Annotated in this window: 55 protein-coding genes and 1 tRNA gene (2 of these 56 cut by a window edge); 13 read left to right on the top strand and 43 right to left on the bottom strand. The window is 66.4% G+C overall.

Translation table 11 applies throughout. From position 1 onward, the window contains the following. On the bottom strand, window positions 1–433 hold the 5' portion of the coding sequence (locus tag VV867_RS08630) for an Lrp/AsnC family transcriptional regulator (protein WP_043273730.1). Its footprint begins 41 nt before the window's first position; only the first 433 of its 474 coding nucleotides appear in the window; the start codon lies at window positions 431–433; the stop codon falls past the left edge of the window. A gap of 130 nt (window positions 434–563) precedes the next feature. Between VV867_RS08630 and VV867_RS08635 the strand changes: the two genes are divergently transcribed. Further along, the gene (locus tag VV867_RS08635) at window positions 564–917 is read left to right on the top strand and encodes a hypothetical protein (protein ID WP_109932282.1); all 354 of its coding nucleotides are present in this window, start codon (window positions 564–566) and stop codon (window positions 915–917) included. Window positions 918–1,057: 140 nt separating this feature from the next. Next, complete coding sequence (locus tag VV867_RS08640) at window positions 1,058–2,062, top strand: bile acid:sodium symporter family protein (protein ID WP_328566113.1); 1,005 nt, start codon at window positions 1,058–1,060, stop codon at window positions 2,060–2,062. A gap of 214 nt (window positions 2,063–2,276) precedes the next feature. Here the strand turns inward: VV867_RS08640 and gorA are convergent, their stop codons facing one another. Beyond that, window positions 2,277–3,632, bottom strand: a complete 1,356-nt coding sequence (gorA, locus tag VV867_RS08645; protein WP_109933878.1) for a glutathione-disulfide reductase — start codon at window positions 3,630–3,632, stop codon at window positions 2,277–2,279. An 86-nt stretch (window positions 3,633–3,718) separates the two neighbouring features. Here gorA and VV867_RS08650 point away from each other — a divergent pair, with 86 nt between their 5' ends. Then, complete coding sequence (locus VV867_RS08650) at window positions 3,719–4,150, top strand: VOC family protein (protein WP_109933877.1); 432 nt, start codon at window positions 3,719–3,721, stop codon at window positions 4,148–4,150. A 190-nt stretch (window positions 4,151–4,340) separates the two neighbouring features. On the opposite strand, the gene galU is transcribed toward VV867_RS08650, so the two are convergent. Next, window positions 4,341–5,180 carry a UTP--glucose-1-phosphate uridylyltransferase GalU gene (gene galU / locus VV867_RS08655; protein ID WP_009619948.1) on the bottom strand — a complete coding sequence of 280 codons (840 nt, stop codon included), beginning with the start codon at window positions 5,178–5,180 and terminating at the stop codon, window positions 4,341–4,343. Between the two features lie 398 nt (window positions 5,181–5,578). Here galU and imuA point away from each other — a divergent pair, with 398 nt between their 5' ends. From imuA to VV867_RS08670, 3 genes are read left to right on the top strand one after another with little or no spacing between them, the layout of a single operon-like run. Further along, the gene (gene imuA, locus VV867_RS08660; RefSeq protein WP_109933876.1) at window positions 5,579–6,196 is read left to right on the top strand and encodes a translesion DNA synthesis-associated protein ImuA; all 618 of its coding nucleotides are present in this window, start codon (window positions 5,579–5,581) and stop codon (window positions 6,194–6,196) included. Window positions 6,197–6,203: 7 nt separating this feature from the next. Continuing rightward, window positions 6,204–7,619: a Y-family DNA polymerase gene (locus VV867_RS08665; RefSeq protein ID WP_328566114.1), complete on the top strand. Its 1,416-nt coding sequence runs from the start codon at window positions 6,204–6,206 to the stop codon at window positions 7,617–7,619. Further along, window positions 7,616–10,690, top strand: coding sequence for an error-prone DNA polymerase (locus tag VV867_RS08670; protein ID WP_328566209.1), 3,075 nt, complete (start codon window positions 7,616–7,618; stop codon window positions 10,688–10,690). The genes VV867_RS08665 and VV867_RS08670 overlap by 4 nt, the downstream gene beginning before the upstream one ends. 4 nt (window positions 10,691–10,694) lie before the next feature. Here VV867_RS08670 and VV867_RS08675 read toward each other — a convergent pair whose 3' ends face one another. Next, window positions 10,695–11,072, bottom strand: a complete 378-nt coding sequence (locus VV867_RS08675; protein ID WP_109933873.1) for a LexA family protein — start codon at window positions 11,070–11,072, stop codon at window positions 10,695–10,697. A gap of 143 nt (window positions 11,073–11,215) precedes the next feature. On the opposite strand from VV867_RS08675, the gene VV867_RS08680 reads away from it, so the two are divergent. Next, window positions 11,216–11,434: a hypothetical protein gene (locus tag VV867_RS08680; protein ID WP_328566115.1), complete on the top strand. Its 219-nt coding sequence runs from the start codon at window positions 11,216–11,218 to the stop codon at window positions 11,432–11,434. A 217-nt stretch (window positions 11,435–11,651) separates the two neighbouring features. On the opposite strand, the gene VV867_RS08685 is transcribed toward VV867_RS08680, so the two are convergent. Next, the gene (locus VV867_RS08685; RefSeq protein ID WP_009619935.1) at window positions 11,652–11,867 is read right to left on the bottom strand and encodes a hypothetical protein; all 216 of its coding nucleotides are present in this window, start codon (window positions 11,865–11,867) and stop codon (window positions 11,652–11,654) included. 194 nt (window positions 11,868–12,061) lie between these two features. Then, a tRNA-Leu gene (locus VV867_RS08690) sits at window positions 12,062–12,148 on the bottom strand. A 427-nt stretch (window positions 12,149–12,575) separates the two neighbouring features. On the opposite strand from VV867_RS08690, the gene VV867_RS08695 reads away from it, so the two are divergent. Continuing rightward, window positions 12,576–12,995 carry a LytR/AlgR family response regulator transcription factor gene (locus VV867_RS08695; RefSeq protein ID WP_275629967.1) on the top strand — a complete coding sequence of 140 codons (420 nt, stop codon included), beginning with the start codon at window positions 12,576–12,578 and terminating at the stop codon, window positions 12,993–12,995. A 296-nt stretch (window positions 12,996–13,291) separates the two neighbouring features. On the opposite strand, the gene VV867_RS08700 is transcribed toward VV867_RS08695, so the two are convergent. After that, a complete protein-coding gene (locus tag VV867_RS08700; RefSeq protein ID WP_328566116.1) occupies window positions 13,292–13,726 on the bottom strand; it encodes a hydrogenase in 435 nt (144 codons plus the stop codon). 444 nt (window positions 13,727–14,170) lie between these two features. Here VV867_RS08700 and VV867_RS08705 point away from each other — a divergent pair, with 444 nt between their 5' ends. Next, complete coding sequence (locus VV867_RS08705; protein WP_089391353.1) at window positions 14,171–14,521, top strand: bacteriocin; 351 nt, start codon at window positions 14,171–14,173, stop codon at window positions 14,519–14,521. Window positions 14,522–14,651: 130 nt separating this feature from the next. Here VV867_RS08705 and VV867_RS08710 read toward each other — a convergent pair whose 3' ends face one another. After that, the gene (locus tag VV867_RS08710) at window positions 14,652–14,933 is read right to left on the bottom strand and encodes a type II toxin-antitoxin system RelE/ParE family toxin (RefSeq protein WP_328566117.1); all 282 of its coding nucleotides are present in this window, start codon (window positions 14,931–14,933) and stop codon (window positions 14,652–14,654) included. A gap of 223 nt (window positions 14,934–15,156) precedes the next feature. Between VV867_RS08710 and VV867_RS08720 the strand changes: the two genes are divergently transcribed. Further along, window positions 15,157–15,441: a hypothetical protein gene (locus VV867_RS08720; RefSeq protein ID WP_328566214.1), complete on the top strand. Its 285-nt coding sequence runs from the start codon at window positions 15,157–15,159 to the stop codon at window positions 15,439–15,441. A 143-nt stretch (window positions 15,442–15,584) separates the two neighbouring features. On the opposite strand, the gene VV867_RS08725 is transcribed toward VV867_RS08720, so the two are convergent. The 5 genes from VV867_RS08725 to VV867_RS31140 form a co-directional block, all read right to left on the bottom strand. After that, window positions 15,585–15,845, bottom strand: coding sequence for a hypothetical protein (locus tag VV867_RS08725; protein WP_328566118.1), 261 nt, complete (start codon window positions 15,843–15,845; stop codon window positions 15,585–15,587). Between the two features lie 35 nt (window positions 15,846–15,880). Continuing rightward, a complete protein-coding gene (locus VV867_RS08730; protein WP_328566119.1) occupies window positions 15,881–22,558 on the bottom strand; it encodes an LPD38 domain-containing protein in 6,678 nt (2,225 codons plus the stop codon). Between the two features lie 82 nt (window positions 22,559–22,640). Then, on the bottom strand, window positions 22,641–23,378 hold the full coding sequence (locus VV867_RS08735; protein WP_328566120.1) for a hypothetical protein: 738 nt from the start codon (window positions 23,376–23,378) through the stop codon (window positions 22,641–22,643). Then, the gene (locus VV867_RS08740; protein WP_328566121.1) at window positions 23,375–23,695 is read right to left on the bottom strand and encodes a hypothetical protein; all 321 of its coding nucleotides are present in this window, start codon (window positions 23,693–23,695) and stop codon (window positions 23,375–23,377) included. The genes VV867_RS08735 and VV867_RS08740 overlap by 4 nt, the downstream gene beginning before the upstream one ends. 132 nt (window positions 23,696–23,827) lie before the next feature. Further along, window positions 23,828–23,992, bottom strand: a complete 165-nt coding sequence (locus VV867_RS31140; RefSeq protein ID WP_442965010.1) for an Arc family DNA-binding protein — start codon at window positions 23,990–23,992, stop codon at window positions 23,828–23,830. 128 nt (window positions 23,993–24,120) lie between these two features. Here VV867_RS31140 and VV867_RS08745 point away from each other — a divergent pair, with 128 nt between their 5' ends. After that, the gene (locus VV867_RS08745) at window positions 24,121–24,573 is read left to right on the top strand and encodes an Arc family DNA-binding protein (protein WP_328566122.1); all 453 of its coding nucleotides are present in this window, start codon (window positions 24,121–24,123) and stop codon (window positions 24,571–24,573) included. A gap of 125 nt (window positions 24,574–24,698) precedes the next feature. Here the strand turns inward: VV867_RS08745 and VV867_RS08750 are convergent, their stop codons facing one another. Further along, complete coding sequence (locus tag VV867_RS08750) at window positions 24,699–25,217, bottom strand: KilA-N domain-containing protein (protein WP_328566123.1); 519 nt, start codon at window positions 25,215–25,217, stop codon at window positions 24,699–24,701. Window positions 25,218–25,499: 282 nt separating this feature from the next. Continuing rightward, on the bottom strand, window positions 25,500–25,982 hold the full coding sequence (locus VV867_RS08755; RefSeq protein WP_043312946.1) for a hypothetical protein: 483 nt from the start codon (window positions 25,980–25,982) through the stop codon (window positions 25,500–25,502). A gap of 174 nt (window positions 25,983–26,156) precedes the next feature. Between VV867_RS08755 and VV867_RS08760 the strand changes: the two genes are divergently transcribed. After that, window positions 26,157–26,399, top strand: coding sequence for a hypothetical protein (locus VV867_RS08760; protein ID WP_043312945.1), 243 nt, complete (start codon window positions 26,157–26,159; stop codon window positions 26,397–26,399). Here the strand turns inward: VV867_RS08760 and VV867_RS08765 are convergent. Further along, window positions 26,393–26,575 (bottom strand): hypothetical protein, encoded by a 183-nt coding sequence (locus VV867_RS08765; protein ID WP_152623713.1) that lies wholly within the window; start codon window positions 26,573–26,575, stop codon window positions 26,393–26,395. The two genes, VV867_RS08760 and VV867_RS08765, sit on opposite strands and share 7 nt — an antisense overlap. 26 nt (window positions 26,576–26,601) lie before the next feature. On the opposite strand from VV867_RS08765, the gene VV867_RS08770 reads away from it, so the two are divergent. Next, window positions 26,602–26,955 carry a hypothetical protein gene (locus VV867_RS08770; RefSeq protein WP_328566124.1) on the top strand — a complete coding sequence of 118 codons (354 nt, stop codon included), beginning with the start codon at window positions 26,602–26,604 and terminating at the stop codon, window positions 26,953–26,955. On the opposite strand, the gene VV867_RS08775 is transcribed toward VV867_RS08770, so the two are convergent. The 27 genes from VV867_RS08775 to VV867_RS08905 all read right to left on the bottom strand — a co-directional run. Continuing rightward, window positions 26,952–28,808, bottom strand: coding sequence for a hypothetical protein (locus tag VV867_RS08775; protein ID WP_328566125.1), 1,857 nt, complete (start codon window positions 28,806–28,808; stop codon window positions 26,952–26,954). The two genes, VV867_RS08770 and VV867_RS08775, sit on opposite strands and share 4 nt — an antisense overlap. A 70-nt stretch (window positions 28,809–28,878) precedes the next feature. After that, window positions 28,879–29,790, bottom strand: a complete 912-nt coding sequence (locus tag VV867_RS08780; protein WP_281686782.1) for a hypothetical protein — start codon at window positions 29,788–29,790, stop codon at window positions 28,879–28,881. A 9-nt stretch (window positions 29,791–29,799) separates the two neighbouring features. Continuing rightward, window positions 29,800–31,944, bottom strand: coding sequence for a hypothetical protein (locus VV867_RS08785; protein ID WP_328566126.1), 2,145 nt, complete (start codon window positions 31,942–31,944; stop codon window positions 29,800–29,802). Next, on the bottom strand, window positions 31,941–32,888 hold the full coding sequence (locus VV867_RS08790) for a hypothetical protein (RefSeq protein ID WP_328566127.1): 948 nt from the start codon (window positions 32,886–32,888) through the stop codon (window positions 31,941–31,943). Before VV867_RS08790 ends, VV867_RS08785 begins: the two co-directional genes overlap by 4 nt. A 3-nt stretch (window positions 32,889–32,891) precedes the next feature. After that, window positions 32,892–34,652, bottom strand: a complete 1,761-nt coding sequence (locus tag VV867_RS08795; protein ID WP_328566128.1) for a hypothetical protein — start codon at window positions 34,650–34,652, stop codon at window positions 32,892–32,894. Between the two features lie 11 nt (window positions 34,653–34,663). Then, complete coding sequence (locus VV867_RS08800) at window positions 34,664–35,107, bottom strand: hypothetical protein (RefSeq protein WP_267853063.1); 444 nt, start codon at window positions 35,105–35,107, stop codon at window positions 34,664–34,666. A gap of 17 nt (window positions 35,108–35,124) precedes the next feature. Beyond that, window positions 35,125–35,646 (bottom strand): hypothetical protein, encoded by a 522-nt coding sequence (locus VV867_RS08805; RefSeq protein WP_328566129.1) that lies wholly within the window; start codon window positions 35,644–35,646, stop codon window positions 35,125–35,127. Beyond that, window positions 35,643–36,839 (bottom strand): hypothetical protein, encoded by a 1,197-nt coding sequence (locus VV867_RS08810; RefSeq protein WP_328566130.1) that lies wholly within the window; start codon window positions 36,837–36,839, stop codon window positions 35,643–35,645. The genes VV867_RS08805 and VV867_RS08810 overlap by 4 nt, the downstream gene beginning before the upstream one ends. A gap of 138 nt (window positions 36,840–36,977) precedes the next feature. Then, a complete protein-coding gene (locus VV867_RS08815) occupies window positions 36,978–39,785 on the bottom strand; it encodes a pyocin knob domain-containing S74 family peptidase (RefSeq protein ID WP_328566131.1) in 2,808 nt (935 codons plus the stop codon). Between the two features lie 6 nt (window positions 39,786–39,791). Further along, the gene (locus VV867_RS08820; RefSeq protein WP_328566132.1) at window positions 39,792–40,310 is read right to left on the bottom strand and encodes a hypothetical protein; all 519 of its coding nucleotides are present in this window, start codon (window positions 40,308–40,310) and stop codon (window positions 39,792–39,794) included. After that, window positions 40,311–40,946 carry a hypothetical protein gene (locus VV867_RS08825; protein WP_328566133.1) on the bottom strand — a complete coding sequence of 212 codons (636 nt, stop codon included), beginning with the start codon at window positions 40,944–40,946 and terminating at the stop codon, window positions 40,311–40,313. It abuts the gene before it with no gap. Beyond that, window positions 40,943–41,551 carry a hypothetical protein gene (locus VV867_RS08830; RefSeq protein WP_267853071.1) on the bottom strand — a complete coding sequence of 203 codons (609 nt, stop codon included), beginning with the start codon at window positions 41,549–41,551 and terminating at the stop codon, window positions 40,943–40,945. Before VV867_RS08830 ends, VV867_RS08825 begins: the two co-directional genes overlap by 4 nt. A gap of 9 nt (window positions 41,552–41,560) precedes the next feature. Next, window positions 41,561–42,355: a hypothetical protein gene (locus VV867_RS08835; protein WP_267853072.1), complete on the bottom strand. Its 795-nt coding sequence runs from the start codon at window positions 42,353–42,355 to the stop codon at window positions 41,561–41,563. Window positions 42,356–42,366: 11 nt separating this feature from the next. Continuing rightward, window positions 42,367–42,858, bottom strand: a complete 492-nt coding sequence (locus VV867_RS08840) for a lysis system i-spanin subunit Rz (protein WP_328566134.1) — start codon at window positions 42,856–42,858, stop codon at window positions 42,367–42,369. Next, window positions 42,855–43,370 carry a lysozyme gene (locus VV867_RS08845; protein ID WP_328566135.1) on the bottom strand — a complete coding sequence of 172 codons (516 nt, stop codon included), beginning with the start codon at window positions 43,368–43,370 and terminating at the stop codon, window positions 42,855–42,857. Before VV867_RS08845 ends, VV867_RS08840 begins: the two co-directional genes overlap by 4 nt. Before the next feature lie 5 nt (window positions 43,371–43,375). Continuing rightward, window positions 43,376–43,627: an HP1 family phage holin gene (locus VV867_RS08850; RefSeq protein WP_281686763.1), complete on the bottom strand. Its 252-nt coding sequence runs from the start codon at window positions 43,625–43,627 to the stop codon at window positions 43,376–43,378. 91 nt (window positions 43,628–43,718) lie between these two features. Further along, window positions 43,719–44,381 carry a phage adaptor protein gene (locus VV867_RS08855; protein ID WP_328566136.1) on the bottom strand — a complete coding sequence of 221 codons (663 nt, stop codon included), beginning with the start codon at window positions 44,379–44,381 and terminating at the stop codon, window positions 43,719–43,721. Then, a complete protein-coding gene (locus VV867_RS08860) occupies window positions 44,378–45,232 on the bottom strand; it encodes a RyR domain-containing protein (protein WP_281686761.1) in 855 nt (284 codons plus the stop codon). Before VV867_RS08860 ends, VV867_RS08855 begins: the two co-directional genes overlap by 4 nt. Before the next feature lie 54 nt (window positions 45,233–45,286). Then, window positions 45,287–45,769, bottom strand: a complete 483-nt coding sequence (locus tag VV867_RS08865) for a hypothetical protein (RefSeq protein WP_281686760.1) — start codon at window positions 45,767–45,769, stop codon at window positions 45,287–45,289. Window positions 45,770–45,831: 62 nt separating this feature from the next. Beyond that, a complete protein-coding gene (locus VV867_RS08870) occupies window positions 45,832–47,124 on the bottom strand; it encodes a phage capsid family protein (RefSeq protein ID WP_281686759.1) in 1,293 nt (430 codons plus the stop codon). A 32-nt stretch (window positions 47,125–47,156) separates the two neighbouring features. Beyond that, on the bottom strand, window positions 47,157–48,269 hold the full coding sequence (locus tag VV867_RS08875; protein WP_043312911.1) for a hypothetical protein: 1,113 nt from the start codon (window positions 48,267–48,269) through the stop codon (window positions 47,157–47,159). 163 nt (window positions 48,270–48,432) lie between these two features. Then, window positions 48,433–50,715: a portal protein gene (locus VV867_RS08880; protein ID WP_328566137.1), complete on the bottom strand. Its 2,283-nt coding sequence runs from the start codon at window positions 50,713–50,715 to the stop codon at window positions 48,433–48,435. 9 nt (window positions 50,716–50,724) lie between these two features. Further along, window positions 50,725–52,371: a hypothetical protein gene (locus VV867_RS08885; RefSeq protein ID WP_043312907.1), complete on the bottom strand. Its 1,647-nt coding sequence runs from the start codon at window positions 52,369–52,371 to the stop codon at window positions 50,725–50,727. 3 nt (window positions 52,372–52,374) lie between these two features. Further along, a complete protein-coding gene (locus tag VV867_RS08890; RefSeq protein WP_328566138.1) occupies window positions 52,375–53,256 on the bottom strand; it encodes a terminase small subunit in 882 nt (293 codons plus the stop codon). A gap of 111 nt (window positions 53,257–53,367) precedes the next feature. Next, window positions 53,368–53,667 carry a hypothetical protein gene (locus VV867_RS08895; protein WP_267853084.1) on the bottom strand — a complete coding sequence of 100 codons (300 nt, stop codon included), beginning with the start codon at window positions 53,665–53,667 and terminating at the stop codon, window positions 53,368–53,370. Window positions 53,668–53,751: 84 nt separating this feature from the next. Then, window positions 53,752–54,336 carry a hypothetical protein gene (locus VV867_RS08900; protein ID WP_328566139.1) on the bottom strand — a complete coding sequence of 195 codons (585 nt, stop codon included), beginning with the start codon at window positions 54,334–54,336 and terminating at the stop codon, window positions 53,752–53,754. A 33-nt stretch (window positions 54,337–54,369) separates the two neighbouring features. Further along, window positions 54,370–54,840: the 3' portion of a hypothetical protein gene (locus tag VV867_RS08905; protein ID WP_328566140.1), read on the bottom strand. The gene runs 21 nt beyond the window's last position; the window shows 471 of its 492 coding nt (coding positions 22–492); its start codon lies off the right edge, out of view; it ends in the stop codon at window positions 54,370–54,372.

The following is a 54,840-nucleotide window of genomic DNA, read 5'->3' on the forward strand; positions in this document are numbered from 1 at the left end:
CCGACAGCGCGACTATGGAGTTGATCTCCTGGATGCCCGGCACCTGCGACAGGCGCTCGAAGAAGAAGCGCTCGTAGGCCTCGATGTCCTCGGTGACGATGCGCAGCATGAAGTCCACCGCGCCCATCAGCACATGGCACTCCAGCACCTCGGGGAACTCGCGGATGGCCGCGGCGAACTCGGTGAGGTTGTTGCGCCCGTGGGTGTTCAGCTTCACCTGGGCGAAGATCTGCGTGTTCAGGCCGATCTTCTTGCGGTCCAGCAGGGTCACCTGGCGGCGGATCACCCCTTCTTCCTTCAGGCGCTGGATACGCCGCCAGCACGGCGACTGCGACAGGCCGATGCGTTCGGCGATCTCGGCGGTGGAGAGCGTCGCCTCCTCCTGCAGCAGGGCGAGGATGCGCTTGTCGTAGGCATCCAGCTCGATCGGCATTATCTATTCTCCAACCCATGCGTTCACGCATAGTCTATTCGCAAACCATCTCCATCGCCGCTCATTTCGCAAAGCAAAACCCGGCCGGGCCACCGACAATGAGCCACCTCCCAGCCTTGCCGGTCCCGCCATGAACCAAGCCGTTTCCCTGCCCACCCGCACCGCCGTCCTGCCCGCCAGCCTGCTCGACGCCGGCCCCGGCGAGCGCCCCGACGGCTGGACCCGCCGCCCGGCCGACGCGGCGCGCCAGGCGCACTTCGCCATCCGCGCCGAGGCCGATGCCGACGTGCTGTGCAAGCTGCTGAACCTGTTCGCCCTGCAGGGCTGGCTGCCGGCCGAAGTGCATGCCGTGCAGGCGGGCGAATGGCTGCAGGTGGACCTGCGCGTACCGGGCATGCCGGAGCAGCGTGGCGAGGTGATGGCCGAGCGCATGCGCTCGCTGGTCAGCGTGGCGACGGTGGAATTGGCGTTCAGCAGCTTCTGACGGCGCAATCTGTCCGTTCAGCGATACAGGCTGGCTTTCTCGCGTTAGCCGGAAGGCCAGCACGGGCATAGAGTCGGAACCGTCATCCGTCCGTCAGAGGCGGCGACCGCATTCTTCGTACCTTGCCCGAGATGATCGCCATGGCTCGTCCACGTCTGCTCCCCGACAACTTCACCCTGGCCCTGGTCGCCACAGTGGCCATCGCCAGCCTGCTGCCCTGCCAGGGGCAGGTGGCCACCGCCTTCGGCTGGGTCACCAACCTGGCCATCGGCCTGCTGTTCTTCCTGCACGGCGCCAAGCTGTCGCGCCAGGCCATCATCGCCGGCGCCACCCACTGGCGCCTGCACCTGCTGGTGTTCGCCTGCACCTTCATCCTCTTCCCGATCCTCGGCCTGGTGCTCAAGCCGGTGCTGTCGCCGCTGGTGACCCCGGACCTGTACCTGGGCCTGCTGTACCTGTGCGCCCTGCCGGCCACCGTGCAGTCGTCCATCGCCTTCACCTCGCTGGCCCGCGGCAACATCCCGGCGGCGGTATGCAGCGCCTCGGCGTCCAGCCTGATCGGCATCTTCCTCACCCCGCTGCTGGTCCAGCTGCTGCTGGGCGTGCACGGCGACACCGGCGTCTCCACCCTGGACGCCATCGGCAAGATCACCCTGCAGCTGCTGGTGCCCTTCATCGCCGGCCAGGCCCTGCGTGGCGTGATCGGCGGCTGGGTGGACCGGCACAAGCCGGTGCTGCGCTACGTCGACCAGGGTTCGATCCTGCTGGTGGTCTACACCGCCTTCAGCGCCGCGGTGATCCAGGGCCTGTGGCACCAGGTGCCGCTGGCCGCGCTGGCCGGCCTGGTGGTGGTGTGCTGCATCCTGCTGGCGCTCGCCCTGTTCGCCACCAGCCAGCTCAGCCGGCGCCTGGGCTTCGACAAGGAAGACGAGATCACCATCGTCTTCTGCGGCTCGAAGAAGAGCCTGGCCACCGGCGTGCCCATGGCCCAGGTGCTGTTCGCCACCGGCAGCATCGGCGTGATCCTGCTGCCGCTGATGCTCTTCCACCAGATCCAGCTGATGGTCTGCGCGGTGCTGGCCCAGCGCTACGCCAAGCGCCAGCAGGAAGCGGCGGCCACGGCGCAGGTGGTGCAGTCGCGCTGAAGCGTTCGGTGCGACGTGCCTTGCCGGCTGCGCCGAGGCGCTTTTCGTAGGGTGGGCTGAGCCTTGGCGAGACCCATGCAGCCACGGCGATGGGTATCGCTTCGCTCAACCCATCCTACGGAGTGTCATATTTACCTGTAGGAGCGCGCCCTGCGCGCGAATCGCGGGCAGGGCCCGCTCCTACAGGTTGATACCTATCGCTCGCCCCGCGAGATCAGGCCACCGGCGTACGCAGGGTGACGAACTCCTCGGCCGCCGTCGGGTGGATGCCGATGGTTTCGTCGAACACCCGCTTGGTGGCCCCGGCCTTGAGCGCCACGGCGATGCCCTGGAGGATCTCGCCGGCCTCCGGGCCGACCATGTGGCAGCCCAGCACCTGGTCGCTGTCGGCGTCGACGATCAGCTTCATCAGGGTCTTTTCCTGGGATTCGGTGAGGGTCAGCTTGAGCGCGCGGAAGCGGCTCTCGAACAGCTTGATCCGGTGCCCGGCGGCGCGCGCCTCGTCCTCGGTGAGGCCGACGGTGCCGATGTTCGGCAGGCTGAACACCGCAGTGGGGATCAGCTTGTAGTCCACCGGCCGGTATTCCTCGGGGCGGAACAGCTGGCGGGCCACCGCCATGCCCTCGGCCAGGGCCACCGGGGTCAGCTGCACGCGGCCGATGACGTCGCCGATGGCGCGGATCGACGGCTCGCTGGTGCGGTAGGCCTCGTCGACCTTGACGAAACCCTTGTCGTCCAGCGCCACCTCGACGTTCTCCAGCCCCAGGCCGTCGAGCATCGGCCGGCGGCCGGTGGCGTAGAACACGCAGTCGGCCTCCAGCAGGCGGCCGTCCTTGAGGGTCGCCAGCAGGCTGCCGTCGGCCTGCTTGTCGATGCGCGCGATGTCGGCGTTGAACTGCAGGTCCAGGCCCTTCTTCGTCAGCTCGTCGCGCAGGTGCTCACGCACGCTGCGGTCGAAGCCGCGCAGGAACAGCTCGCGGCGGTACAGCAGGGTGGTCTGCGCGCCCAGGCCATGGAAGATGGAGGCGAACTCCACGGCGATGTAGCCGCCGCCCACCACCAGCACCCGGCGCGGCAGCTGCGGCAGGAAGAAGGCCTCCTGGGAGGTGATGACGTGTTCCTTGCCGGGGATGTCCGGCACCTGGGGCCAGCCACCGGTGGCGATGAGGATGTTGGCGGCGCGCAGGCGCTGGCCGTCCACTTCCACGGTATGGGCGTCGACCAGGCGCGCGTGGCCTTCGAGCAGGGTCACCCCGCTGTTCACCAGCAGGTTGCGGTAGATGCCGTTGAGGCGGTGGATCTCGCGGTTCTTGTTGGCGATCAGGGTCGGCCAGTCGAAGCGCGCCTCGCCCAGGCTCCAGCCGAAGCCGGCGGCCTGCTCGAAGTCCTCGTGGAAGTGCGCGCCGTACACCAGCAGCTTCTTCGGCACGCAACCGACGTTCACGCAGGTGCCGCCCAGGTAGCGGCTCTCGGCCACCGCCACGCGCGCGCCGAACCCCGCGGCGAACCGCGCGGCACGCACGCCGCCGGAACCCGCACCAATCACGAACAGGTCGAAATCGAAAGCCATCGTCGTTCTCCACTGGCAGATGCCCGGCAGCATACCTCATCGCCGCTGGCCTATCCTGCCAGCAGAGCCCACAGGAGGAAGCCGCCATGCGCCCGTCCCTGACCCACCTGGCCCTGCACGTACCGGACCTGGAGGCCTGCATCGCCTTCTACGAACGCTTCTGCGGCATGCGCGTGATCCACCAGCGCGAGGGCAAGGGCTCGCGCATCGTGTGGATGGCCGAGCCGGGCAAGGAGCACCAGTTCATCTTCGTCATCATGCCCGGCGGCGAGGCCCGCCACCTGGCCAGCGACGACTACAGCCACTTCGGCTTCGCGGTGGACAGCCACGAGAAGGTCGATACCATCGCCGCCGAGGCCGAACGCGCCGGCTGCCTGATCTGGCCGCCGCGCCAGGAGCCCTACCCCGTCGGTTATTACTGTGGTGTTCGTGACCCTGCAGGAAATTACGTGGAGTTCAGCTACGGCCAACCACTGGGGCCGGGCTCGGAAGAAATGCCGATTCCATCGTCGCTGTAGGCGCCGAACCGTAGGGCGCATAACGCCTCCAGCGTTATCCGCCGCCTTCGCAAGGCAACGGCGGATAACCGCGAACGGTTATTCGCCCTACGGCAGCCCCCCGCTCCGAAAGCGTGCGGCCCACGCGAACGGCGGAAACGAAGAAGCCACCCGCAGGTGGCTTCTTCGACGTACCGGGAACGCGCCGGGATTACCAAGCCTTGCCGGTCTTGTAGAGGTTCTCGTAGCAGAAGTTGGTCGCCTCGATGTAGCCCTCGGCGCTACCGCAGTCGAAGCGCTTGCCCTTGAACTTGTAGGCCAGCACGCAGCCGTCCTGGGCCTGCTTCATCAGGGCGTCGGTGATCTGGATCTCGCCACCCTTGCCCGGCTCGGTCTGCTCGATCAGCTCGAAGATGTCCGGGGTCAGGATGTAGCGGCCGATGATCGCCAGGTTCGACGGCGCCTCTTCCGGCTTGGGCTTCTCGACCATGTTGTTCACGCGGTAGATGTCGTCGCGGATCATCTCGCCGGCGATCACGCCGTACTTGTTGGTCTCTTCCGGCGGCACTTCCTGGATGGCCACGATGGAGCAGCGGAACTGGTTGTACAGCTTGACCATCTGCTTCAGGACGCTGTCGCCTTCCAGGTTCAGGCAGAGGTCGTCGGCCAGGACCACGGCGAAGGGCTCGTCGCCGATCAGCGGGCGGCCGGTGAGGATGGCGTGGCCCAGGCCCTTCATCTCGATCTGACGGGTGTAGGAGAAGGTGCACTCGTCGATCAGGCGGCGGATACCGACCAGGTACTTTTCCTTGTCGGTGTTGCGGATCTGGGTTTCCAGCTCGTAGCTGATGTCGAAATGGTCTTCCAGCGAACGCTTGCCGCGGCCGGTGACAATGCCGATCTCCGACAGCCCGGCTTCCAGCGCCTCTTCGACGCCGTACTGGATCAGCGGCTTGTTGACGATCGGCAGCATTTCCTTGGGCATGGCCTTGGTGGCCGGGAGGAAGCGGGTGCCGTAGCCGGCAGCCGGGAACAGACATTTCTTGATCATGGAAGTCCTTCGACATGAACGAGGGTGTGAATGGCGCGCAGTCTAATGAGCCCGCGTGCGGCTTACAATGCCCACGCTGCGCGCCCGCCAGCGGAGGCGCAGGCCCGTCGGCGATGGGCAACGGCTAGTCAGACCGCCACGGCGCCGGCAAGTTCGGTCGATACTGGCAAAAAGTCAGCACTGGTACCTTCGGCGACCGTCTGTCGGCTCCATCCTACGCACTCTGAAGGGCGCCGACAGAGCCCGTGCTGACCTGGCTCAGTCTTCCGGCGGATCGTCGCGGCGTAGCGAACCGGTCGTATTGACCGGATGGGGGCGAGACCAGATACTGTATTTTCATACAGTATTCGGGATTTCATCTTGCTCTACCTCCCCTCTTCCCATCACAGGTGCCAACCATGGGCGTCGCCGTAGACCTGGGCGCGCTGCTCGACCAGCGACGCGTCTGGAAGGGCCAGGCCGGCACCACGCCCAGCGCAGCCCAGCCCACCGGCCATGCCCGGCTGGACGCCCTGCTGCCGGGCGGTGGCTGGCCAGAGGCGGCGCTGAGCGAGATCCTCCATGCCGCCGAGGGTATCGGCGAGCTGCAGTTGCTCTGGCCGACCCTGGCGCGCCTGAGCGCGGCCGGCGAGCGCGTGGTGCTGGTGGCGCCGCCGCACATCCCCTACCCCCGCGCCTGGCTGGAGGCGGGCGTCGAGTTGCAGCACCTGGCCTGGGTCGAGGCCAGTGGCCGCGATGCGCTCTGGGCGACCGAGCAATGCCTGCGCTCGGGCTGCTGCGGCGCCGTGCTGTGCTGGCCGCAGCAGGCCGACGACCGCGCCCTGCGCCGCCTGCAGGTGGCGGCGGAAAGCGGCCAGACCCTGGCCTTCGCCTTCCGCCCGCTGCGCGAGGCGTACAACCCCTCGCCGGCCGCGCTGCGCCTGGCCGTCGAAACCCGCCCGGCGCAACTGCGGGTGCTCAAGTGCCGTGGCGGCCTGGCCCCGGCCAGCCCCCTGCCGCTGGCCGCCCTGCACTGAGGTCGCCATGCGCTGGGCCTGCATTCTCCTGCCACAGCTGGCCGTGGACGCCGCCCTGCGCCAGCGCAGCAATCCCGAGGCGCCCCTCGCCCTGCTAGCCGGCCCGCCACAACGGCGCGTGCTGCAGGCGGTCAACCCGGCGGCCCGCCGGCTCGGCCTGCGCCCCGGCCTGTCGCTGACCGCGGCGCGCGCCCTGTGCCGCGACTTCGACTGCGCCGAGTACGACCTGGCCGCCATCCAGCGCAGCCAGGACCTGCTCGCCGCCTGGGCCTACGGCTTCAGCTCCCAGGTCAGCCAGCACTACCCGCGCGCGCTGCTGCTGGAGGTCGCCTCCAGCCTGGCGCTGTTCGGCCCCTGGCCACGCTTCGAGGCCCGCCTGCGCGAGGAACTGCGGGCCCTGGGCTTCAGCCACCGCATCGGCGTGGCGCCCACCCCCGCGGCCGCGCGGGTACTGGTCAACGCCGGTGACGGCCTGGTGGTGGAACACCCGGAAGCCCTGCGCAGCGTCCTCGGGCGCCTGCCCCTGGAGCGCTGCGGGCTGCCCCGGGAAAGCGTGGCCAGCCTGGCGCGCATGGGCCTGCGCAGCCTGCAGCAACTGCTCGCCATGCCCCGCGACGGTCTGGCCCGGCGTTTTCCGGCGGAACTGCTGCGGCAGGTCGACAACCTGCTCGGCCAGCGGTCGCTGGCCCTGGACTTCTACCGGCCACCGGAACGCTTCGAGAGCCGCATCGAGCTGAATTTCGACGTCGAATCGACCCAGGCCCTGCTCTTCCCCCTGCGCCGCCTGACCGGCGACCTCGCCGCCTTCCTCGCCGGGCGCGACAGCGGCGTGCAGCGCTTCGAGCTGTACCTGGAGCACCACGGCCGCGGCGAAACCTGCATGCCGGTCGGCCTGCTCAGCGCCGAGCGCGAGCCGGCCATGCTCTTCGAGCTGAGCCGCGGCCGCCTGGAACAGCTGCAACTGCCCGCCGCGGTACAGGCCGTGCGCCTGCAGGCCGACGACCTGCCGCCCTTCGCCCCCGGGCTGCGCCAGCTGTTCGACGAGCGCCCGCAGCAGACGCAGCCCTGGGAACAGCTGCGCGAACGCCTGCGCGCGCGCCTGGGCGACGATGCCGTGCACGGCCTGGGGGCCCTCGCCGAGCACCGCCCGGAACAGGCCTGGCAACCCCGGGAAAGCCCGCGCGCCCTCCCCCTGCCGCCCTGCGGGCCGCGCCCCGGCTGGTTGCTGCGGCAGCCACAGGCGCTGCGCGAAAGCCTGCCCCGGGTGCTCGCCGGGCCGGAGCGCATCGAGTCCGGCTGGTGGGATGGCGCGGACATGCGCCGCGACTACTACCGGGTGCAGACCCGCGCCGGCCAGCAGGCCTGGGTCTACCGCGAGGTCGGCAGCGAGGGGCCGTGGCTGATCCACGGCTGGTTCGCATGACCCCGGCCTACGCCGAGCTGCACTGCCTGTCGAACTTCAGCTTCCAGCGCGGTGCCTCCAGTGCCCATGAACTCTTCGAGCGCGCCGCACGCCTTGGCTACCGCGCCCTGGCCATCACCGACGAATGCAGCCTGGCCGGCATCGTCCGCGCCTGGCAGGCGGCGAAGGCATTCGAGCTGGCGCTGATCGTCGGCAGCGAGGTGCGCATCGAGGCCGGCCCCAAGCTGGTCCTGCTGGCCGAGAACCTCACCGGCTACCAGAACCTCTGCCGGCTCATCACCCACGCCCGGCGCCGCGCCGACAAGGGCAGCTACCGCCTGCTGCGCGAGGACCTGGAGGCCGACCTGGAAGGCCTGCTGGCGATCTGGCTGCCCGACACGGCAGCGGATACGGATGGCGCCTGGCTGCGCGAACGCTTCCCGCAACGCCTCTGGCTGGGCGTCGGGCTGCACCGCGGCGCGGACGACAGTGCCCGCCTGCAGGCCCTGCTGGCCCAGGCCGCCCGCCATGGCATCGCCACCGTGGCCTGCGGCGACGTGCACATGCACAGCCGCGGCCGCCGGGCCCTGCAGGACTGCATGACGGCCATCCGTCACCACCTGCCGGTCAGCGAGGCCGGCGCCCACCTGTTCCCCAACGGCGAACGCCACTTGCGCCCGCGGGAAGTGCTGGCCGAGCTGTATCCGGCGCAGTTGCTGGAGGAGACGCTGCGGATCGCGGGGCGTTGCAGTTTCGATCTGGGGCAGCTGCGCTACCAGTATCCCCGCGAACTGGTGCCCGAGGGGCACACGCCGAAGTCCTGGCTATGCCAGATGACCTACGCCGGTATCCGCAGGCGCTGGCCGGACGGGGCGCGGAAAAAGGTGCTGAAACGCATCGGCAAGGAACTGCTGCTGATCGCCGAGCTGGAGTACGAGAACTACTTCCTCACCGTCCACGACATCGTCCAGTTCGCCCGCAGCCAGGGCATTCTCTGCCAGGGGCGCGGCTCGGCCGCCAACTCCGCGGTGTGTTTCGCCCTGGGTATCACCGAGCTGGACCCGTCGCGCAGCAAGCTGCTTTTCGGCCGCTTCATCTCCCGCGAGCGCAACGAGCCGCCGGACATAGACGTCGACTTCGAGCACGATCGGCGCGAAGAAGTCATCCAGTACGTCTTCCGTCGCTACGGCCGCCACCGTGCAGCCCTGACCGCCGTGGTCAGCAGCTACCGCGGCGCAGGCGCCATACGCGACATCGCCAAGGCCCTGGGCCTGCCACCCGACCAGGTGGACGCCCTGGCCGGATGCTGCGGGCGCTGGAGCGAGCAAACGCCACCCGAAGAGCAACTGCGCGAAGCGGGTTTCGACCCACAGAGCCCGATCATGCGCAGGGTGCTGGCGCTCACCGCAGAGCTGATCGGCTTTCCCCGCCACCTGTCGCAACATCCTGGTGGCTTCGTCATTTCCGAGCAGCCATTGATCAACCTGGTCCCGGTCGAGAACGCGTCCATGCCCGAACGCACCGTGATCCAGTGGGACAAGGACGATATCGATGCGGTGAAGCTACTCAAGGTCGACGTGCTCGCCCTGGGGATGCTCAGTGCCCTGCGCCGCTGCTTCGACCTGGTGCATCGCCTGCGCGGCACGCCGATGAGCATTGCCAGCATTCCCCCGGAAGACCCGGCCACCTACGAGATGATCAGCCGCGCCGATGCCATAGGCGTGTTCCAGATCGAGTCCCGCGCGCAGATGGCCATGCTGCCGCGGCTGCGGCCGAAGACGTTCTACGACCTGGTGATCGAGGTCGCCATCGTCCGTCCGGGCCCGATACAGGGCGACATGGTCCACCCCTACCTGCGACGGCGTAACAAGCAAGAGCCGATCACCTATCCCTCGCCGGCCCTGGAACAGGTGTTCCGGCGCACCCTGGGCGTTCCGTTGTTCCAGGAACAGGTCATGGAGGTCGCGGTGGTCGCTGCCGGCTACACCGCCGGCGAAGCCGACGACCTGCGCCGTTCCATGGCTGCCTGGAAACGCCACGGCGGCCTGGAGAAACACCGCCTGCGCCTGACCGAGGGCATGCTGGAGAATGGCTACACCGCCGATTTCGCCGCCCGCATCTTCGAACAGATAAAGGGCTTCGGCAGCTACGGCTTCCCCGAATCCCATGCCGCCAGCTTCGCCCTGCTCACCTATGCCAGCAGTTGGCTGAAGTGCCACGAGCCGGCAGCCTTCGCCTGCGCCCTGGTCAACAGCTGGCCGATGGGTTTCTACAGCCCCGACCAGGTACTGCAGGATGCCCGCCGCCACGGCATCGAGGTGCTGCCGGTGGACGTGCGCTACAGCCACTGGGACTGCAGCCTGGAGGATAAGGGCGAGGCACAGCCGGCAATCCGCCTGGGGCTGCGCATGGTCCGCGGCTTCCGCGAGGATTTGGCCCAACGCATCGTCCAGACCCGCGAGCGACGGGCTTTCGAAAGCGTCGAGGACCTCAGCTACCGGGCCGGCCTGGACGCCGCGGCCCGCGAGCGCCTGGCCGACGCCGGCGCCCTGCGCGGCCTGGCCGGGCATCGCCACCGGGCGCGCTGGGCCGTGGCCGGGGTGGAACCGCAGCTACCGCTGTTCGCCGGTCAAGACGCCATGACGGAGGCCGCGGTGAGCCTGCCGTTGCCCAGCCAGGGCGAGGAAATGCTCACCGACTACGCCAGCCTGGGCACCACCCTAGGCCCACACCCGCTGCGCCTGCTGCGCGGCCAGTTGAAAGCGTTGCGCTGCCGCAGCTCCCGCGAGCTGCCCGGCCTGGAGCACGGCCGGCCACTCAGCGTCGCCGGGCTGGTGATCGGCCGGCAGCGGCCGCAGACTGCCAGCGGCGTCACCTTCGTCACCCTCGAGGATGAGTTCGGCCTGGTCAACGTCGTGGTCTGGCGCGACGTTGCCGAACGCCAGCGCCGCGTATTCCTGCAAGCGCAGTTGCTGCAGGTGCGCGGCCGGCTGGAAAGCGAGAGCGGCGTGCGCCACGTGATCGCCGAGCAACTGGTCGACCTGACGCCCCTGCTCAGCGGCCTGGACGTGCCCAGCCGCGATTTCCGCTAGTGGCTCAACTGGCCAGGCGGTGCAGGTTCCAACGCACCACGCCCCAGATCGCCAACTCATCGCCTTCGCCGATGCGGATCGGCGGGTAGCGGTCGTTGGCCGGCAGCAGCGCGTAGGCGCCGTCGATGATGTCCAGGCGGCGGATCAGCGGCTCGCCGTTCACCGCGGCCACCACTACCTCGCCGGAACAGGCCAGGGAAGCGCGGTCCACCACCAGCAGGTCATTGTCGTGGATGCCGGCACCGGTCATACCATCGCCATGTGCGCGGACTATGTAGGTATGGGGCGTATGCAGCTCGAGCAGGTCATCCAGCGACCGCGGCTGCGCCTGGAGGAACGCCGACGGATCGGCGACGGCAGGATGGAAAGCGGCATGAGACATGGCGGGGCACCCTCGGAATACTGTACATGCATACAGATACCAGAAATAATGCGAACCCGGCAAGCCATCCGCCACTCCATTGATAGCCGCCGGCAACCGCTGCGGCGTGGTCTATCCTTCGTGTGGGGGCGAGGACTTTCAGCATGAATCCTGGCACGTTCGTCACACTCATGATTTTCGGCTGGCTGCTGCTGGCGGGCGTCACGCTCTGGGCCTTCCTGCGCGTGCCCATGCGCAGGGCCCGGCTGCATTCGCGCAGCGAGGCCCAGGCCCATCCCCACGAGGCGCCAGCACCCCAGGCGCAGCCGCAGCCGGCCCCGCGCAGGCGTCATGCCGGCTGGCTGGCGTGGAATCATCGCTGAGGCGGCCGCAGGCCGCCGTCATCCAGGCTTTTCGGAAGCTCCATACAGCCCCCTTCCTCAGGTCCCCTCGCCCGACAGGCTCGTCCGGATGAACCCGACGGCCAGCGATGAGCTCGCAGGGGCTGGGCGAGGTGGTGGATCCGCAGCGGACACAGTCGCACAGGAGCAGGACGGCCCTCCCGGCTACACGGGCCGGGCCGCCAGCCGCGCGCCAAACTCAGGCCAGGCGAATGTCCGCCCCGGTGACCTCGTCGCGCAGGGCGCGCAATTCGGCGGCATCCTGGTTCAGGTGATGAATGGCCTTGAGCAACCGCTGGCGCAGCAGTTCGTCCGGCACTTGCTCCACGGCGCGCATCACTTCGATGGCAGTGGCTTCGTTGTTGCTGGCTACCGAGTCCAGCACCTTGCGGATGTTACGGGCTGCACGTTGCACGTCAGGTCCTCATGACAAAGTGCGAGCACCGTAGGACAACAATATTTCTCAAAGATTTCAGCGAGTTGCATTCTGACCAGCGGTCAGGCGCATCCCCCTTGCGCAAGCCGGCGGACGATGCGGCGGCGAGCGTTGGCAGCGCGGCCGATTGTCACGCTGCCGAGTCGGCAAGTCGGGAATGCAGGGAGGAATTCTGGTGCTCGGAGCGGGACTCGAACCCGCAAGACCGTTAGGCCGGCGCATTTTAAGTGCGCTGTGTCTACCAATTTCACCATCCGAGCCGGGCGGGCATTGCCGAGGCCGGAAGAGTTCGGCCACCGGGCAATGTGGAAGGGCCGAGACTATACCGAGTCGACTCGTTGCGGTAAAGCCGGGGCCGGGCGCCTAAGCACTTGATGGCGCAGCCGATTCCGCCCTCCCCGAGGCTCGCTGCGCACCCTGCGTCCCCTGCACAAGGGACTAGTCGGAATTACCGGCTTTTTGCCATCTCCCATGTCGCATAAGCTGCCCACCCACGGGGCGGAAGGGAAGCCAACCCCGGCTTGGGCCGCATTACCCCGGATGCGGCCGCTTTTTCTTCTGCCACCTCCCGGACAGCGGGACAATGTGAATCCAGTCACATAACTGCCGAAAAACCGGCACAGCGCCATCATCGGTACAAGACTTTGACGTTCAGTGGATCACGAAACGCCAAACAGGAGAGTTCCGATGAGGCAACGCATTGCCACTCGCGTGGGCAGGTCCCTGGTCGTCATCGAAACCAAGGACATCACGCATTTCAGCGCGGAAGAAAAGTATGTGACAGCCTTCACCGCCAAGGGCCGGATCCATTTCGACGCCACCCTGAAAGCCCTGGAAATCGAGTTCGCCGAAGCGTTCATCCGCATCCATCGCAGCCACCTGGTGCGCAGCAGCCTGGTCAGCAACCTGCGCTGGGACGCCTATTCGGCCAGCATCGGCATCGAGGGCACGGAAATCCGCCTGCCCCTGAGCCGCCAGCGCGTCGGCGCGGTTCGCAACCTGTTGCGGGCACGCAGCGGAGCGACCGTGATCGCCACCCTCGACGGGCCGTTGCCGCTTTCCATGCTGGCCACCCAGCATGCAGCCCCTGCCCTGCGGGTTCCCTGACGAAAGGGCGTATCGCTCGTCCATATGCAATATCAAAGTAACATCACCCATCTATACTGCAGGAAGGCTGACGGACCAGCCCCCATCGGCAGTACGAAGAAGCCTCGCCTCACCCGCGAGGCTTTTTCTTTCCACCGCTCATCGACCACCTGAAACGCCGTGCCGGCCGGGGACATGAGCGGCCCGCATACATGCACACGAGAATGTATGTTTATTTCGCTGTCGCGTAATGGCAATATGCCTGGCCCTCTTGCTGAGGACATGGCCGGCCGAGCAGGGACGCGACGGCCAGCCACTTACCCTTCCCGGCGCGCAGCCCTGCCGCGCAGTCCCCAGAGCAGCAGCACGATGGCGAGCATGATCGCCAGGCCGACGCTGACGAAACCGAAGGTCACCAGCAGTTCCTGCCAGGGCTCTGCGCGATGCCCCGCGGCGGTGACGGGCGACATGGCCGCGGTGCCGAAGACCGCGGCGAGCAGGGTGAAGGCCCAATTGGCATAGGCGCCGTAGAGCAATGCGCAAAAGGCGACACCCTGCCACCGGGACGACAGCGCCACCTCGCCCCAGATAGCCCCCAGCGCCAGCAACAGCAGGCCATTGAGGATGCCCTCCAGGTGGGCCGCCAGGGCCATGTGCGGATTGCTCAGCTGCGCCTCGACCAGCCCGGTGAACAGACCGAGCAACAGCAGCAGCAGGCCGTGCCAGAGCAACCGCCGATACACGCCAGCCATGCCGGGCACCTCCGCGACCGGGTCTCCCCTTCACTCTAGACGGTGCGGGCTAGTGCAGCGGCAGCCAGCCGGGCGCGATGTACTCGGAGGGGAGCAACAGGCAGACGACCAGATAGCAGGCGACGACAAGGCAGGCGGCGGCCACTACGAGCCATTCGAAGCGCGACATCTCTCATCCTTGAGCAGCGCAATTTCAGAATGACAGTATGCCATGGCGAACGGCACATGACATCAGAACGCCATCTACCTCTCAGAGCCTCCGGCAGGCGGCGAGACGAGCAGAGAAACGCCGGGCCCGGTAGAATTTCGCGCCCCTGGGAACCGGAACGGCTCCGGCCGGTCTGAAACCGCCAGCGAATTCACACCACGGGTCGGCATGCGATCCGGACGATCGACCATCCCGGGCGGCAAGCCTGCCGCCCTTCATTCCTCGAGGTTAGCAATATGCGCAAAGCACTCCCCGCCCTGGCCCTGAGCCTGCTGTTCGCCCAAGCCGCCATGGCCGGCGGCGGCACCCAGGCAGCCGTCGGCGGCGGCCTGGGCGGTGCCCTGGGCAACGTCATCGGCCAGCAGATGGGCGGCAGCACCGGTGCCGCGGTCGGCGCCGGTCTCGGTGGCGCCGCGGGTGGCGCAGCCACCGCCAAGAAAGGCCGGAAGACCAAGGCGGCCATCGGTGGCGGCCTGGGTGCAGCCGGCGGCTCGATCATCGGTAACAAGCTCGGCGGCAGCACCGGCGCAGCCATCGGCGCCGGCCTGGGTGGCGCGGCGGGCGGCGCGCTCGGCGGCAAGAAGTAAGTCCGGCTGCTCCGTGTGAAAAGCCCCGTGGGTTCGCTCCCACGGGGCTTTTCTTTTGCGGATGTCCCGCCCGAAGAACGCTCGCCCCAGCCATGACGCAAATACCTGCGCATAGCGGACTCGGCCGCGATCAATAGCCCGCTTCGCGTTGATGCCGAATGGCGAGAATCACTATGGTCTCGTTATCGATGCGATACCGGGCGACATAGCCGCTATCACCGAACTCGATTGGCCATTCTCTGAAGGAGACGGGCAGGCTCTCGATTATCCGTCCCACCTGCGGGCGATTTCCCAGCGCCTGGGTGGCCTGGACGACCGCCTGAGCAGCCCGCCTGGCCGCATCAGGACTCCTGGAGCGCAAGTATTCCCGAAGGCATTCGAGATCGCGTATCGCGGCCGGAGCGTAGAGCACTCACGTGCGGGAGCGGGCCGCTCGTCAACCTCACCCCAGGTGTTCAGCCACTCATTGACCGCTTCGGACGTCACATGCTTGCCAGTGGCCTGATACTCATCCCACGCCAACGCCGTCTCACGGTTCAGTGCCTCACGCCTTTCCTCGCGCTCAACATACTGGGCAAACGCCTTACGCATGATCCATGTGTGGCGAGCGCTGGCGTATCCCCGCAAGGTTGCGTATGCGCGCCATCATCGCATCGTCGAGCTTCACCGAAGTGGCCATCACGCCCCGAGTAGTCAAAGGTAATACCCGCGATGCTCCGCCCAGCCATGGAGCCTGTCAACCCGCATGCCACCACTGCTCGAAGCAGGCGCCGGCACGAGCAGTACGGGAAATACTTGCCTGGAGGAGAAAAGAAAAAGCCCCGAAGACCTGCGTCTTCGGGGCTTTCATGTTGGAGGCTGAGGTCGGAATCGAACCGGCGTTCACGGATTTGCAATCCGATAGAAAGATTCAGCAATGACACCATGTGCAGCTATTTTGGCGTCCCATTATCAATTCAAAATCACACCTCTGTAACCCGCATGGTTGATAGGGGTGCATCTCCAGTTCTGGAACCAAAATTCCGGCCCTCTCTGCCCGTTCTGGGCGCCCTACCACACCGATCTAGCGATACTCAGCGATACCCGTTCCTGCCGACTTCCATTCTTCTTGCGGGGAGTTAGACCGGAGCATGACGAATGCGTCAACAGCCTGCCCTTCCTTCGGTTCGGCCGGGGAGATAGCGGCATGTCGGCCAGCCGCGTAGCCGGGGAACATGTCGGAGTTCGCCGACACGTGGTATTCCCAAATCCCGAAATTGCCCGCCTTGCCAACCATGCGCTCCAGCTGAAGCCGAGAGAAAGCGCCCTGACGAATGATGAGCATGCCGACCTCCAGTAGTTGAAGGCTGGCATTCTACCCTACTGCGCCGCCCGCGCCCGCTCGTCCACCCGGCGTGCCACCTGGTTCCGGCTTTCGCTCAGCTCGCGCAGCAGCGCCATTTTCTCCTCGGCGCCCAGCGTCGGATCGTTGCTGACCGCGCGCATGCGCTGGTTGATCGCCGTGATCCGCCGGTTCGCCGCGTTGTAGATCGGCCGCAGCTTCAGCGTGCTGTTGCCGGCCAGTTCTTCAAGGCGGCCCAGGTCGTCAACCTTCCGCGCCTCACTGGCCGAGGCGTAGAGCTGGTCGATCTGGTGCTGCATCTCGTAGAAGCGGTCCAGGTACTTGCTGCTGCCGCCGGCGACGGGCTTCACGAAGTCCCCATAGAGCGTCCAGTTGTCGGGGTTGGTGGCGTCCCGCCGCGGGTTCGCCGGCAGGTCCATCGGGCCGCGCAGCATGTAGTCGCCGGCGTTCAGGGCCTGGGTACCCAGCCAGCCGAAGTAGCCGCGCACCAGGTGCTCCAAGCGCTGGGGCGAGATGTTCGCCAGGCGGCCGGCAGCCACCGCGGCAGCGGACGTGCTGGAGGTGTAGCGCTCCGCCGGCGGCAGGCGCTCCTGGCCCATGCTGTCGATCGCCGTCTTGCGGAAGCTGTCGTAGTTGAAGATGGCATCCATGGCCGGCTTGAACGCTTGGGGTACCGGACTCATCTGCAACTGGTCGGTAAGCAGCGCGCCCAGCGTCGACGCAAAGTCGCCGGCGCGGTAGTCGTTGCCGGCGGTAGCCAGCTCGGTCATGCGCTCGGCCACACTGCCCAGCACGCCGACTTCGAACGGCTTCGGGATGTACAGCGCGTGCTCGGCGCCCGGCAGGCGTACCCACCAGTAGTTGTTCCGCACGAAGTCCGGCAGCTCCTTGTACTCGTCGTCGTCCTTGTTCAGCAGGTGCAGCAGCACAGAGACCATGGCCACCGCGCCGGCGACCGCCAGGAACCGGCGCGGATCGGTGCCGGCACCGCGGCCGAGCTTGTACATGCCCTGCAGGCGAGCGTTCATGAACGGCACGATCTGCGTCAGGAAGCGCACCGAAGCCCATTTCCCGGCCGAGGTGAAGTCCATCATGTCGCGGGCCAGGTAGCTGGCCTCGAGGTGACTCCTGCCCTGCTCCCGCAGCTTCTTGTACAGCGTGGCCCGGTTCACCGACTCCAGGCGGTCGCCCAGTTCCTGGTAGCGATCCCAGGCCGAGCGCAGCGCGCGGGTGATCTTCTCCTGGGTGGTGAGGATCTGCCCTTCCTTGGCGCCCAGGTCCTTGATCAGCCGCTTCGCGTGGGCCGCCTGGTCGCCGTCATTGAGCGCGCCGAAGCGCACGGCGCCGCCGCCGGCGATGAGCTGCTGCATCACCGGGCTGCTGTGGGCGGTGCCGCGCCAGCCCTCCGCGACGTTCTTCAGGGGGTTGTAGCCCAGGTCGTTGGTGGCCACCGCCGAGATGCTGTCGCGCAGCAGGTTCCGGGCGCGGAACGCCGGGCTGCTGGTCACGCCGGTGGTCAGCCAGTGCTTGAAGGCCCGCATGGCCTTCATGGCCGGGTTGTTCCAGTCCTGCTGGTGCAGCATGGTCAGGGCGTCGAGCACCAACGGATCGTGCACCAGGTAGTGCTGCTCGCGGCCGCCCATCATCACCCGGACGGCCCCCTTCTCGGCTTCACGCACCGGCGTGGCCACCCCCATCGGCTCAGCCGCCTTCAGCGCATTGGTCGCCGCCAGGTTCTTCATCGAGGCGGTGAGCAGGTGTGACCAGTTCGCCAGGGTGTTGGCCATCAGGTCTCCCAAGGGCTCCTTGCCGCCCTTGAGCTTCTGGAACGCGCGCTGGCCGGTCAGGCCACCGATCTGCCCCGGGCCGGCGGTACCGTCGCCCTCCTCCATCACCCGGTAGAACGGCACGTAGAACTCGTTCTCCCAGAGCTTGCGCGCCCCGGGATCGATGAGGCCGGCCTTCTCGGCGACGTCCAGCACCGACCGTTGGTAGGCGGCAAACTCCTTCTGCGCCTGGGCGTAGGCCAGGGTACGGCTGCCGCCGCCCTCCATGGTGCCCTGGTTCAGGCGCTTCAGCTCGCGGATGTTCTCGGCGGTGAACAGGTTCTCGCGGCCCTCGGCAGCCAGGCGCTCGGCGCGGTGCCCAGCCATCCAGGCGAAGAACAGGTCATGCTCGCCGCGCAGCTTGGCGAGAACGCCGCGCAGGCCGTGTCCATCGGGATCAACCGCCAGCGCGCCGTCGAGCAGCTTGGGCTTGCCGTAGAGGAAGATGGATTCCAGAGCACCGTCGGTGCCCTTGGACAGCCGGGCCTGCATGTAGGCCGTCTGGTCCAGCTTGGCGATGGGGGCGAACTGGTCGAACACGCCCTGGATGAACTTCTCTTTCCAGCGATCGCGGTACTTGGCCGCGGTCTCGGCGATGGTTTCCTTCCGGGCGAAGGCGCCGATCTTGCTCAGGGCGTCGCGCTGGGCGTCGGTGACGTGGTCGGCGAACTTCACCGGGCCACGGTTGGCGACCTGGTCGAGGAGCGTGAGGGTGCGCTGGCCGGCGCGTGAGTAGCGAGGGCCCTGGTCGTCGTCGCCTACAGGTGCTTGAGTTCCGGATCGATCGCCAGTTGCTCCCTGGCCCACTCCGCTGCCTCTTGCATCTCGCGACGCAGCGAGTCGATCTCGGAGTTGCTCAGGCGATAGACCCCCTCGGTCGAACGTGAGGATCGTTCGAGCTTCGGATTGGGTGAGGCCTTCGAAGCCGTAGCCGAAGGTTTCCCGGAACCAGGGTTCGATACTGCCGTATTTGCCACGTACTTCGGCCAGGGTGGAGGAATCGAGCGATAGCTTGCGGGAGTAGTTCTTGCCGGTCAAGGCAGTGGCCAGCACTACCCGACCACCGTTGTCCTCGATGTGCGTCTTCAGCTGGGCCAGGGTGCCGCCCTGCGTCAGGGTATCGTCCAGCAGAATGTAGTCGCCCGGCGCCACCTCCCCCTGGAACGTCGGCTGCCGCGTCACGCGCTCCAGGGCGGAGGCGCTGGTGCGGCCGATCTTCTCCTGCTGCACCGGATTCAGGTCGGTCTGCAGCCCCAGGCGCTGCGCCAGCACCTCTGCAGCGATGACGGGGATGCGGTTGTTGCCGGCACCCTCGCGCGCTACCACCGGCACGATCTTCGGCGAGCTGCCTGCCGGGATAGCCTGGCGCACCTGCTCGACGAACTCCGGGGTGATCGCGTCGCGCGCCACGCGCAGCGCTGCGGCCGTGTCGCCCGCCTTCGCCGCGGCGTAGTCCGGGTGGTTGTTCAGGAAGGCCAGCGGGTGGGCCACGGCGACATCGGGGAACGATGCATCCCAGCCGCGGCGCGAGTAGCGCGCCTCACCAGCCGCGCGCCCAGCGCCGCCCTCGATGAAGCCCCGCGCGTTGGCGAGCAGCCGGGCCAGGTCGCCGTCGGTCCACTTCATGTCCAGGCCGATGGCGCGCAGGCCGGCGCGGACGGCGGAGACCAGGCGCGGCCAGAAACCTTGCTGCTGGAGGCTGCCGGCGGCGGCCAGGTCGGCCAGCACTTCCTCGACGGCGACCGGGCGCCGGTAGCCGGTCTGCTCGGCCAGGCGGTCGGCGGCGGCGCGCACCTGGTCGTTGCCGCGGTAGATGCTGTGCAGCAGCGGCTCCAAGCGCCGGCCGAACAGCCCCTGCAGGCCGGCATGGCCCAGCACCTCGTGCGCCAGGACGAAGCCGCCGTGCTGATAGCTGCCGATGTTGTCGGCCACCAGGTACACGGCGCCTCCGTCGAAGATACCCTCAACGCCCTCGGCGCCGTCGCGCTGCACCCGCTGGCGCAGTCGCGGCGGAAGGTCATCGACCGACTGCACCACGCGCACGTCAGGGGCATTGCGCCAGTGGCTGATGCGCTCCTGCAGGGCGCGCTGCAGCTGGCTGGCACGCAGGCCCTTCAGTACTGGCGCGCTGGCGCGATAGCTCGCCTGCGAGTAGCGGCCGTACTCGGCGCGCAGCGCCTCCCAGGCCTGGCGGTTCACGCTCGCCGGCGAATCGCTGTTGAGCGCGTTGTACCGCTCGAAGCTCAGGCCGGCCGAGGCCGCGTCCAGATCCGCCTCGTAGCGGTCCTCCAGGCGCTGGATGGCCTGGCCGTAGCCGGGCGAGCCCTTCTTCAGCCCCTCCTGCTTCGCCTGGTTGGCGATGTAGCGCCGCCTGGGCATGGCCAGGATGTCCGGCAGGTCGCCCTGCTCATCCGCCCGGCTGGGCGGCTTGCTCGATTCCGGTGCAAGGGGTTCCTTGGGCGCTACTGCAGGCGATCGCTCGGCGGCCGGCTCTGCAGCAGGACGATCCGCTCGAGCACTGGCTCGTCCTCCGGCAGGCTGACCAGCCCCTGGCTCAGCCGCTGGTACCGGCGCCACGTCAGTTGGCCGAGCAGGAACAGCAGCTGCAGCGCCTGCTTCTCGCTCATCGCCGGGCCCGGCGCGGTTACCAGCATCTTCCACCTCCGGCTGTGCCTTGGGTTGGATTCGAAAGTCTCGGCTGCCACGCTGCACGACTTCGAACGCCGCCGGCGCCGGCAGGCGGCCCAGGGCGCGCCCGGCCTGCAGGCGGTTCGTGTACGGCTTGGCCATGGCCTGCTGCTCTGCCTGCACACCTTGCACGGCGCGTGCCGCAATGGCCCGGCTGGCCCCGGTCTGCTGGGCAATGGCGGCGGTGTCCAGCTGCTCGCCCGCGGCGGCGCGCTGGCGCAGGCCCGGCAGCAGGGCCTCGATGGTCGGGCGCTGGCCGGGCCGCGCCTGCTGGTCCATGCCCGGGCCGCCAGGCAACGCGCGCTGCCGCTCCGGCGTTACGAAGGGCGCCACCGGGCCGCGCTGGGCGTTACCCTGGCGGTCCACCACCAGGGTGTCCGGCGCCGGCAGGGCCAGGGTGGGCGCCGGCGGCCGGCGGACGGCCACGGCGAAGCCGCCTTCATGGGGCACCACCACCGGCTGCTCGCCGGCCTGCGTGGCCTCCTCCAGGGTGCGGAGCAGGCGCACGTCGCGCTCGCTCTTGAACGGGCGGCCGTTCTTCTGCACCCGGAACTCGAAATCGGGATCGCCGGACACTGGCGCGGCGGCGACCTGCTCGGCTTCCATGGGGCCGGTGTCCATTTCCACGGTGGGCAGCGGCGGCTGCTCGGCGACGCTCTCCACCTGGCCCGGGCCGGACTCGAAATCCACCTGGGGCAGCGGCACGCCGCGGGCCTGCTCGGTGGTCATCGTCGCCAACTGCTCGTCGGTGACGCCCAGGGCGCGCAACTGGTTGCGTTCGTAGGGCGTGAGGTCGTCGGCGGCCATGCCGGTGCCTCGCTCGGCCGGCGGCCCGGTCTCCTCGTCGACCTGCGGCAGCAGCTCCTCCAGGCCGCGGCTGTCCAGCGGATCCAGGCCCTGCTGCTGGGCGACCGCGATGCGCTGTTGGGCGGCGGCCAGGGCATCCTGCTCCGGCACCTCCACCTCGCGCTGCAGGTCAGGATCCTGGCGGAAGTAGCGCAGCGCGCCTGGGTTGTCCGGATCAGCTTCGGTGCGGAACATCTGCTGCGCCACCGCGGTGGGCAGGTCGGCCAGGTCTTGCTCGCGCAGGCCGCTCTCCGCCGGCGCCGGGGCGTTGTTCAGCAGGGCGGCGCGCTGCACCTCGTGCGCCACCCGGCCGTCAACCGCCACCGTCGCCGCGGCCGACAGCGGACCGGCATTCGGATCGAGGCCCATCTGCTCGGACGGCTTGCGCAGCCGGCCGGCGGCTGCGGCCCCGCCACCGGCAACCCCGCCGCCCAGGGCGCCGATCAGGCTCGCGTTCGCGATGTCGCTGACGCCCTGCTGGTCGAAGGCGTGGTGGTTGGGATCGACACGCTGCACGGCCAGGTTCTCCACCGCCGTCTGCGCGCCCTCCGTAGCGCCCTCGGCGCCGGCCTGCTTCAGCGTCTGGCGGGCGATGCCGCCGGTGCCGCGGCCGGCTAGCCGGCTGATCAGCCCGACCTCGGGCAGCGCGTCGAGCGCACCGGCGGCCGCGCCGTAGGCAGCAGCCGTGCCCGGGGCGTACTGGCCGGTCTTGTCGTAGATGTCGCCGTAGATCGAGCCCTGTTCGGTGCCCACCGAGTTCGCGGCCACGCCGGCCATGGCGCCGCGCTCCGCCAGCTTGTTGCCGTAGGCCTTGGCCGCCTTCTCCGCCGTGGCGCGGGCCACGCCCTTGGCTACCTGGTTCTCGGCGAAGCGCTCCACCGCCTTGCGGCCGGCGACCTTGGCCACCGCGCCGCCGATCCCGCCGGTGGCCACCGAACTGGCGGCGAACGGCACCAGCTGACCCAGGCCCTGGGCCGCGTACAGCGCCGCGTCGTGCGCGCCGTGCACATCCTCGAAGCGACCGACCGCCGGCGCGCTCTCCGTCGCCTCCTGCTGGTTGCGCTGGTAACCCTCCAGGCCCCAGTCGCGCAGGCCCTCGGCGCCCGCGGCATCGCCGGCCAGGCCCGCCAGGCCGTACAGGGTGCCCTGCAGCGAGTCGACGCCGGCGCCGATGCCCTTGGAGAACTCGCCGGAGATGGAGGGTCGCTCGGGGGCATTCAGCCCGAACTCGCTGACCAGATCCGGCTGCTGAGATGGGGTGGCGCTCGGCGGCGCGCCCGCTCGACCTGTCGAGCTTCCTGCATCCAGGCCGAACTCTTGCAAAAGATCACTCATCCCGCTCTCCAAAGAAAAAGCCCGTCATGTGACGGGCTCAGTCTTAGGCAGTGGCGGTATCGGAAGCACACCTCACAGGGGGTTAGGCCTGCGGGCTCTCCAACTCATCGTGCCCGAAAAGTTTGATCAGATCGATATCGTGGACTTCTGCCCACGCTGCTGCCGGCCACGCACGGACGCGACCATAGAGCGGATCATCGACATAGGCCGCTTCCGCGCCGTGCACCTCACACCATTTGCGCAGCGGGCGCCACTCCTGGGGGCCGAACTTTCTCTTGGTGGCGTGCTCGACTGCCTTCACCGTCGCGTGCCGGCTGTTGCGGCCCAACTCATCCTTCAGTCGGGCCGCCTCCCTGGACGCCGCCGAAGCCCTGGCCATTGCCGAAGCCTCGCGCCGGCTACCTATCTGCGCTTTGGTAGCGATCGCGTGGTCTCGCTCAGCAGTGAGTTGGAGCTTCTCCTTCTCGCTGGCCAGAGCCATCTCCAACAACTCAAGGCGGGAGAGTTCCACGGGCGGCGTCGACTGCCGCTCCATTTGGTTGAGCTTGGTAACGACTCGCCGACGCACGGCCTTCGACTCGCGCATGGACACCAGCATGCACTGATCTCGCGTCAGCTCCAGTTCTTCCGACTCGGTATTGTTCAAATTTTGCACTACAAAAATCTTGTAGTGCTCCCCTTCGAGTTCGTCCTTGCAGCGCTGAATGAAGACATTTCGGCGAACAACAGGCTCGCCGAACTCAGTACGCACCCGGTTGACGAGGTCCAGCAATTCGCTGCTGGTCATGGTGGGCTGACCGCCAGTGGTGATCATGTTCATCTTGCGACTCCCGCCATGGCTACGAGATGGTTGGGCGTTTCACCAGTCAGCGCTGCGAGGCGCGCGAACACGCCCCGGTTGAGCGAAACCTTATTGGCGCCGGCGACATTCATCGCCAGCATCGCCATCAGGGCGCCGATGGTTCGCTGCGCCTGGAACAGCTTTTTGGCGGGATCGCGCTCCTGCTCGACACGGTAGAGCAGGTCATCGACCACATCTTCTGCAGTCACGTCCGTCAGGCCGTAGTTGAACGAGCCGTAGAGGCTGAAGGGGGTGTTGGGTATCGGCGCGCGGCCTGCATGATGGGCGGGTTTCATTTGCAGCCCTCCCCAGCCAAGCCCAGGGAGATACCACGGTACAGTGATATGCTATGATGATTCATGACGCTCAATTCCTCGGTGGTTTTGACGTTATCCAAAGCCTCAGGTGTTCCCGCACCTGAGGCTTTTTCATTCCTGCTCAGTCTGTTTGGCTCGGACATTGAGCCCCTCCTCTATCAACACAATCAGCTCAGCGTTAAGGCTCCTGCGGTTGCGATTTGCCTCCTCTTGGACCTTCGCCCGCATGCGCGGCTCAAGGCGAAGGGGATACGAAGCTATTTGACGCTTTTCCATTCAACGGCTCCTTTCTGATGGCTGTGGAATCATAATAAATCCACAAGTGTGGCCGTCAAGTGGATTCTTGAATCTTTTCGAGTCCACAACATACACTCGTATCCCTACCTTCAGATCCACAGCAGAAAATGAACGATCGCCACACCGTCCCGCCTTACTCGTTACGGATGCCTGAGGAGCTCAGGAGCCAGTTAGAGGATGCGGCCAAGTCGACCAAGCGTTCTCTGAATGCAGAGATCGTGGCCCGCCTGGAGGCAAGCTTCGCCCTGTCGATCCCCGCCGCTGGTAGCAGCATTGAAGACCTGAACCTCCAGCGCTCAGAGGTCGCAAGTCAAATCAGCAACCTGCGGCGCGTGATACGTGGTCGCGAGGCTGGGCTTGACCTACTCCAGAAGCAGCTCAACTACCTGACTCACAGTGGACAGCACACGAAAGCCGAAGCCGTGACAGCTATCATCGAGGCAACAACGGCAGAGATCACTGCCTTAGAGCAGGAGCACTCCGTCCTGCGCGAGCTCCAGCACGAGATGGACTCCAGGCTGGCGGCATCCATGTACATCTCCGACGTCCGCGATCGCTAATCCCCTCTCTCCAGACCAAGCCTACCGGCCTTTCCAGAAGCGCAAGCCCTTTTTCCCGACAGAAAAGCGACGGAAAAAACAGAGGCGCGCATCGGGTACTCACTCTGTGAGTATCCGAAAGATACTCACTGTTCCTCCTTAAGGGGGCTGCCGAGTTCCAGCCCGAGCGTCATCTGCAACTGCTCTCGCCAGTGATCCACTTGGTGTTCGAGGACTGGCTTCTGAAATCGCCAGTGCGCCAGTTGCTTGCCACTGACGCTCGCTACCGCACTCCCATCGTCCAGCGCCTTGCAGGCCTGGTCGAAGCGCTGGCGGATCGAGATATCGCCGTGCAGCAATGCGTCGATGTGCAAATCGCACCAAACAGCGAAGTCCGGCGAGATCCAACGTGCAAATGCCACCGCCAGTTTCGGATGAAGCCAGGTACCACCGCCACGTCCGCGCTGCGTCTGGATTAAATCCCCCTTTTCTGGGGTATTTAAATGGCGCATCAGCGCCTCGATGTATTCCTGCGTTTCCTGGGTGGCCAGCCACTTATCCAACCGACGGCCCACGCGCGCCGCAATGCTGGTTGCATTAACCCAGCCGTCGACATTGAACTGGACGGTACTACCTTCATAGCTGAACGGAATGATGCTGCTCATGCGCTCGCTCCTGCTCCCGGCTGGAAGGGCAGCAGGCTGGACGCCTGGGAGCGGGCAGTCGTCCTTTTCGGGAGCTACCCTAGCCTGCTGGCCCCAGGGCGAACCCAGGGACAGGCCGAGTGTGGGATGGCGGCTCTGAACGATACGAACCTTACAGGGGGTTGCCAGGCGTTCAGCCATGAAAAAGCCCGCCAGTGTGGCGGGCTCAGTTTCGGTGGGAGGGGGTGCCGGGAGCACGCCTTACAAGGGGAGGGACTGTCTCCCTACACCTTCAGGTGGGGCTCAGGTGTGAGAGGAGGTGATGGTGATGTTTACCTGCGCCGGCTTCACACCGTAGATCCGAGCCAGTTCGCACACCGCCCTGTCCAGGGTGAGCGCGTCAGGACCATCCAAGGCCAGAGTTGGAACTGGATCACCAAGGGAAAAGAACTGATCATTGTCGAAAGAGTGAGTGATGCGCTGATCTTCGGCATCGTACCGGCTGAAGTTGCTCATGACCTCCAAGAAGAAGGGATTCGAGTCCTTATTCCACACGTTCCGAACTTCCGAAAACCTGACGAGCGCCTTGCCATCCTCGACCGTTGGAAGAACTACTTCGCTGATCTTTGCGACCCAATAGGCAATATGGCCGTTGCAAAGTACTAGGTACTCAGTACCAATCCACATCGGCAATTCAGACACCCCAATAGGCAGTGCCAAACTGCTGTTTCTCTTGATTTCGTCGATATCTTGCCGGCTCAGCGGAAACGAAATTGCCTTGACCATGCAGTCAACTCCTTGTCAATGAGCACTCAACAGTAAGGCATATAGCCACCATCGTCCACTAGGAGCAGAAGCCTCGCGCTTGGACATCCGTCCAGGCTGGGTAAATGCTCAGCTACTCGCCGAAATCGATGTTGGGTAATGTCCAAAAGACATCATGCACCCTAGGAAGAAAACATGGACGATCCGATCAAAAAAATCCCTGCCGGCGATCAATTCATGCTGGGTGTAGTGAACGCCATCCAGGCACTGGCTATAGCTGTCCTGGATGATGAAGTGAAAAGGGAAAAGGCCCAAGGGATGCTCGACTCATTCTTCGAAAGCGCCGCTGCACGTGGGCTTTCCGAAGAACAGATGACCAACTACATCAACGGGCTCTCCTGCCTTGGCCTTGCCGTGACGAAATCAAGGGATCACTGACGAGCATTAAGGCGATCGCAAGCATCTGTAAACAGTGCATTGATTTGCCGAGCCATCTTGGCAGACTGCTGGGCCTGCAAGGCTGCAACCTTTTTCGCTACTCTGTCTGCTAGCCGATCGAGAAATACCTCATCGGCCAGCAGGCGCTCCAGATCGCTTTCGGAAATGCCTTTCATATCCACCTCGATTCGTTGAGTGTCCAGTGAAAAGATCGCTCGCCGCTGTCGCCCTTCTCGCCCTCCCCGGCCTGGCCATGGCCGGCAACTTCGCCACCTGCCTGCTCGATGAGCTGCCCGGCACCCAGAACGACAACGCCGCCGGCGCCGCCTACCAGGTCTGCAGCGGCAAGTACCCGGCGCGCTACGACGGCGTGGCCCAGGGCTCCGGCCGGGGCTTCTTCGGCTACGACTCCGGTGCCGAGTGCGCCCTGGCCAAGGCCAAGGACACCCGGAGCAACCAAGCGGCTGGCATGATCCGGGTGGCCTGCAACAGGCTGTACAACGAAAAGAAATCGGACCTCTGCAAAGAGTTCAACCTGGACTGCGGCGCTCGCTAAGAAATCGCCACCCCTTTCGCTTGCAGTTGCCGGATTATCTCGTCCGGCGACATGTTGTATTGCTTCGCCGTGCTCTCCACCTCGGCGCGACTGACCGAGCGACGCAGCGGCGCCCCCTGAGTGGTGCCACCCGCCACCGGCTGCCCGGTGGTCACGTCGATCAGCTGCGTCCCGCGGATATCCCGACCGTTCTCGTCGCGGCCCAGGATCACGTCCTGCGACCGGTAGCGGTCTTTCGGCTGAGTGATCAGGTTGATGTAGGTGTCGCGGGCCTGCTCGCGCTGGGCCTGGGTGAGCGTGGGATCGACCATGGCGGCCTTGAGGCCGTCGATGCGCTGCTGGTCCTGCAGGCCGTACCCGCCTTCCTGGACCTGCTGCTGCAGGCGCTGCTGGTTGAGCGCTTCGGTGCCCATCTGCTGGGCCTCGCTGGCGACGCGCTGGTTGGCCAGGGCGGTGCTGTTCTGGGCCTGCTGGCGGGTGGCGTCGGTGTTCGCCAGGCGCTCCTCGAGGCGGGCGTTCTGGATGTCCACGTCGCTGGGTGCCCGGGTGCTGTCGCGCACCACTGTTACCTGGCCGCCGTTGTTGCCCAGTTCACCACGATGGGCGGTCTCGACCATCTGCTGCCGCTGCTGGTTGGCGCGCTCGAAGCGGTCGAGGGCCAGCTGGGCGTCGCCGGCCTGGGCCTGGGAGAAGGTGCCGACGCCGTTGCCGAGGTTCGCCGCCGAGCCAGTGCTGGCCAGGTCCTGGTCGTTCTGCAGGCGCATGGCGGCCAGTTGCTCGGGCGTGCGGCGGTAGGCGCCGAACCCGGGCTGTGCCGCCGGCGCGGCCGCCGGGCGGCGGGCACCGAAGTTGCCGTAGTTCGGCACGGCCGAGGCCACGGTACTGGAATCGTTGGTGAACTCGGCCTGGCCGTTGGCGCCGACGCGCGCGGCGATCTCGCCACCCTGGCGCTGGGCGCCGAAGCCAGTGCGCGCCCAGCCCTGGTCGTCGGGCTTGGCCTGGTTGATGCCGGGCAGCGCCGGCGGCCCGCCGGTGAACGGGGTGCGCGCGGACTGGCGAGCCAGCGCCTGGATGCGGTCCGGCGTGAGGCCGGGAGACGGCGCGGCAGGAGCTGCGGCCGGCGCGCTGGGTGCGACCGAGGCAGACGCAGCAGGCGCCGGCGACTGGCCGGCACCGCCCGCGCTGAGATCGCCGGCCGGCGGCTGCCGGCGGATGCCGAAGCGGTACTCCGGCATGCTGCTGGACGGCAGGTTGCGGAAGGCGTTGGCCAGGTCGCCGGTTCCGGCGGTGGGCCGGCCGAGCTTGTTCGGATCGTCGACCAGGCCACCGTTTGCGTAGTTCTTCCGGTAGGCGCCGAAGTTGCCGAAGTTCGGTGTCTTGGCGCGCTCCTCGTGGATGGCCTTTCCCTTGCGGTAACCCTCTATGCCGCCCACCACCTGACCGCCGTTGGCGAAGAACAATTCGGGCTTCTCCGCCGTGCTCTCTTGCTCCGCGACCGGGGTATGCGTGGCCTCCAGCAACCCATCGAGAGCAGAGGCGCCGACGTTCTGCAGCATATCCGGCGAGACCTTGAGTTCGCCGTTGCTGACGTTGATCGGGACCTTGTTTCGATAGGCGCCGAAATTGCCGTAGCTGGGGACCTGGTTGGCCTGGGCATCCTGCCTGGCCTTCCATTCCTTGAAGCCGCGGACGCCGAAGCCGCCGGAGCTTGCGGGGGCAATGGCGGCGGTGGTGTCAGCCGGCAGGATGTAGGTTCCCTCGGGCACCTCGTCCTGGATGGAGTCGGAAGTGCCGGTGCCCGGGCCGGTAATGAGGCCGCCGTTGGCCTTCTTGTTGCGGTATGCGCCGTACATGCGGGTGTCCTCTGATGGAGTACGCCGGATCGTGACGCGGCGCCGCGCCAGGCCCAAGCCTTACAGGGGGCTACACCGGTACGGTGGCGGGGTCCTCGACTGCCTTGTTGGCGTTCGTCCAGAAGTACTTCAGCGTGGTCACCGGGATAGGCACTACCGCGGTGGGCGAGATGACATTGCCAACCCCGGTGCGAGGGTAGTTAACATAGTCGATGCTGTTGGCGTACAGGATTCGATACCCATCACCATCCACGTCAACGGATAGGTCCCGTCGATACATGCGCAGGTTGGCGTCGGGGGTGGACACTATGGATGCTGTCGCTGGACCATCAGCGGTGTTGCACCAAACCTGCGTGGTCGAATACTCGTTCAGCGTCATGGAGTTGATTGCCGGGTCCGTGTCCCCGAGCAGGAACGCAGACGGCGGCTGATCGACATAGGCGAAAGCGTTGGCGGTGGTCGGCGTCGGTACGGGGATCGTCGACGCCAGGTCGCCCAGGGTGAGCCAGTCGGTCAGCACGTAGCGGGCGCCGACTTGCACCAGGAACCTGATCTGATCGCTGCCCTTCATGGCTGCGCAGGTCAGCGTACCGGAGCTGAACACCAGGGGGATCACTGTGCCGGTGGTCGTCAGCAGCCGGAAACCGCCGCTGTCGCCGAAGAGGAAGCCACCGGAAAGCACACAGGTGCGCATGGTTCCGCTACGCGCAGAGTGCAGCACAACCTCGATGCCGGTGTCGTTGATCCGCGACCGATAGACACGGAAGGTGGCTTCCATGTTGGCCAGCTGCAGGGTGTACGCGTAGTCGCCGGCAAACCAGACGTAGTCGTAGAGCGAGGCGTAATAGTCCTCGTCGAGTCGCTGGAACGTCACGTTCTCCGGCGACTCGAACTCGTTGATGTTGGCCCGGCTGTAGGTGGCATCCAGCCCAGAACTGGAAACGAAGCCCTGCGCAGAGAGCACGATGGATGGGATGGCCATGCGATCCTCCTACAGGACCTTTTGTTGGTACGACACACCGTCGCCGTGACGGTGCGCCAGGAGCTGGTTGCCGGCGTAGAACACGCCCGAGCGGCCGGTGAAGTCCTCCGCCAGCACCTGCCAGACGTAGCCCCCATCGGTGGACAGGTAGACGGTGGCCTCGGTGAACTGGCTGTTGGTGTTGTTCACCGCGCAGAGCAGCACCGCGGGGCTGACGATCTCGCCGGCGTCGTTCTCCACCTCCTGGCTGACCACGGTGACCTTGCCGAACGCCATGCCGTTGTCCAGGCCATCGACGAACACCTCACCGCGCACCTCGATGGCGCCGGTGTCGAGGTGGTAGGTCACCAGGCGGTGATGCAGGGGCGTCAGCTCCGGCACGACCATCTCCGCGTGCGGGATCGACAGCCAGCACAGCTTGCGCTTGCCGATCTGGTCCAGGCGGTCCTTCACCGCCCCGTCGTCGCCGCGGTTCGACACGCCGGGGCCGGCATGCCCCGAGGTCTCGGTCGTCAGGTAGGGGGAAATGTCGGCGTACACCCGGATGTCGTGCACCGGGATCGACGGCGTCGGGCCCACCTGGCCGATCTGCCAGCGCGGCGAGCACTGCCAGGCGCCCAGGCCGGTGTCCAGGTCAACCAGCGAGGAGCCGTCGGCATCCATCCGGATCAGGGCGAAGTTCCCCTCCCCCGTGGGATCGCGGTACACCACCGGCGGCTCGCCGACCGGATCCAGGCGCGCGAACCACTGGCGCCAGCAGAGGAAGTACGCGGCGCCGTCGACCGTCACGCTGGCCACCGGGGTGGTGTTGCAGAACGCATCCTGATCGGCGCCCGCCGGCGCGTGCCCGCGGTCCTGGTCCTCGTCGTACAGGTAGACCTCGAACTGGCTCAGGTCGATGTCGCCGGCGTCATCCACGCGCGCGTGCAGCGCCACCAGGGCCTGGCTGGGCGTGTTGATCCGTACGTCGCCGGACGTCTGGTTGGCCACCGCCGCGGTGCGCTGGAACACCAGGCCGTAGCCGCCGTCGTAGCGGCCGACCTGCAGCTGGCGCACCAGGTTGTAGGTGTGCACCGGGTAGACGTGCGGCGACAGCAGGTTCTGCGCGGGTGCCGCAGCCTGCAGGTTCGCCGGCAGTGCGTAGGTGTCGAAGAAGGCGTCGCGCGCCGGCGCCATCCAGGTGTCCTCGTCGAACGGATCGAACGCCCGGCGGTCCATGCGCCCCAGGCACAGGTAGATGCCCCACTCGCCGAACACGTCGTGCCAGGTCTCGCTGCCCACGACGGCCGTGCTCTGCTTCACCACCGGGATCGCCACCAGCAGCTCGTCGGTGAAGCCGGCGGCGCCGTCCAGGCCGAAGCGGCCGTCGCAGTCCGGCCGGCCGGCGACCGGCGTCTGGAACTGGACCTCGCCGAACACGCTGAAGTAGGTGGGCATCTTGTCCGCCTGGCGCGGCAGGAAGTAGTAGCCGGGCGCGACCGTGGGCACCCGGGACTCCAGCACCACCAGGGACAGCGCCTGGTCCGGCATGGCCGGTGCGTCGCTGGGCTCCGCGCCGGACGGCGAGTAGACCACCGGCAGGCTGCTGGGCATCACCGTCAGGTTGAGGTTCGCCACCGTCGGCGGCAGCACGTACAGCAGCGCATTGCCGCCGTTGTTTTCGAGCCCGCCGCCCATGTTCTCCAGCGGGTAGTCGCCGACCTCCAGTGCGCTGACGACGGCGTAGGTGCCGTTGAACTTCAGCTGCCCCAGGCGGAAGGCGATGTTGCCCGAGGCAACGCCGGCACCCTTCGCGAACAGGTTGTAGGCGCGGATGGTGTTCGCGCTGGGGCGCCACGGCTCCTGCGGCGCCGGCGCGGCCGGCAGGTAGCTGGAGCGGTCGGCCGTCACCAGCGCCAGCGGCGTGGTGTCCCAGTAGCGGCTGATCAGCGTCGCGTCCGGGCCCCAGGGGAAGATCGCGGTCAGCGCCGCCGGCGGATCGATGACGTCGGCAATGGTCCCGAGCGAGGTGCGCCTCACCTGGACGATGAAGCCGTCGACGATCTCCCGCTTGGTGACGCGGCCGGACATGCGCATCAGCGCGCGCTCCAGCGAGATGACGCGCCGGCGCAGGTACTGGCCGGCGGCCGAGGCGATGCGGCGGGTGTTGATCATGCGCCCTGCTCGATATGGGCCACCAGGCTGCCCGCGGCGTTGGCAGCGGACGAGGCGATGTCGGCGAAGCCACGCGAGGCCTGGGCCTGCGACGGGGCCGCGCCATCCGAGGCGAAGACGGCGATGCGGTTGCGGTCGATCTGGGTGTCGGCCTGCGCCTTGCCCTCGGCCGCCTGGAGCTTCAGGCGCTCCATGCTGACCTCGACGTCGTAGTAGTTGCCCAGGGCCTGGTAGAACGCGCTGTAGGCCTGTGCACGGATCCGCGAGGTGTCGGCGTCCAGCTGGTACACGCTGTGCCACGCCCGGAAGAAGTCGGCGGCGGTGTTGAGGATCCCGGTCTTCAACTGGGCCGACACCTGCACGGCCATCTTCAGCAGGTCGTTCTTGATCTGGGCATCCTGGATGGCCTGCTCCCGGTTCACGTCCAGCAGGGCGTCGGCGGCGCGCCGCTCGGACTGGGCGAGCTGATCGACGAGTGCCCCTGGCGGCAGGCTGAAGCCGCGGGCGGAGAAGTTGGCCTCCAGGGTGCGCTGCTCGCTGGCCACCGTGCGGTAGGCGCGATCGCGGGCCCGGTGCCACACCATGTCGAAAATGCTGCTGTCGATGCCGAACGGCTGCACGCCGCTGATCACGTTCGCCAGCCAGTCCTCGGGGATGGTGCTGAAGCTGCCGTTGATGGCCGGGAAGTACTTCGCCATCCAGTCATCGGTCTGAGCGTTCAGTGCGGCGATGTTGGCGTTGGCGTTGTCGCTGCCGTTGAACAGGTCGCTGAACTGCGGCGGCGCGCCCACCGACAAGTTGGGCACCTGGTAGCTGAAGCCGGTCTCCTTCAAGGTCGGCTTCGTGCTCAGGTTGATGCGGCCCGCGCTCAGCGAGGCCAGCCCGATTGCCTGCTGCGACAGCGCGAACAGCTCCTGTGTCGTGCTCCCGTACTCACCTGCCATGCGTTATCTCCCCAGGCGCCGGGCGCTGACGCCGACGCTCCATTCCACGTTTTCGATCAGGGCCTCGGTGGCATCGGCGATTTCCACCTGCAGTTGCCAGTACCGGCCGCTCACGCCCTTGGCGGTCTGCGCGCGCACGTTGGGCGCCGAATGCCGCGGCCGGTAGACGCGTTCCTTGCCGTCATCGGTTTTCACCTTCAGCAGCACATCGCCGTCGGTGCTCAGGCCCAGGTAGATGAAGTCGATGAACTTCTTCTGCGGGGTGCCGAACTCGTCGATGGCGAACGACACCGCGGCACTGAGCGGCGAGCCGTCATCGGTCGTTCCGGTGAGTTCGTACAGCCCGTCCGGGCGCACGCCGAAGGTGCGCATGCCCACCCGGGCGAAACCGGTGAACCCGAAGTTCTCGTAGCGGGTGACCGCGCCGGTGGCGATGTTGGTTGCGTACTGGATGAGCGCACGCCGGGAGTCGGCCAACGTGTCGCCGATGCCCAGCCCGCTCGACAGCAGCGCCTCGATCACCTTGATGGCCGAGACCTCGTCGCCCAGCGCCAGCGCTTCCACCAGGTCGGCCGACAGGTAGAGCATCAGCTCGCAGGCGTCGCCGATAGTCAGCCCCTCGTGCAGGGTGGCGATCACCACGGGATCCACCACGTAGGTGTCGGTCAGGCGCAGGTTCTGGGCGACCGCCCAGTGATTGGCCGGCTCGGTGCTCTGCTGGAACATGCCGATCGCCGGCGGCGTACCCAGGCGCATCTCGCCGTAGATGCCCTCGGACATCAGCATGCGGGCCGGCGGCGTGGCCAGGCCCATCCCACCGATCGCGCCAGCGCTGCCCGACATTCCCATGTAGAACGGCAGCGCCATCTCCATGCCGCCGGCGGTCACGGTCGGGACGCCACCGTAGGCCTCCATGGTCGCCGCGGGCAGCACCAGCGACATCCCGGAGATCGCGGATACCGCCAGCTTGCCCAGTGCCGGCGGCGTGACCAGGTTCATGCCCCCGTTCGCCCCGGACACGGCACCGCCGAGGTACTCGATGTCGGGATCCTCGACGAAGTCGCCAGCGGCATACAGCGACGCCAGCAGGCGCTTCGAGCCGCTGGAGGGCTTGCTGCTGGTGTAGGTCCAGGCCCCTACCGCGTAGGCGATCTCGCCGGCGGTGCGGGTGATCGTGATCTCCGGCGCAGCGGAAGGCAGCGGTGTCGGCGTCGCCACCGCGATGCCGCCCTCGATGATCGAGAACCCCGAGGCCGTGGCCATCACCCCGTGTTCCAGGCCGGTGAGCCCGAAAGCCTTCGTCGTCGTGGCCGCCACGCCGCATGCGGCCCCGATCGGATTGCGCGGCAGCCGGAAGGTCATGCGGAAGTCGCCGTCCACGGCCTCGCGGCTGCGCGCGCCAGCGTTCCAGCCCAGCAGGCTGTCCACGGAGGTGCGCGCCGGGATGGCCGGTTGCTCGGGAACGGCGTCGGAGCAGATCGTGGTCTTTGTCGTCTTGGTGTAGACGTAGTAGAGCAGCCACTCGCTGTTGTCGCTGTTGACGCTCTGCACCTGGTTGATCGGCATCTTCCTGCCGGCGCTGCTCTTGTTGTAGGCGCCGACCTTCCACCGCACGTAGGTGAGGTCACCCGTGGCCGTGCCCATGAACTGGTAGATCGTCGAGGTGACCTCGACGGTGTAGCAGCGAGGGGGTATCGCCGGAACGTAGGGGCGCCCCGGCTCGTACTTGATGACGGACTGCTTGGTCAGCCGGTTGGCGCCCATGGCCTCACCCGTTAGATCGAGGCCGGAACGGTGATGGTCGCGTAGTCGACGGTCTGCACTTCGCTGACAATGACGGCGTCCTTCGACATGTTCAGGTCGAAGCCCAGGACACCGGCGGAGCCCTGGATGCGGATATCGGTGGTCGAGGCCCCGTTGGTATCGGCTGGCGCCTGGAGGCGGAAGAAGCTGATGGTGCCGGCGGCAACCACCGTGCCTTTCCAGGCCTCGGAGGTCGATTTCGACAGGACGCCCCCGACCGCAGCAGATTCCCAGCCGAGACCGCCGCCGCCACCGTCCACCGAGATGGTGTACAGCAGCACGGCATCACCGCTCAGCGCCGCATCCGCGGTGGCCGGGATGGTGCCGGAGTAGACGTTGATGACACAGCCGGCCAGGGCCGCCCGGAAGGACGACACGGCCATGACGGCATTGCGGAGGCCCGTGCTCAGTTGCATGGTTCTTGCTCCTGGGATCAGTAGGTGGAAAGCAGAGTGATGGCGATGCCGAGGCGGAAGGTGCTGCCCGCCGGCACGTCCTGCGGCGTGGCGAAGCGCGCGATCGACAGCAGCGTTCCGGTGTTGCCGGCCTTGGCAGAACTGGAGACCAGGAATCCGCCGTACAGCCGTGTGTCGGCCGTGAAGGTGAACTCCGCCCGGCTGGCCAGGTTGCTGATCACCGAGGTGCCGTCGTAGGCGTTGTCCCACAGCGGGCGGGAGGCCTGGCTGTAGTTGGTGGCCTCACCGGCATTGGTCGGCAGGTCGGCGGCGGTGGTCGCACTGGAGGGCACGAAGTTGCCGGCGAACACCCCGGCATACCAGTTGGGGATCAGCGCGCCCTGGCCGCGAATGAACCCCGCCAACAGGTCCATCCCCACCTGAGGGATCAGGTTCTTCTGCACGACCTCGCTCAGGACGCTGCCGTCCGGGGCCACCACCTCGCCGTGATAGACGAACCCGAGCTTGGCCAGGCCCTCGGGGATAATCAGTTCGTTCATGGCGTGATGATCTCCACGTCGTAGTAGTCGCTGGCGGCGAGCGGATTGCCCCCGCGAGACGGCGCAAGCGTCGTCACCACCAACTGGTTGCCGTTGTGCTCCAGCAGGCCGGCGGCGCCATGGCCCGCCTGCTCGGGAAGGAAGTTCGCGGCGCTCGACAGGGCTACCAGGCCCTGGTCGTCGCCGATGGCCAGCCCGTACTGCGTCATCCAGGCGGCGCGACCGTCGGGCAGCACCAGGGCGGTCCCGCGGACGGCGCCGTGCTCGAACACGGTTCGCCCGCCGGGCTCGTCGGTCTCGGGGTTGGAGAGGAAGTAGGTCTTGTCGGCGCAGACGTAGACGCCACCGTCGACCGCGACCACCAGGTCGATCGGCGCCGGATACTGGAAGAAGCCGCGGGAGGCATCGCGCAGGTGCGGCCGGAACGGGAGGGTGAACCACAGCACCGAGCCGGTGGCCAGGTACAACACCCCACCACGTGCGGCGATGAAGTCAGCCACCAGCGGCCCGCGGAGGTTCGCGGTCTCCAGCCTGGCGGTGTCGTCGCGCAGCACGCCCACCGACGCCTGCCCCGTGCCTTCGAACTGCAGGTACAGGGCGCCGCCTTCGCGCGGGCCCACGTACAGGCGTACCTTGCCGCCAGGTGGAGGCACGGGCAGGTCGAACTGCAGCGAGCTTCCAGCCGGTACCTGGAGCAGCAGCGGGGAGCTGGTCGCGCCCTCGTCGCCGTGCGCATCGATGAAGGTCGCGGCGACCTGGTAGTAGCCCGCCGCCAGGCCGCCCTGGCCGATGGCCGGCAGCGGCTGGCTGGTTACCGTCGGCACGCCCCAGGCGCGCAGGACCTTGCCGTCAAAGCGCCAGGTCTCGGTCTCCGTGCAGAAGAACAGCTCTTCGTTGAGCACGTCGCCGACCAGGCGCCCTGCCCCATCGATCTCGGCGAGCAGTTGCCGCACACCCTGGTCGACGTCGAAGCTGTAGAGCGCTGGGCCATCCGCGTACAGGACCTTGCGCCCCACCGCGAGGGGACCGCGCGCCGCGCCGGCCGCTTGCACCTGGGTGAAGCCGGTGCGCAGCTCGAACGCGCCACCCACGATCGGATCGACGTTCACCGCATCGCGCACGGTGCCCGCCGGCATCGCCTTCGCGTCCGCTCGGTTGTTGATCCCCTGCGACCAGTTGCTGCGCAGCTCCATGACACTCTCGCCCTGTGGTAGTTGGGGCGAGTGTCTAGACCGCGGCGACTAGGCGCGAACCCTACAGGGGGTAGCCGGCTGCGGGGCCGAAATGAAAAGCCCGCCAGGTGGCGGGCTTGGGTGGTCAGCTTGGTGCGGTCAGACGGGCAGCCGGGAAAGGACCTGCTGCAATTGTTCCTCCAGCACAGCGATGCGAGCGGCCTGGGCTTTGATTTTGCCGCCCAGGATCGGAACCAACTTCGAATAGTCCACGCCCATGGCGACGATGTTGCCCTCTTCGTCTACTGCATTCTCATCTCCAACTACTGCACTGGGGAACACCCTCTTGAGATCAGGAGCCAGCACACCATAGGAATAGCCGAGAGAGTGATTCGCTTTCCATAGCCACTTCTTCCATTCGATAGAATCGAAGATTTCTTCCGCGTTATCTAAGTCGCTTATTTCGTCTTTTAGGCGCGGATCGGAAGACGTATTAAACGCCACTGTGGAGCCGTTGGTAGATACGCTTCCTACGCCACCTGTATTGAAGTAAAAGTTCAGGACTGCGCCAGTCGTATTAACCCCAAAAGAACCAGCGGCCGATCCCCCAGCACGGAACGCACGAATACCCCATGGACCGAGAGAAGCGCCAGCAGAAGTAGCGGCAATGGGATCAGCATACGGGGACCAGAAACAAAATGCCCCGTTAACATCTAGCGTGGCTCGCACGGTGCCGCCCATATAAAACACCAAGGGGCATACTGTTCCACTACCGGTTGCGCCACTACGAATGCTGGCTTCGGTACTTGCAATAAGCATCTGTACATAGCCCGCGTTACCGGCATCCTGGCTGTTGTACGCAACAAAGTTACTTATAGTGCCGGTGCCATTCGGTATAGCACCAACACTTGTACCTCCATTCGCTGTGCTAGTCTGAAACAGAAGACGTGAAGATTGACTTCCATTGGACATATCCCCGTAGATTCGACCATTAATACCCCAGGTAGCTGTCGCTAGCGTATTTAGGTCGGTAATATCGGAGTTGCTACCCGACGCCGCTTTCCCATTCAGCTGCGCTTGGAGTTTCCCCATTGCAACGAGAATAGAGTCGGTCGCCGAGATCGCAGTAGCCGTAGCGGTACTCAGCCCGGTCAGCACCACTGCCCTGACGGCGGTCGCCAGGTCCTGCCAGCTTTTGTCGCCGCGATAGAACTGACTCGTGGTACCGGCAGTGACCGATCCCTCTTTCGCATTGAGCTGCGCCTGGATTTTCCCGAACGCTGCCAGGACGGTATCCGTGGCCGCCAGCGCGGCGTTGCTGCCCACGGCATAGCCGGTCAGCACGGTGGCCCGAACAGTCGTCGCGAAATCGGTCCAGGCTTTGTCGCCGCGCCAGAACTGAGCCGTGGTGCCCGCGGTCACCAAGGGTTCCTTGCCATTGAGCTGGGCCTGCACCTTGCCGAAGGCAGCCAGCACCGTGTCGGTGGCGGCGAGGGCGGCATTCGTCCCCACCGCGTAGCCAGTCAGCACCGCGGCGCGCACCGAGGTAGCGAAGTCGGCCCAGGCCTTGTCGCCCCTCCAGTACTGGCTGGTCGCACCCGCAGTGATGGCAGGCTCTTTCGTCGTATCGGTAGCATTCGGCTGCGGGTCCGATTCGCTATACACGCGGAACCAGCTTCCCCAGTTGCCAGCGTATCGGTTGCGATACCAGGTCTTCGCGGCAGTGGTCATGTACTCGCTCAGTTCCTGGCGAGTGTCATTGTGGTGCGTGATCTTCAGTACGAACGCATGCGTAGTCGGACAATTCGACATCGTCTGCGCGTTGGCATCCGATGCGCAGTAGTACTCGCCAAAATAACCATTGGCGAAATACAGGCTGTTCAAATCAGTGGAGTTCGGTATCAGGTTCTGCGTGGGGTTGGCAGTTACCGATACATTCGAAGTGCCATCGAACGGCACGCCGTTGATGTTGGCGCCGGGCGAGAGCTTCGAAGCCGCGGCTGCCGTGCCGGTGGCGTCCAGCTTGTTGTTGACCTGCGCCTGCAGCTTCCCGAACGCGACCAGCACGCTATCGGTAGCCGCGATGGCGGTCGCAGTTGCCGTGCTCAGCCCGGTCAGAACAGACGCCCGGACGGCTGTGGCGAGGTCTTGCCACGACTTGTCCCCGCGCCAGAACTGGCTGGTGGTCCCCGCCGTGATGGTAGGTTCCTTGCCGGTGGACAGCGTGTTGATCTGGGCCTGGAGCTTCCCCATGCCGACCAGCAGCGTATCGGTGGCCACCACGGCCGCGCTGGTAGCCGTGCTCAGGCCGGTCAGGACTACCGTGCGCACCGTGGTAGCAAAGTCTACCCACGACTTATCGCCGCGCCAGAACTGCGAGGTCGTTCCCCCGGTGATCGCCGGTTCCTTGGTGCTGTCGGCGACGGTGATATCGCCTGTGCCGTCGAACAGGACGCCGTTGATGTTCGCCCCCGGCGCCAGCTTCTGCGCGGCCACGGCCGTCGCCGTCGCGTCGAGCTTGTTATTCACTTGGGCTTGGAGCTTACCCAGGCCCACCAGCACGCTGTCGGTGGCGGTCACAGCCGTGGCCGTGGCCGTGCTGAGCCCGGTCAGGACGGTGGACCGTACCGCCGCGCCGAGGTCCTGCCAGGTCTTGTCTCCCCGCCAGAACTGGGACGTGGTGCCAGCCGTGATCGTAGGTTCCCGGGCGTTGATCTGCGCCTGCAGCTTGCCCAGGCCGACCAGCAGGGTGTCCGTGGCCACGACCGCGGCATTGGTTGCCGTACTGAGGCCCGTGAGCACGGCCGCGCGGACGGCCGCGGCCAGGTCCTGCCACGTCTTGTCGCCGCGGTAGAACTGGCTGGTCGTTCCGGCCGTCAGCGGCGGCTCGGCGCCGGCAATCGTGTCTCCGGAGGGCAGCTCCGTGGGAAAGCCGTTACCGCTGACAAGAGGTTTTCGCTGAACCATGATCGCTTATGCCAGGATTATCGGGTCGCTGAACTCAACATTGACCGACGATGCACTGGTGGCCACACCCAGGCGCTGCTGGACATTGCCCGAGCCGGTCGGCGCTGTTGCCGTGCCCGTACCAGGAGCGGACGCCGACAGCCATACGTTTCCAGGCGACATGCCCGTCACCTGGTTGTTGTTTCCTTCGAAGTAGATAGTGGCGCTGGCCCCCAAACTCACCGCCGCGAGGACGAACCCGTGAGCCATCTTCGCCACTCCGCCGGAGGCATCGGCCTTGCGGCAGGAGAAAGTCCCGCTGCCACTGTCGTAGATGTTCACGTAGTTGCCCGCAGCCAGGGCTTCAGTCGCCGGCAGCACCGCAGTGTCCGCGCCGATGCCGGTGGGCAACAGCGAAACGTCGATCTTGCCGTTGGCGTCGAGAGCGATGATCTGGTTGGCGTTCGCCGCACCGGCAGATGTCTGCGTGGCCGCCTGCTCTTCAGGGTATCCACCGGTGTTCTTCAGGTACTTGTTGCCTGCCATTTAGGGTGCCTCCTGGGCTAATGTGATAGCCACGCCCATATCGAGAAAGAGAGTCGTCGCGTTCATGGCAAACCCGACGATTAGCGAAAACACTGCATCCGGCGGAAGCGTCTGGGTCAGCTGGCCTGCATGCCCCAAGAAGACCGCCCCATCCGCCCAAGCCCAGCCCTCGAACGTCACTTCCCCAGCGCGTTGGATGTTCACCACGGAGCCAAGATCAGCAGCGCCAAGGGTCAAACCGAGGGTATTGATCCGATTCGGCAGGACGCCGCAATCCGCGTATTCGGCGGTCACTCCATCGGGAGAAAACACCAGCCGGTGACCACTCAGCGGTACCGACGCGATTTTCTGCACGGAGCTTCCGCCGGCAGGTCCAGGGATACCCTGCTCACCTCGGCGGCCCTGCAGGCCGGCCACCACGTTGAACAGCGGCACACCCTGGTAGGCCAGTCCCTGCGGCTGGCTCTGCTGGATGGCCACCGCCCGCGGCTCCTGCGGCTCGATCGAGAGCCCCACCGACTCCAGCGGTTCCTCTGCCAGCACCAGGTCGCGCTCGTCCTCGGCAACCGCTACCGAGTGGTCGGCGGGGACAGCGATGCGCACGAGCCGGTCGGCTGGACGCCCTATGTCGCTCACTTCACCAGCTCCTGGCAGACGTTGAACCGGCCGCGCGCCAGGCGATACTTCTCGCCGGTGGGAGCCGTGATCTCGATCTCGTACTCGGCGTCGCGGATCTGCTTGTCGACGAACGCATCCGCGGGGATCTCCAGCTGGAAGGTCGCGGTTTCCGCGTCAACGACGATCATCGGCGACGGACCGGAGCTGCTGGCCTCGAACAGGGTGTTGGTATCCGCCGGCGAGCGGCGCACCTGCATCAGGGCGGAGAAGCCCGTGATGTCGGCGCGCTCGTAGTAGCGGATCACCCCGCCGCCGGCGTAGGCATCCAGGCACAGGCCGTTGATGTGGTTGATCGACAGCGTGTCGACGTCCACCACCTCGGCGATGTACGGCGCCCCGGGCTCATCGTCGCAGCCGGTGTTCAGGTTGGCCGGGCGCTTCAGGCAGAACACCCAGTACGGCCAGCCATCGCGCAGGTCATGCCCGGGCACCGTCAGCGCCACCGGAGCAGCCTGGGCCACCCCGGTGATGGGCTTCCACACGAACCGGCCCTGCGCCCAGCCGAACGAGGCGGCGAAGGTCTTGCCCTGCAGGACCTCGAGGTCTTGGTGCACAGCGGCCATGCGCCCTCCTTAGGCCTGCAGCAGGCTGGCGGCCAGGCGGTAGCTGGCGGCGTTGGTCAGGTCCTGGTCGGCCTGGTCCAGGTCGTCGCGCGCCGCGGCGTTGGTATCGCAACAATCGGCGCTCGCCAGCAGCATGGCCGCAGCCGGCGCCAACTTGGCGCGCCCGCGATTGCCCAGCAGCGGAACGTTCTCTGGGTGCGTTTTCACCACCACGTCGTGGTCCAGCTCCAAGGGGATGCCGTTGACCTTCACGATGGAGCCGCGATTGAGGAACATGCGCACCATGAGCGGCTGCTTGGGCTCGGGCATGGCGCCAGCGGAAAGCTGGCCGGTGGTGTGAATGCCCGCGCACGCGCCGACGCCAGCGCCCTGGGTGGAGCCGCTGCGCCAGGAACTCAGCTTGTCCTCGCCGGCACCGGGCACCTGCGCCACTACGCGCATGTTCGGGCACGGCAGGCCGGTGGCGCCGTGGCTCTCGCCGCAGGCAAGGCATTTGGCGGCATCTGCCACCTGGCGCTCCAGGCTCTCGGTCTTCGCGGCCTGGCCCTTCTGGTACGGCATCCAGGTGCAATAGAAGCTGCCTGCGGGCACTGGCACGCCCTCCTGCACCAGTTCCACGCTGGAGACACCGAAGCCGGCGCCGCTCTGGTCGCTGACGACCAAGTTCACCATGCGGTCGTTATGCACGTAGACGATGGTTGCGGCGAGCGGCTGGCTCTGGTCGCTGAATACCAGGTGGCGACTACGCATGTAGGCAGCGGTGGGGAAAAACCAGACTACGCGGCCGACGGTGGGCTTGATCATGGTGTTGCTCCTCATTGCTTGCTGAGGTCCACCCGGCGATCCGAGCGGACGATGGCCTGGCACGCCTGCAACTGCAGCGCTACGGCGTCTGCTTCTGCGGCGAGTCGAACAAGAAATTCCGCATCCGCTCGCTGAAGTCCGCCTTGCGCTCCACCATCACCGCCGCCGGCGCTGGCGGCAGTTGCTCCGGCACTGGCCGGGGCGGAGCAGGTGAATTTCCGGCGCAGCCGGAGATTGTCAGCGCGCAGATCAGAGAGAGTGCTGTCGAGCTGTGTTTGGGCATCCTGGGTTCCCTTCTGGTAGGCGGCGTCGATGTCGGCCTGCGTCTTCGCCCGGGCGCGCTCGCTGGAAAGCGTGGTGGTGAGCTGGGCCGCCTGGCCCACGGCGGCGTCGGCGCGCGTCGTCTCAGCATTGCGCTGGGCGGCGAGGTTGTCGGCTCTCCACAGCGCGGCGCCGGCGGTCACGGCGAGGATGGCGGCAAGGATCAGCAGGGCCTTGTTCATAGCGCGCACAGCTCCGCCTCGCCCTGCCGGCGGTCCCACAGGCCGCCGCAGTACGGTTGAGGGGTGAAGCAGTCGATCTTCTTGCCGTCGCGGGTGATGAAGCGCCAGGACAGCATCGCGCGGCAGCCGGCCGGCTGGTTGCCGGCGTTCAGCAGGCGCACCGCGGTGGAGCCCGCGCAGGCCTTGTTCCCGACGTTGAAGCACCAGCTGCCGACGCCGGCCCAGGCGGGTTCGCTCATGCGCACCGTGATGACCGAGTGCACGAACTCCAGGCGCTGGCCGATCTCGGTCCTGCGCCAGGCGTCGCACTCGGCCTTGGTCATGGTGGTGGTCCGGGTAACCCCTGCGGTCTTGCCGTTGCAGATGGTCCAGACACGAGCACCGTCCTGATAGGCCGCCAGAGACTCGCCTTCCCTCTCCTGGATGAACCGATCCATGATCGCGGGCGCGCTGGCGCCGGCAGCGATCAGGGCCAGCACGGCAGCGCTGAGGAAGGACTTCCGGCCGGCCATGGCGCTTACTCCGCCTCCGCCGAGGCGCAGTCCGGTTCGCCGGTCAGCTCGCGCACGCGGCACAGGCGCGCCATCTCCAACTCGAACAGGCGCTGCTCGCGGCGATCTTTCCGGGCCTGGTAGATCATGTTGGCGGCGAACGTGGCCAGCGCCGTGAGGATACCCACGATGATGCCGATGTCCGTCAGCGTAAGCGCGCTCAGCGCCGAGATTGCCGCCCCGACGTAGCTGGTAATGCTCATGGTCTTGTCGCTCATGTCGAATCCCTGTTGGCGGCAAGCAATGCCCGGGTTTACGTTGGCGACAGGCTATGGAGAGTGAGGGCGCGGCTGGTAACCCTACAGGGGGTTACCAGGCCACGTTATGGTGGGGCTCGTCCTGGCGGGTGCTGCGGCGCAGGTCGCTGTCCGGGCGCGGGCCGAAGTAGGCTGTGAACTCCGCCTTGGCGTCGGCGGCCTTCTCGACGTTCAGCGTCTCGGCGTCGGGCTGGCTCAGGCCGCGGTACAGCGCCCAGAACACCAGGTAGCGGTGGTGGGCCCGGTGAATCTCCGGCTCGTCGCGGCCGCTGGCCAGGCCGCGCATGGGCAGGCGGAACCCCTCCAGCGCCAGGGTGGCCTCGGTGGTGGGCCTGGGCACCAGGCGCAAGCTGACGTCGTCGCGCAGCACGTACTCGACGCGGCCAGTGCGGTCGCGCCAGCCGGGCATGCGGCGGTCCAGCTCCTCGGTGGAGGTCAGCACCAGAGGCCGGCGGCGGCCGCAGCCGTGCTCGACGATGCCGATGAAGTCGGGCTCCACCAGGTCGGAGTGCATGCGGTAGGTGGCCACTCCGGCGGTGACGGCGATCTCGCAGACTGCCGGGTTCTCCGACTCGTGCAGCAGGCGGCCACGAACGGCCGCCTCCTCTTCCGCCTGGGCAAGCCAGCGCTCGATGTCCTTGTCGCTGAAGAAATAGTCGCCGACCGTATCCCTGGTGATGGACCGGAATTCAGCGATCAGCTCCGCCAGCCTCATACGACACCGAACTGGTCGACCAGTTGGAGTACCTGGGCCCGCAGGTCATCGATGGCGCCGCGCTTGTCCAGCTTCTGCTTGAAGTTGGTCAGCGCGAAGTGGGCCAGCGCTTCCTTGCTGGTCATGTGCGTCACCTGGTCACGCACGTCCTGCAGGTTGGAGTGCTCTTCGTGCTTCTCCTGCTGGGCCTTGGCGGCCTGAGCGAGGATCTCGGCGGTATCGTCGGTCTGCGCCGGCTGCTCGGCCGGGGGCGCCACGGGGATCGTACCCTCCGCGAACTGGTCGGGGTGACGCAGGAACTTGCGGGCGATGTCCGGCGGCAGCACGCGCACCTGGCCCTGCACGAAGGTCAGGCCGGTGCCGTAGACGCGGTCGGTGAAGTCCGGGCGGCGGCCGACATACGCCACGGCGACATGGCCTTGGGGCACATCCTGCAGCGTCACGACCGGCACGCTGGGCGCGGCGGGCATGTTCTCGATGAACTCCCGAACCGCCTCCTCGGCGTCCGGCAGGTCCTTCAGCGCGTGCACAACGCCGCGGAACAGGTAATCCTTCGACTTCTGCTCGGGCGGCAGCTCCTCGTAAGGGCGGCAGCACGGGTGCAGCTTCTTCTCGGCATCCTTGACCTCGCCATAGGCCCAGCCGTCGGCGAGCTTCTGTTCCAGCCAGGACGCATGCGACTGCTCGGGGGTGGCATCGGGGTTGGCCAGGTGCATGTCCACGCCGGCGAGCGCGCTCTGCTGCTGCCACTCCGGTGCATCGGCCCAGGCCGGCTGGCTGTCGTCGCCCAGCGACGCGCAGTAGGCTCGGTTGATCTCGTGCGCGACCAGGGCGATCAGTTCTCGTTTCATGCTCGGGTTCCTGTCGAAAGAAACGGAGGGCCCGAAGGCCCTCATGAGTGCCGGTTAGCGCGGGCCGGTGAGTTCGCCGAAGATGGCGAAGTCGACCTTGCCGGCATCGGCCACGGCGGCGCCGGCGATGGTCAGCACCAGGCGCGCCGGCTTCGGCAGCACCACCGGGGCCTTGCTGGTGGCATTGCGCAGGCGGGCGGTCGCGGCCAGGTTCAGGCCGGAGCCGAAGTACGCGGTGTCCTGCGGCACCTCGGTGCTGTCCACGCCGTCCTCGTACACGAAGCCGAGGGAGCCGGTGACCGAGGCGGTCAGCGCATCGGAGATGATCGCCAGGCTGTCGATCAGGCGAATGCCCTCGGGCAACGGGCCGAGGTCGACGACATCGCCGATGGCCAGCGCGGCGCTGGAGTTGGAATTGACGACTGCGCCGGCGGCACTGGTCTGCAACTGGTAGGCCAGCACAGTGGTGTTGCCGTAGGCGCCGGCCGCGCCGCCGAAGTAGCGCTTGCCGAACTGGTTGACGGTGACTTTGGCCATGATGGGCTCTCCGTTCAGTCCTTGGGGTTACGAGAGGCGGGCCGGCGAACCGGCCCAGCCCATCAGTTGCGCGCGCCGATGATCGGCACCGCGGTGTCGAACACGGTGGCGCCGTAGTCGGTGAACTGGATGCCATTGCCGTGATCGATCGCGAAGCGAATCTTCGATACGCCGCGGATCATGCCGAGCAGCACCTCGACCTTGTCACCGTGGTCCAGCTCCTTCTCGCTCCAGAAGAACGGGATCTTGGCCTTGTCCGAGGCGGCGAACGCTTCGGCGATGGCCTGGCCACCGAGCAGGATCGCGCGGTCCACCGCGAAGGTGGTGCCGAACGAATCCGGAACGACGCAGGAAGACTCGTCCTCGCTGTCGTAGGCGCCGCAGTACTTGATGGTGTCGCCGGCGTAGAACCTCACCGGTTTCGGCATCTTGATGATCAGGACGCCGTTCCACAGGCCGGCCTCACCCAGGAACAGCGGGTGCTGGCCGGCTTGTGCGGCACGAGCCATGGCGCTCGCCTGCAGCTGGCGGAAGCTCGGATCGGTGGCGAAGCAGCTGTACTGCGCCGAGGACACCAGCAGCACGCGCAGCGGCGAGTCGGTCGCCGCCTTGTCGCCGTCGAAGATCACCGGCGGGGGCGGCAGCGCGATCTGCTCCATATAGGTTCGGATGCCGTCCACGGTGTCCATCTTCAGCAGGTCAGTGGTGGCCAGGTCGATCTCGCCGGCGTTCACGGCGAAGGGTTTCACGCCGTTGGTTCCGTCGGAGATGAAGTGCCTGTTCTTGGTCGGCGCCTTGACCTTGTTGACCATGATCTCGGCAAACTGCGGGTGGGTGTTCACCGGCACGCGCCATTCGATGTTGTCGTGGAAACCACGAGCACCGGCCATGTGCACCAGCAGCGACTGGTCGACGTAGGCATCGGCCTGCGCCTGGGCCACGGGGCGCGCCAGGCGGCGGAAGTCCGCCGGCGACCGGAGGCCGGTCATGGTGTTGCCAGCGTCCACCGGCCAGCGCGCCTGGTTCACGCGCAGACGGTCTTCCGACAGCTTCATGCCGACGCCGCGGCCTTCGGCATACGCACTGCCCATGATCGGGTAGCCGGCGACCGGGTTCAGCAGGTCGAAGGTCACCTCATCGCCTTTGCTCTTGGACAGGTCCTGGCATTTGACGATGGGCATGTGCTGGGTGGTCTGCTTACGCAGGGTGGCTTCAGCGCCGGCCGTGCCGGACGGCATCGAGCCGGTCAGGCGCGCCATGGTGGTGTTGCGCTGAGTGTGGGTTGCGAACAGGCCTACAGCCTGCTGAACCATGGCGACCGGATCGCCATACTTCATGTTCGTTTTGTCAGCCACGATTGATCTCCTTGATCAGCGGGACAGAACCGTCACAGGTTCCTGCTCAGAAATGCCTCGATCTGCTTGGGCGTCATGTTCTGCATGCGATCCAGCATCGAGACCGGGTCCATGGCAGCGATCGCCTCGTCGCCAGTCAGCGGCGCGCCGGCACCACCCGGAATTTCCGAGAGGCTGGCCGGGACCTGCGGCTTGGCGTTGGCGACAGCTGCTTCAGCGGCCGCCTGCACGTCCTTGGTGCTGGCGGCCTGGGCAGGCTGAGGGGGTTGAGTTGCGGCCTTGAAGGAATCGAGAAGCTCGACGATCTCGGCAGACGTGCCTTTCTCCAGGACGGCGTTGTAGCCCGCCTGTGCGAAGGTCGGCTGCTTGGCGATCCAGTCCGAGAGTTCCTTGCTCTCGATGACCGAGTCGAAGTCGGGGTGCTTCTCGGAAATGGCCCGGAAGTGCGCGTCCTGCGCGTCGCTCTGGTGCTTCTGCTGAAGGGGCGTGACCGCTTGCGCGAGCTTTGCCTCCACCAGCTTTTCCACCAGCGCCGGCACCTCCGTGCCGATCAGCGCGCGTGCATCCTTGTTGACCAGGGCACGCACGCCCTTGGCCAGATCCTGCTCGGAGAAGTCGCCGAACAGCTCGGGATCGACACCGGCGTCGATAGCTGCTTGCGCGGCTGCGGCGTTGGCATCGGTCGCAGTCGGCGCTATTCCGGCGTCGGCCCGCTGCTGAGCCTGCGCCTTCAGCGCGTCCAGCTCCTGCTGTGCGGCCTGCAGTTTGCCCAGCACTTCCTGTGCTTCGGCCTTCGCTGCCTTCTCGCTTTCACGCGCATCGACCAGCTTCTGGTAGTCGATGGTGTGCTTGCCGTCCTTGGCCAGGATCACGGCGTTTTCCGGGTTAAGCTCGCCTTCCTGCGGGCTCGGGGCGGCCTGTCCTTGGGCCTGCGGTTCTTCCTGGGGGGGCTGCTCGCCAGTGGTCGAGGTCTGCGCGTCGGATGCAGGGGCAGCGGCGGGCGCGCTGCCAGGTTCCGGGCTCGCCACGGGGGCTGCGCCGGTATCGCCCTGAAGGCTCAGCTCGATGAGCTGGGCCGCCTGCTCCGCGGTCATCTGACCATCGGGAGCGTGCAACTCGATGAACTCTGCCTGGGTAGTACTCATGCCTTGGTGTCCCGCCACATATCGCCGTGGCCGCTGGGGAACAAGTGCGGGGCATCACCGCTCCGCGCTTCGCTGTGCTGGGTGCACAACTTGCCGGCGAGTGTCGAATTCGAGGGGCAGAAAAAAGAAACCCTACAGGGGGTGCCTGCAGGGTTCCGGCGGTTCAGGAGAGGTTATCGGTGGGCGTCGGCGTCTCGATTCCGCGCTGGCCGGTCCCGGCATGGGCGGGCACTGGCGGGTAGGATGGGTTGGTGTTCTCGCGCACCGGCGCGCCCTGCCCCTGGATGTACGGCGACTGGATGTTCATGGCGGCCGTCTGGTCCGGCCGCGGGATGTTGGGATCGTCGCCCGGCAGGTTCCGGTGGCCGGACTGCTGCAGGATCACGTCGGCGATGGGCGCGATCTGCGGCATCTGCGCGACCTGGGCGCCGGCCTGCATGGCGCTGTACGCTGCCTGGACGCCGATCTGCACGGCCTTCGCGCGGATTTCGTCGATCTCGGCGTCGGTGCGCTGCTCCTTCATCGCCAGCTCGCGCATCTTCAGCTCGGCGCCGGACTTGGCCAGGGCATCCTCGACCGCCTGCTTGATGCGCTGCTCGACCTGCTCCGGGCTCTCCTGCTGGCTGGCCGCGCGGATCGCCTCGACCACCTCGCGCTTGAACGGCACATCCATGAGACTGACCAGGAACGGCAGCACGGCGGCCTGGTACTGCGGCGGCAGGGATTTCACCGCCTCGGACATGGCGTTGAGCTGCTGCCCGCGGTAGCTGTTGGTGGACGGCACGTCTTCCAGGGCCACCTTCAGCCGGGTGCGCTGCAGGTCGTTGGACAGGTACGGCATGCCGGTGTCCGGATCGATCTCGGGCTTGTTGATCACCACAGTGCGATCCGGCAGAACGGCGTCGCCCTCGATGACGATCACCTGCTGCTCGTCGCCCAGGTCCTCGATGATCATCGACAGCAGTAGCTCGCCCACCTGGGTGCGGGCCGCGCGGAAGCTGTCCATCATCCGCGCCAGCGACTGGTTGCTCTGCTCGACCTGCGTCTGCTCCTGCAGGCCGGACGTGGCTGTGCCCTCCTTGCCCATGAAGCCGCTGGTAACCGCCGACACGCGCTGGATCGATGCGCGGCTGTCGTTGATCAACTGGAAGTGCTGGGCGTTCAGTTGGAAATCACGCTTGACCTCGAAGCGCGCGCCCGGGTTGGTCCGAAAATGGTCGGCGTTGAGCACGATGTCGGCGTCGATGCGCGCCACCTGCCGGCGGAACTGCGCGTCGCTCATGTCGACGGCGCCCTTGGTCCGCTCGGTGCGCACCGCGGCCATGCCCCAGCGCAGTTTCGAGATACCGCTGTTCAGGCTGTCCTGGGGGAAGATCATCCCGCGGATGTAGCCATAGGGGACACGCGTCTGGTCCTCGCGGAACCCCCAGAACGGCGTATAGGGGAAGTGGCCATGGCTGTACGGCGACGGGCCGTCGAACAGGCAGTGCGGGCCCAGCCAGTAGCTGCGGCGCACGCGCGCCACCACCGCACGCTTCGGCTGCACCGTTCCGCTGCCGACGGCAACGACGTGCGCCAAGTTGTTGCGGTCGTACTCGACGATCCTGCCGTCGGGCGACTCGATGACGATGACGCTCACCCAGCGCCGGTACCAGACCTCGGAGAGCAGGACCTCCTTGCTGGTGGGGTTGTACCAGCGGTCCTCCTGCACGGTCCAGGCGCGCGCCTCGGCCCAGGCATTGTGCAGCCCGGTCGAGGATCCGCCATCCGCCAGTTCGATGGCCTGCTCTGCCCACCAACTGGGCCCATGGGTGCCGATGGCCTTGACCAGGTCCGCGGCGTCAGGGAACACCAGGCTGATCCGCTCGGGGCGCAGCCAGCGCTTGCGGCGCAGCCAGCGGGCGTCGCTCAGGTCGTCCTCGGTGGCCTTGAAGTCCCAGTCGATCTCGTTCCGGTGGACGTAGAGGCACCGGTACGGGTACTTGAAGGGATCGCTCTCGCGCTTCACCTCCACCCAGCCCAGGCCGACACCAATCTGCGAGCGGAAGGCGTCGCTGCACGCGGCGTCCGCCTTGCTCTGCCGCTCAGCCTGGTTCAGGCGGTAGTTCAGCGCGTCCGCCACGTCCTGACCACCAGGCTCACCGTTCGGCGAGACGCGCCAGTCGGTGCGGATGGTTGCCTCGTAGCCCTGGATGCTCAGCAGCGCCGGGCCGATCACGTCCTCGACAGCCGGCGGGATACCGAGTTCGCGCTGCTTCTGCAGCAGCTCGCTGTCCAGCTGGTTGCCGTCGGCGTAGTCGGCTTCCTTGTCGGCGATGTGCCGCCACTTCGGCTGCTGCTCCACCTCCTCGAGGAACTCGGTGTACTCCTCCAGAGTGAGCGCCAGTTCATCGCGCTTGCCGGTAGCCTCGGCGTGGTCCTGGTCGTAGATGGCGGTGGCGTCCATGGTGATTCCTCAAGTGCGCCAGTCAGGCGGCGGTGCTTCGTTGTAGTGATGTCGGTTGCCGTAGCTACCGCCAGCCAGGCCGGCGAGCATTCCCAGCTCCTTGGCCTGGGCCCACTGGCGAAATGCGTCAGCGCCTTCGCTACAGCCGTTGGCCTTGTCCGGCTGGTCGGTGTAGCGGTTGTCGGCGCGACTGAAGCGCTTGCGGTAGCCCTCCAGGCGCTGAATGCCCTTCGCGCAGTTCGTCTCGTCCAGATAGGCGGTCTTCATGTGCTTGCGCGTCTGGTGGATGCCGTTGATCAGTTCGGTGATAAGCGGCACCACCTCGAAGCGCTCGCCGGGCATCAAGTCTTCCAGCAGCTCCCGCGTGCTGCGGTTGAAGTCGCTCAGGCGCTTGTGGTCGGCGTCGTGCGGCAGGAAGTGGGTGCCGAACACATAGCCACGGTCGCGCAACTCCTTGACGTAGTGCCGCAGGTCTTCGTTGTGCGCCTCGTAGTAGTCGATGAAGCGGTCTTCGCCGCGCAGCTCTTGGTGAAACCACACCGCGCAGCCATCGCTATTGCCGATGTCCCAGAAGGTGTTCACGGGCGCATCCAGGACCAGCACCTTGCAGACGCCGCCGCGCTTGCGCAGCGCGATCATGTCCTTGGCGTACCAGTTGCCCTCGGTGCTGATCTGGAACGCCTCGGCCGGGAAGCTGGGGTACTCCTGCCACATCTTCTCTTCGGCGCCGGAGAAGTCCGCACGCTTGGTGGCCACATACCAGGCCCGCTGGTCCGGATCGATGGTGATGCGCTCGCCCATGTCGCGCAGCACCGTGGCCTCCACCTTGTCGAAATACTCCTGTTCCTCGCGGGTCAGGTCGATGGTGGACGAATCCAGGCGGTATTTCGGTTCCTGCCACCAGGCGTAGAAGTGCATCCGGTAGTCGCGCGGCGTCAGCTTCTTGCGGCTGGCGTGGTTCGCCTCGGCGATCTGGACCATCTTGAAGAACTCGCCTTCGCGGCCTTCAGCGGTCGATTCGATTACCAGAATGCCGTTCGTGGGTACGGCAGGGATGGAGCCGGTAACGACTTCCTGCGCTTTGTCCGGGTACTTGGCGCAGATTTTCCCGAACTCGGATACGTGCAGGCGGTGGATGGTGCCGGAGCGCATGGACGTGGCCACGCGCACACTGCTGTTGTTGTGGGCGAACAGCAGTTCATCGGCGTTAGCCTGCGCCGTGGGGAAGCGCTCGCGGATTTCCTCGGGCAGGTTGTCGTAGGCGAACTTCACCTTGTCCCGGAAGATGACCTTCGCCGCGTCGCGGTCCTGGGCGATAATCCCGCAGCGCTGGTCGGCGTTGAACAAGGCGTGGTCCAGCCACATGACCGCGATCAGCGTCGTGAAACCGAGCTGACGGGCCTTCAGGATCAGATTTCGGTGCCATAGGCGCCGGATGAAACGCTTCTGCGCCCGGTTCGGGCGGAACGGCATGACGAAGCTGTCGCCCTCCTCAATGCTGCCGTCCTCAGCGATCTTGTCGTCGCCCTTGATCATGATCTTGTACAGGCAGCCGGAGAACAGGCGCCATTCAGGATCGGCCAGGCAGCGCGCCAACTCTGCCGCATCCGTGGGGAGCGGCAGCAGTTCCTCGGCGTGGATGACGCGCGCGGCCACAGGTCAGTCCTCGTCCACTGGAGTGAAGGCGCTGCCAGGCGCCGGCGTGTTGTGCTCGGGATCGTCGGCCACAGGCGTGAAGGCGTTGCTGCTGTTCTTGGCGATGGCGTGCAGCAGCGAGGTGAGCGGGTCGGTCTTCTGCTCGTTGTCCTTCTCGTACAGGCCCAGGTGCTTGAACAGCTTCTCCATGGCGGCGTCCTTGGAGTGCATCTGTATCTCGATGCCGAACTTGCCTTCCTTGACGCCAGCGAACAGCGAAGCGGCCTTCTCCGACAGCTTGCGGGTATCCATCAGCACGGTGCGCGGCACGCCATTGCCGCCACATTCCGGGCAGTCGGGGTGTGGTTCTATGTTCGGGTGGTAGCCAGGGCCGCCAGCCTCATTGAACCTACCCTTCTGCGGATCAGTGCTGGCCCGCCATTCCAGGTAGTCGTTCTCGTAGGCAGCATCGGTTCGCTGGAATCGGTGGCCGATACCGTGGCAGTACCGGCAGCAGCCGACGTGGAGTTGGGTTAGCTCGCGGGCATCAGCCGTGACCTGGTTCCAGGCTTCGCGCAGCACGCGATCAGCGGTGATCTGGGTGCGCTTCTGCTGCTCAAGACGCGCGGCAGCGATTGCGGCCTGGATGACAGGTTTTGACAGGTTCTCGGCGCCCATCTGGCGGGCGGTCCTCTCGCTGTAACCTGCACGGATCGCAGCCTGTGTCGCGTTCAGGTCGACCAAGTAGTGCTCGACGAAGCGCAGCTGCAGGTCAGTCAGCCGTACCTCCGCTTCCTGTACCTTCACCTTGCGGGCACGAGACGACACACCGGAGGCCTTCTTGCTGGCTGTCGGCGCCTTGGGCTTGCGGGGGGTAGGCTTGTTGCCCTTGGTGGTCTTCGTCATGGCCGGGAGTGTTCCCGGCTGGCTGGTGGGCAGTCGAACCCTACAGGGGGACACGCCGGAAACGAAAAAGCCCGCACTTGGCGGGCTCTCTCTACTTGGTGGCTAGGACGGTCAGCACCACTGTGTTCGGCTCTGCTCCAGGGCGGAGACCACGCGGTCGAACACCAGGCCGGCGCCGGCGACGCGCATGTCGCTGCGGATCCGCTTCGCCAGGGTGGCGGGCATCAGCTTCTCGTGGGCCTGGGCCACTTCCTGCACCTGGTTCTCGGTGAGGATCAGCGGCACGTCCTTGGCCTGGGCCGGGATCACGTACAGGGCATTGTGCAGCTGGCCATGCTGCTGGTCGTCGGCTGCTGCGGTCACACCGCAATAGGCCAGGGCCAGGACTACGCAGATCAGGAATCGCTTCATCGTCTTGCCTCTCGTGTGGGGGAACACAGGGGAGGCTTGATCATCAAACGTTGCTCTGCCGGTAACGAACCTTACACAGGGTTATCAGCCACAGGCTGCGAGGATAGTGGCTACAGAGGCGCCTACTTCAAGTACTTTCGGCAATGAACTGAGCAGCGCAGAAACGATAGATCGCTTGGGCTTGCCGGTCTGGAACTGCGCCTCAACGGCTTCCACGACCTCGCTCGCGTCCTTCTTCTCGGCCTCGGACAAAGGCGCCGCCGATATCGCTTCGCGAAGAGTTCCGATCTCCTGTGCTACTTCGGAGTTGATGTTGATGACGTTCGTTGAATTGTCAGTCGAGTTCACATTCACCCGCGAGTTAACGCCAGAAAGGTTGTAGGTGATGTGCTGAACTGCCGCTTTGGCTTCTGGGATTCCCAGCTTCTTTACCTGGAGCTGGTAATGCGGGCCGATATGCCCAACGTCGTAGTAGCGAGGATCTACTACTTCGTAGGTCTCCTCTCCACCATTGCTCAAAGGCCGCACCAAGATGTCGCCCGAACTGATGATGACCTTCTCCCCCTTAATCACAATCAAGTTGCTGCCCGAAACGGTGGCTGCGATCCCATCGACCTTCGTCCCGTCCGTTTTCAGCAGGTTTACCTTGTCTCTATCGAAGATGCTCATCCATGTCTCCAGTCGCGGGGCAAAACGGCATCATTACTCGCCGCCGAGCACCAGAGCAAGCTGCGACGTCGTCGCCCCCTGACGCTCAGCGGTCAGCGCGCCCACCTGTTTCTCCAGCCGGCGCACCTTCGCAGCCAGCTCGGCAGCCAAAATCGCGTTCTGGTGACCAACCTCGATCGCGGCGTACTGCTGCCCTGCTCCCGCCATTAGCTCACCGAGCGCCCGGTTCTCCGCCGGCGTCAGGGTCAGGATGTGGTCGTCCCCGATCTCGATCTTCACCCAGCCGCCCGGGATCAAGGTCTTGGTCACCGGCCTGGCCGGCGGCAACTCCGGCGCCGGCACGAACACCCCGCGCTCGACGCGCAGCACCAGCATGTCGTCGATGAGCGCCTTGAGCCTGTCGTCGACGATGCCCGGCTTCAGCCCGGTGACCTCGGCCAGGGTGTCGCGGGTGACGATCTGCTCCTGGGCATGCAGGTCACGCACCGCCTCGAGGATGATCTG

Origin of the sequence: Pseudomonas sp. JH-2, from assembly GCF_036231725.1 — a bacterium.
GTDB classification, from domain to species: domain Bacteria; phylum Pseudomonadota; class Gammaproteobacteria; order Pseudomonadales; family Pseudomonadaceae; genus Pseudomonas; species Pseudomonas delhiensis.

Bases quoted from the DNA above. Each gene is read 5' to 3' on its own strand.
- VV867_RS08900 (WP_328566139.1), bottom strand. From the start codon at position 54,336: ATGAGCATCTTCGATAGAGACAAGGTAAACCTGCTGAAAACGGACGGG.
- VV867_RS08730 (WP_328566119.1), bottom strand. From the start codon at position 22,558: ATGAGTGATCTTTTGCAAGAGTTCGGCCTGGATGCAGGAAGCTCGACA.
- VV867_RS08675 (WP_109933873.1), bottom strand. From the start codon at position 11,072: ATGTCTCATGCCGCTTTCCATCCTGCCGTCGCCGATCCGTCGGCGTTC.
- VV867_RS08635 (WP_109932282.1), top strand. From the start codon at position 564: ATGAACCAAGCCGTTTCCCTGCCCACCCGCACCGCCGTCCTGCCCGCC.
- VV867_RS08820 (WP_328566132.1), bottom strand. From the start codon at position 40,310: ATGGCAGGCAACAAGTACCTGAAGAACACCGGTGGATACCCTGAAGAG.
- VV867_RS08760 (WP_043312945.1), top strand. From the start codon at position 26,157: ATGGACGATCCGATCAAAAAAATCCCTGCCGGCGATCAATTCATGCTG.
- VV867_RS08705 (WP_089391353.1), top strand. From the start codon at position 14,171: ATGCGCAAAGCACTCCCCGCCCTGGCCCTGAGCCTGCTGTTCGCCCAA.
- VV867_RS08815 (WP_328566131.1), bottom strand. From the start codon at position 39,785: ATGGTTCAGCGAAAACCTCTTGTCAGCGGTAACGGCTTTCCCACGGAG.
- VV867_RS08735 (WP_328566120.1), bottom strand. From the start codon at position 23,378: ATGAACATGATCACCACTGGCGGTCAGCCCACCATGACCAGCAGCGAA.
- VV867_RS08840 (WP_328566134.1), bottom strand. From the start codon at position 42,858: ATGAACAAGGCCCTGCTGATCCTTGCCGCCATCCTCGCCGTGACCGCC.
- VV867_RS08750 (WP_328566123.1), bottom strand. From the start codon at position 25,217: ATGAGCAGCATCATTCCGTTCAGCTATGAAGGTAGTACCGTCCAGTTC.
- VV867_RS08790 (WP_328566127.1), bottom strand. From the start codon at position 32,888: ATGGCAGGTGAGTACGGGAGCACGACACAGGAGCTGTTCGCGCTGTCG.
- VV867_RS08805 (WP_328566129.1), bottom strand. From the start codon at position 35,646: ATGAACGAACTGATTATCCCCGAGGGCCTGGCCAAGCTCGGGTTCGTC.
- VV867_RS08895 (WP_267853084.1), bottom strand. From the start codon at position 53,667: ATGAAGCGATTCCTGATCTGCGTAGTCCTGGCCCTGGCCTATTGCGGT.
- VV867_RS08700 (WP_328566116.1), bottom strand. From the start codon at position 13,726: ATGGCTGGCGTGTATCGGCGGTTGCTCTGGCACGGCCTGCTGCTGCTG.
- VV867_RS08800 (WP_267853063.1), bottom strand. From the start codon at position 35,107: ATGCAACTGAGCACGGGCCTCCGCAATGCCGTCATGGCCGTGTCGTCC.
- VV867_RS08680 (WP_328566115.1), top strand. From the start codon at position 11,216: ATGAATCCTGGCACGTTCGTCACACTCATGATTTTCGGCTGGCTGCTG.
- VV867_RS08780 (WP_281686782.1), bottom strand. From the start codon at position 29,790: ATGGCCATCCCATCCATCGTGCTCTCTGCGCAGGGCTTCGTTTCCAGT.
- VV867_RS08650 (WP_109933877.1), top strand. From the start codon at position 3,719: ATGCGCCCGTCCCTGACCCACCTGGCCCTGCACGTACCGGACCTGGAG.
- VV867_RS08670 (WP_328566209.1), top strand. From the start codon at position 7,616: ATGACCCCGGCCTACGCCGAGCTGCACTGCCTGTCGAACTTCAGCTTC.
- VV867_RS08720 (WP_328566214.1), top strand. From the start codon at position 15,157: ATGCGCGCCATCATCGCATCGTCGAGCTTCACCGAAGTGGCCATCACG.
- VV867_RS08755 (WP_043312946.1), bottom strand. From the start codon at position 25,982: ATGGTCAAGGCAATTTCGTTTCCGCTGAGCCGGCAAGATATCGACGAA.
- VV867_RS08850 (WP_281686763.1), bottom strand. From the start codon at position 43,627: ATGAGCGACAAGACCATGAGCATTACCAGCTACGTCGGGGCGGCAATC.
- VV867_RS08725 (WP_328566118.1), bottom strand. From the start codon at position 15,845: ATGCTCATCATTCGTCAGGGCGCTTTCTCTCGGCTTCAGCTGGAGCGC.
- VV867_RS08860 (WP_281686761.1), bottom strand. From the start codon at position 45,232: ATGAAACGAGAACTGATCGCCCTGGTCGCGCACGAGATCAACCGAGCC.
- VV867_RS31140 (WP_442965010.1), bottom strand. From the start codon at position 23,992: ATGGAAAAGCGTCAAATAGCTTCGTATCCCCTTCGCCTTGAGCCGCGC.
- VV867_RS08640 (WP_328566113.1), top strand. From the start codon at position 1,058: ATGGCTCGTCCACGTCTGCTCCCCGACAACTTCACCCTGGCCCTGGTC.
- VV867_RS08795 (WP_328566128.1), bottom strand. From the start codon at position 34,652: ATGGGCGCCAACCGGCTGACCAAGCAGTCCGTCATCAAGTACGAGCCG.
- VV867_RS08855 (WP_328566136.1), bottom strand. From the start codon at position 44,381: ATGAGGCTGGCGGAGCTGATCGCTGAATTCCGGTCCATCACCAGGGAT.
- VV867_RS08880 (WP_328566137.1), bottom strand. From the start codon at position 50,715: ATGGACGCCACCGCCATCTACGACCAGGACCACGCCGAGGCTACCGGC.
- VV867_RS08890 (WP_328566138.1), bottom strand. From the start codon at position 53,256: ATGACGAAGACCACCAAGGGCAACAAGCCTACCCCCCGCAAGCCCAAG.
- VV867_RS08845 (WP_328566135.1), bottom strand. From the start codon at position 43,370: ATGGCCGGCCGGAAGTCCTTCCTCAGCGCTGCCGTGCTGGCCCTGATC.
- VV867_RS08765 (WP_152623713.1), bottom strand. From the start codon at position 26,575: ATGAAAGGCATTTCCGAAAGCGATCTGGAGCGCCTGCTGGCCGATGAG.
- VV867_RS08665 (WP_328566114.1), top strand. From the start codon at position 6,204: ATGCGCTGGGCCTGCATTCTCCTGCCACAGCTGGCCGTGGACGCCGCC.
- galU (WP_009619948.1), bottom strand. From the start codon at position 5,180: ATGATCAAGAAATGTCTGTTCCCGGCTGCCGGCTACGGCACCCGCTTC.
- imuA (WP_109933876.1), top strand. From the start codon at position 5,579: ATGGGCGTCGCCGTAGACCTGGGCGCGCTGCTCGACCAGCGACGCGTC.
- VV867_RS08810 (WP_328566130.1), bottom strand. From the start codon at position 36,839: ATGGAGCTGCGCAGCAACTGGTCGCAGGGGATCAACAACCGAGCGGAC.
- VV867_RS08865 (WP_281686760.1), bottom strand. From the start codon at position 45,769: ATGGCCAAAGTCACCGTCAACCAGTTCGGCAAGCGCTACTTCGGCGGC.
- VV867_RS08875 (WP_043312911.1), bottom strand. From the start codon at position 48,269: ATGAGTACTACCCAGGCAGAGTTCATCGAGTTGCACGCTCCCGATGGT.
- VV867_RS08835 (WP_267853072.1), bottom strand. From the start codon at position 42,355: ATGATCAAGCCCACCGTCGGCCGCGTAGTCTGGTTTTTCCCCACCGCT.
- VV867_RS08830 (WP_267853071.1), bottom strand. From the start codon at position 41,551: ATGGCCGCTGTGCACCAAGACCTCGAGGTCCTGCAGGGCAAGACCTTC.
- VV867_RS08785 (WP_328566126.1), bottom strand. From the start codon at position 31,944: ATGATCAACACCCGCCGCATCGCCTCGGCCGCCGGCCAGTACCTGCGC.
- VV867_RS08745 (WP_328566122.1), top strand. From the start codon at position 24,121: ATGAACGATCGCCACACCGTCCCGCCTTACTCGTTACGGATGCCTGAG.
- VV867_RS08775 (WP_328566125.1), bottom strand. From the start codon at position 28,808: ATGTACGGCGCATACCGCAACAAGAAGGCCAACGGCGGCCTCATTACC.
- gorA (WP_109933878.1), bottom strand. From the start codon at position 3,632: ATGGCTTTCGATTTCGACCTGTTCGTGATTGGTGCGGGTTCCGGCGGC.
- VV867_RS08695 (WP_275629967.1), top strand. From the start codon at position 12,576: ATGAGGCAACGCATTGCCACTCGCGTGGGCAGGTCCCTGGTCGTCATC.
- VV867_RS08740 (WP_328566121.1), bottom strand. From the start codon at position 23,695: ATGAAACCCGCCCATCATGCAGGCCGCGCGCCGATACCCAACACCCCC.